This window comes from Archangium violaceum (assembly GCF_016887565.1).
Classification (GTDB): domain Bacteria; phylum Myxococcota; class Myxococcia; order Myxococcales; family Myxococcaceae; genus Archangium; species Archangium violaceum_B.
Genome location: NZ_CP069396.1, coordinates 9,590,808 through 9,646,291 on the forward strand (window position 1 = coordinate 9,590,808; position 55,484 = coordinate 9,646,291).

Below are 55,484 nucleotides of genomic sequence, written 5' to 3' on the forward strand. Positions count from 1 at the left end.
AGGCCCAGCGACGATGCCACCTGCGCCTCGTAGCTGGCGGAGGACTTCGCCGCCTCCTCGCGCGCCGCCGGGGTGCTGTCCCGGGTGCCCGGCGCGTCCTCCAGGTCGCACAGCCGCAGCTGCGTGTGCGCCTTGCGCGCCATCTTGCAGAAGGGCACGTGGTACAGGATGCGCTCGAGCTGCTCGCCCGGAAGCTTCTCACCCCAGCGCACCACCTCGTGCGCCAGCGCGCGCTCGCGCCAGCCACGGTACGCGCCCGAGAGCGCGTCCAGGTAGCAGCTGATGGAGTAGTGCCCGTCCACCACCGCCTCCCGCCGGCCGAGCGGCCGCCAGAAGTCATACACATCCATGGAGCAGGCGCCGTTCAGCCCGAGGTCCACGGCGAGCAGGTCCGGCTGCTCCGACACGAGCAGGGCCACCGCGCCGCCGCCCTGGGTGGGCTCGCCCGCGGTGTTCAGCCCGTAGCGGGCGATGTCCGAACAGATGACGATGGCCGAGCGGCCCGCCGCCGCGCCGGAGGCGATCCACTCGGTGGCCGCCATCAGTCCCGCGGTGCCGCCGTAGCAGGCGTGCTGGGTGTCGAAGGTGCGCATCGTGCGCGGCAGCTTCAGCAGGCCCTGGACGTGCGAGGCCACCGGCTTCGAGTGGTCCACGCCCGTCTCGGTGCCCACCACCAGCATGCCCAGGCGGGACGGGTCCACGCCGTTGCGCTGGATGAGGCGGGCCGCGGCGGTCGCGGCGAGCGACACGGAGTCCTCTCCCGGATCCGCCACCGCCATCTCCTTCGCCCCGAGGCCCGCCGTGTACTTGGCGGGATCCACGCCGCGCGCCCGGGCGAGATCCTCGATGTCCACGTAGCGACGGGGTACGGCGATGGCCAGCGCTTCGATTCCAACCTGCTTCTTCATGGGAAAAGCTCCTCGCGTCCTGCTCGAGTGGGAAAGGGGGCTCACTGCACGTCGGGGGGAACCAGCACCAGCCGGCCCGCGATCTCGCGGTTCTCCAGCCGGAAGTGCGCCCGCCCGGCCTCGGCCAGCGGCACCGACTCCGCCACGAAGGGACGGATCTTCCCGTCGGCCACCAGCTGGAGCGACTCGTCCAGCTCCTGGCGCGTGGTGGCGTAGGCCCCGAGGATCTCCAGCTCCTTCACGATGACCAGGCCCGGGTTGAGATCCACCGTGCCCGTCTCCAGGTTGCCCACCACCACCACCCGGCCGCCCGGCGCCATCGCCTTGAGCGTCTGCCCGAAGGTGGCGCTACCGACGATCTCGATGGCCACGTTGACGCCCTCGCCCCCCGTGCGCTTGCGCGCCTCGGACGCGAACTCCAGCCCGCGCGAGACGATGACCTCGTCCGCTCCCGCCTCGCGCAGGGCCGCCACCTTGGCCTCGCCCGACGTCACCGCGATGACGCGCGCCCCGTCCAGCTTCGCCAGCTGCACCGCCGCGAGCCCCACGCCACCGCTGGCGCCGGTGATGAGCACCGTCTCGCCATCACGCACCCGGCCGCGCGTCCGCACCGTGTGCACGGCCGTGCCCAGGGTGCAGCACACCGTGGCCGCCACCGGCCAGGGCAGGTTCGCCGGCACCCGGCCCAGGCCCGCCACCGGCGCCGTCATGTACTGCGCATAGCCGCCGGAGATCTCCTCTCCGAAAAAGCGGTTGTCCTTCTTGCACAGGCTGTTGCGGCCGCTCTTGCACAGCGCGCACTCGCCGCACGAGAGCCGCTGGAGCGTGGCCACCCGGTCTCCCACCTTCCAGCCCGGCGTGTCCGGACCCACCTCCACCACCTCGCCCGCGGCCTCGTGGCCGAGGATGGCAGGCACGTGCGTGCGCGGCAGGTTGCCCCGGCGGTTGATGACGTCGTGGTAGCAGACACCACAGGCATGGACTCGGATGAGCACCTCGCCACGGCCCGGACGCGGGTCGGGCATGTTCTCCATGCGCAGATTGCTCGCCTCACCAAATTCACGCAGAACGACGGCCTTCATCCGGGAACTCCCAGGCTGGAACGACAGACAGAGAATGGAAAACGAAAGGGCTCAGGCCCCCACGAGCTGATCGCGGAGACCTCGGGAATCGATCGCCCGGATCGCCGCGAGGGTGCGCGCGTCCGGAAGCGGGGTGACGGGCACCGACTCCTCCACCTGGAAGGAGAAGCCCGTGCGCTCGCTGATGGTGTCGAGCGTCGCCCAGGGGTGACGGGACAGCAGCCGGGCCCCGCCGGCCCCGACCTCGAAGACTCCGAGGTCCGAGATGATCTTCACCGGGCGGCTATCGTCGCGCGTGGTGGCCACCTGCACCTCGGGCACGAGGTTGCGCTTGGACTGGCGCGGCACCACCAGCACCGGCCGGCGCACCCAGCGCCGCAGCGTGGCCGCACCCGCCACACCGGGGAACTTGGTCCGGGGCTTCTCCAGGCTCCCCGAGGCGGTCATGTTCGTCCGCCCCAGGGCATCCACCTCGGCGGCACCGAAGAAGACGGTGTCCACCCTGCCCCGCCGCGCGTGGTCGAAGAGGTCCGGGATGGTGATCTCCGCCGAGCGCCCATCCAGGTAGCCCAGGTCCTCGGACGAGGGCAGCAGGCTGGGCAGGTCCGGATCCAACGAGCCGACACACGCCAGGTACGTCAGCCCCGGCGCGTGCGTGGCCCGGGCCACGGCGATGGCGAGGATGGCCAGCGGCGAGGCCACGCCCGTGGCCACCACGGCGTCGTCCTCGATCTCCTGGGCCAGCAGCGAGACCACCACCTCGGCGGGGGTCGCGGAAGTCTCGGCGCTCATGCCGCGCTCCTGCGCTGGAGGATGGAGTTCAGGAACTCCTGCTCGCGTCCGGCCTCGGCCAGCGCGAGGTAGCTCGCCAGCATCTCGTCATCGTGCGGGTACAGCCCGACGCAGCCCGTGGGCAGCGCCCCCTGACGCGCCAGCGCGACGCGCTCCACCTGGAAGCCGGGGATCGTCACCCGGGGCAGCTTGGACACGCGCTCCTCGGCCGTCGCCAGCACCCGGCGGGCCGCACCCGCCACCAGCAGGTCCGTCGTGGGGTCCTCGATATAGAGGTTGCCCCGCTCGTCCGCGGCGCGCGCATGCACCAGCGCCACGTCCGGATAGAAGGCCGGCTCCACGGGGACCGGCTGCCCGGTGAACGGGTCCACGACCATCTGGAGCGGCTCGGCCCGGGACAGCTCGGACACGTCCGCGTCCGGCGCCGGGATGAAGGGCAGCCCCATGGACGCCGCGCGCAGCCGCTGCACGACGCGGTAGCCGTCATGCTCGCGCCAGGCGATACGGCCCTGCTCGATGGCCCGCTTGAGGCACGGCATGGGGCGCACCCGGCCCTCCAGGTTCAGCGCCCCGAATGGCAGTTCCACCCGCGACAGGCACCCGCCCGCCACCAGGAACTCGGCCGGCAGCGGGTTGGGCAGCGAGATGAGCTTGAGGTCCTTGCGGCCCTGGGCGATCAGCTCCAGCACCATCGCCATGGGCGCGCGGCCCAGCATGAAGCCACCCATGGCCAGCCACGCCCCGTCCGGGATGGAGGCCACCACCTCCGACAGCGAGCCCCAACGCGCGGACTTCATGACTCACCTCCCACCACGGTGGGGGGCACGAGCGACAGCACGGGCGCCTCCCCCGGAGCCGGAACCGGCAGCGTCCCCGCGGGAGCCACCACCCCGTTGAAGAGCAGGTCCACCATGCCCTCGGCGATCTGCTGCACCGACAGCCGCCCATCGGGCTGGAACCACTTGTAGATCCACAGCACCATCCCGAGGAACGCGAACGCGGCCACGGTGGGCTGCACGGGGCGGGCACGCCCCACGCGCACCGCCTCGGAGAACGAGTCCTCCAGGAACCGCACGTAGCGCTTCTTGCGGCCGTCGATGAAGGCCCGGGCCTCGCCGGTGAGCGTGGCGTGCTCGTGGAGGATGATGATAACCTCCTTGCTGAACCCGCACGTCACCAGCTCGATGTTCAGCCGCATGCACTCGCGCAGCCGCTCGATGGGATCCGGAATGTCGCGCACCTTCTCGAGCACCTGCCCCTCGAAGGCGTCCATCCCGTAGCTCATGATGTCGAAGAGCAGCTGCTCCTTGTTCTGCACGTGGTGGTAGAGCCCCGCCTTCGTCATCCGGCACGCGGCGGCGATCTCCTGCATGGAGGTGCCCTCGTAACCGCGCTCGCAGATGAGGCGCGCGGCCGTCTCCATGATGGCCCGGTAGCGCTCGTCCCGTTTCTGCCCCGAATGCGTCACGTGTCGTCCCTTCCGGCCGGTCACTCGGTTCCCTGTCGACCCTCGACCTACCGACCGGTCGGTAACGTCGCCGAAGTGACACGGCGGGTCAAGGGAAAATCCGCTGTAAGGCGAAGTAGGAGCCCGCCTCCCCAGCGAGCGGACCGGAGAGGGCCGGCTGCGGCGCGCACGAGCAGGTGCCCACCTTGGTGGCGCCACGTGCCCCTGAGGAGGCGGAACATGGTGCTCAACGTGAAGACCCGGCTCGTGCTGGCCGGTGCGGTGGTGGGGGTGTCGCTGCTGGCGCTGGCGAGCGCGAACGCGCAGTTCGATCCCAGTACGGGTGCACCGGTATCACCCGGGACTCCGCAGACGTCGCCGGGCGTGTCGCCCACGACGCCCCAGCCGTTCCCGGACTACAACAGCATGAATGGCGATGGCGGCATGGGCGGCTCCGGACTCGATCCGATGCCCTCCATCCCCTCGCTCTTCGGACAGGACGCGGGCACGGGCGGCTCCGGCGGGCTGCTCCCGCCGCCCACGCTGGAGCCGCTGGACGCGGGGCTCCGCTAGCCCTGCTCGCGGTCCCAGGTGCCGGAGCGGCCGCCGGACTTGTGGTCCAGCTGCACCTGCTCCAGCACCATGCCCCGGTCCACGCTCTTGCACATGTCGTAGACCGTGAGGGCCGCCGCGCACGCGGCGGTGAGCGCCTCCATCTCCACGCCCGTGCGGTCCACCGTCCGGACCGTCACGCGGATCTCCAACGCATCCGTCCGGGGCTCGAGGTGCACCTCCACTCCGGAGAGCGCGATGGGGTGGCACAGGGGGACGATGTCGGGGGTCTTCTTGGCCGCCATCACGCCCGCCAGGCGCGCGGCGGCCAGGACGTCCCCCTTCTCCACCTTCCCCTGGAGGATGCGCTCGAGGGTCTCGGGGAGCATGCGCAGGCGCGCGGTGGCCACCGCCACGCGCTCCGTCTTCTCCTTCCCTCCCACGTCGACCATCTTCACCGCTTCACCGCCTTCGCCACCGCGGCGAGCAGGTCATCGGCGATGTCATCCGGATCCTCCAGGCCCACCGAGACGCGGATGAGGCTCTCGCCGATGCCGGCCGCCTGCCGCTCCTCGGGGGTCATGCGCCGCGCGCTCGCGCTGGCCGCGTGCATCACCAGCGTGCCCACGTCCCCGAGCGACGGAGCCGCCCGCGCCAGCTTCACCGCCTCCAGGAAGCGGAAGCACTCCGGCCGGCCGGCGCCCTGGATGTCGAAGGCCACCATGCCGCCGAAGCCGCCCTCCAGCATCCTCGCCGCCACCGCGTGGTCCGGGTGGCTCGCAAGGCCCGGGTAGTGGACACGGGCGACGAGCGGGGACTCGGAGAGCCGCTTCGCCACGTGCGCCGCGTGCTCGCAGTGGGCCTTCATGCGCACCGGCAGGGTGCGCACGCCGCGCAGGGTGAGCCACGCCTCGAAGGGCCCGAGCACATCACCCGCGAACAGGCGCGCGGCCCGCAGCGGCGCCATCTTCTCGCGGGTACCGCTCACCGTGCCCCCCAGCGCGTCGCTGTGGCCGTTGAGCCACTTCGTCGTGGACTGGACGGCATAGTCGGCGCCCAGCTCGTGCGCCCGATGCCCGTAGGGTGACGGGAAGGTGGCATCCACCGCGAAGGCCGCCCCCACCTCCCGGCACGCCCGCGACAGCGCCTGGATGTCCGGCACGCGCAGGAGCGGGTTGGTGACGCTCTCGGCCAGCACCAGCTTGGGGCGCAGCGCGACGATGCGCTCGGGCGCCGAGGCCTCGGAGAGCAGGAGCGCCTCGATGCGCACCCCGGAGCGCGCCGCCAGGCTCTTGAAGAGCGAGCGGGTGACGCCGTAGCCATCCGCCGGCATCACCACCACGTCGCCGGCCTTCAGGTTCTGCACGTCGAAGACGGCCCGGAGCGCGGCCATGCCGCTCGAGTAGGCCACGCACGCCTCGGCGCCCTCCAGCGCCGCCACCGCCTCCTCCAGCAGCGCCGCGTTGGGGGCGGCGATCCGCGAGTAGACGTAGTCCTTGCCATCCAGCGCCGCGTCCAGCTCGTCGCTGTTGTCGAAGAAGCTCACCGCCGACACGTGGATGGGCGGCACCACGGGCTGGGACTTGCTGCCCGTCAACTGCGCGCCCGCGTGCACCGCCACCGTCTTGCGCTTCGTGCTCATGATGTCCTTGGGTTCTCCTGGAGGCCTCGAGGGGACGCGCTACTGGCCGTGCTCGATGAGCCAGCGCTCGGCGTCGATGGCCGCCATGCAGCCGGTGCCCGCCGCGGTGATGGCCTGCCGGTAGTAGCTGTCCTGCACGTCGCCGCAAGCGAACACGCCGGGGATGTTGGTGCGGGTGCTGCCCGGCTCCGTCTTGAGGTAGCCGTTCTGGTGCGTCTCCAGCACACCCTGGAACAGGCCCGTGTTGGGCGTGTGGCCGATGGCCACGAACAGGCCCGTGGCCTCCACCAGCTTCGTGTCACCCGTCTTCAGGTTGCGCACCACCGCGCCCGTCATGCCGCGGTCGTTGCCCACCACCTCGTCGACGGCGCTGTCCCACATGAACTTGATCTTCGGGTTGTTGAGGGCCCGCTCCTGCATCACCTTCGAGGCGCGCAGGGTGTCGCGCCGGTGCACCAGGGTGACGCTGTTGACGATCTTCGCCAGGTAGGTGGCCTCCTCCATGGCGGTATCGCCACCGCCCACCACCAGCACGTCCTGCTTCTTGAAGAAGGCGCCGTCACAGGTGGCACAGGCGGACACACCGCGGTTCTTGAAGGTGTCCTCGCCCTTCACGCCCAGCCACTTCGCCGTCGCGCCCGTGGCGATGATGACGGTGTCCGAGTAGCAGCTGGCGCTCTCGCCCTGGATGAAGAAGGGGCGCTTGGAGAAGTCCACCTTCACCACGTTCTCCATGTGGATGACGGTGCCGAAGCGCTCGGCCTGCTTCTGGAAGCGCTCCATCATCTCCGGGCCGGTGATGCCCTCGGGGAAGCCGGGGTAGTTCTCCACGTCGGTGGTGACCATGAGCTGGCCGCCGGGCACGCGCTGCGGGTCATCGAGCGTGGGGCCACCCGCGAACATGACGGGCTGCAGGTTGGCGCGCGCGGCGTAGATGGCCGCGGTGTAGCCCGCGGGCCCCGAGCCGATGATGGTCACCTTGTTGATCTTCTCCGCCACGGGTCGTCGCTCCTGTTTCTCGAATGATGGGGCGCCACCGTACCAGAGCCCTCCGGGTCATGGTACGAACTGGCGCCACACATGGATGCCTCGCTCCTCAAGAAGGTTGCGCTCTTCGAGGGACTCACCCAGAGTCAGCTCCACCGCGTGGCGTCAATCGCCCGTCCCCGCGGCTACGAGGCGGGGGCCTGCCTGTTCCGCGAGGGAGAGGCCGGCCACGAGATGTTCATCATCTTGGAAGGCAAGGTGCGCATCTCCCAGCAGGTGCCCGGGATGGGCGAGGAGGCGCTCGCCATCCTGCAAAAAGGCCAGTATTTCGGGGAGATGGCCGTTATCGAGGACATTCCCCGTTCGGCGGATGCCTACGCCCACACCGCGTGCACGCTGTGGGTCATCGAGCGCGAGCACCTCGACCAGCTGATGTTCACGGACAAGAACCTGGCCTACGTGCTGCTGTGGAGCTTCGTGCGCACACTGTCCGTGCGCCTGCGCGAGACGAACGAGAAGATGAAGACGTTCCTCGCGCTGTCGCGGTTCTGACGGACGGGCCCGGCCCGCGTCCAGGGTGCCCTCGCCAGCCGGAAGGGGGCCCGAGGGAGCACCCGGGAGCCAGGTGCGACCTCGCGGGGATTCGCGCTGCTACACTGAGACTCCGAGGCTGTCCGCCCCGCTCGAGCCCCCCGCATGATTCCACCGCCCCCGCCGGCCGACGAACCGAGGCGCCTCCGGGCCCTCCATCGGCTGTGCCTGCTGGACACCCCCGCCGAGGAGCGCTTCGACCGCATCGTCCGGACGGCGGCGCGGATGTTCCGCGTTCCCATCGCCCTCGTCTCCCTGGTGGATGAGTCCCGGCAGTGGTTCAAGGCGCGGGTCGGCCTGGATGACACCTCCACGGCGCGCAGCCTCTCCTTCTGCGGCCACGCCCTCCTCACCCCGGACACCTTCGTGGTGCCGGATGCGCTCGAGGACGTGCGCTTCTTCGACAACCCGCTCGTCACCGGTGCGCCCCACGTGCGCTTCTACGCGGGCCAGCCGATCCATGCGCCGGACGGCAGTCCCGTGGGGACGCTCTGCCTGATCGACCGCCGGGCGCGAGCCTTCAGCGGAGAGGAGCGCCAGCAGTTGGAGGACCTGGCCTCGTGGGTGGAGCTGGAGCTCAACGCCCTCACCGTCCAGGAGGCACGCACCGCGCTGGCCCGGCAGGAGCGCTTCTTCGAGCTGTCCGTGGACATGCTCTGCATCGCCGGGGTGGACGGCACCTTCCGGCAGCTCAGCCGGGCCTGGTCGCGCTCGCTCGGCCATTCCGAGGAGTCCCTGCGCGCCACGCCGCTGCTGGCCCTGGTGCACGAGGAGGATCGCGCCGCCACCACCGAGTGGCTGGCGCGGGGAGCCCGGGGCGAGCCCCTGCCCTGCTTCGAGCACCGCTGCCGCGACCGGGACGGTGCCTGGCACTGGCTCCAGTGGAACGCCGTCGTCAACCCGGAGGAGGGCATCCTCTACGGCGTGGCGCGCGACATCACCGAGCGAAAGCGCCTGGAGGCCGAGCGCCACCAGATGGAGCGGCTGAAGAACGAGTTCGTCTCCACCGTCAGCCACGAGCTGCGCACGCCCCTCACCTCCATCCGCGGCTCGCTCGGCCTGCTGGAGGGTGGCGTCCTGGGCGAGCTTCCCTCCCAGGCCCAGGACATGGTGCGCATCGCTCGCACCAACACCGAGCGCCTCATCCGCCTCATCAACGACATCCTCGACCTGGAGAAAATGGAATCCGGCAAGCTGGACTTCCACCTGGAGCCGCTGGAGCTGAGGGTGCTGCTCGCCCAGGCCGCCGAGGCGCACCACGGTTACGCGGAGGAGTGCGGCGCCCGCGTGGAGCTGGCGGTGGAGGCCCCGGACGCCTGGGCGATGGTGGATGGGGACCGCTTCCTCCAGGTGCTGGCCAACCTGCTGTCCAACGCGCTCAAGTTCTCCCCGCGCGGGGAGCGCGTGACGCTGCGGCTGGCACGGGTGGGCACCCGGCTGCGGGTGAGCGTGGAGGACCGGGGGCCGGGCATCCCCGAGTCCTTCCGCGCACGCATCTTCCAGAAGTTCGCCCAGGCGGACGGCTCCGACAGCCGGCGCAAGGGAGGCACGGGGCTGGGGCTCTCCATCACCCGGGCCCTGGTGGAGCGGATGGGCGGCACGCTGGACTTCGTCACCCGCGAGGGGGCCGGTACCACCTTCCGGGTGGAGCTGCCCGAGTGGCGCGCGGAGACATGTGCCAGCACCCCGCCTCCGCGGCTTCCGGTGGAGTCGGCCGCGGAACCGGCACCGGGGCTCGTGCGCCCGCGCGTGCTGCACGTGGAGGCGGACCCGGACAACCGGCGCGTGGTGGCGGACGTGCTGCGGGACGTGGCGGACGTCGTCCCCGCGGGCAGCCCACCGGAGGCCGAGTCCGCCCTGCGCACCGGTCCCTTCCCGCTCGTCATCGCCGAGCCCGTCCTCCCCGAGGGAGGGCTGCTCCCGCTGGCGCCGCTGCTCGCCGCCGCCCCCGTGGTGCTCTTCTCCGTGCGCGAGGCGGAGCCCGAGGTGGCCCGCCAGGTCTCCGCCGTGCTGGTGAAGTCCCGCGCCTCCAACGCGGAGCTGCGCGCCGCCGTCCTCCGCTTCCTCCCCCTCCGAGGTTCCCCATGACGATTCGCAAGGTGATGCTCGTCGATGACGAAGACGACATCCGCACCATCGGCCAGCTGAGCCTCGGGCGCGTGGGAGGCTGGCAGACGGTGCTCGCCGCGTCGGGGGCCGAGGCCGTCACCAAGGCCGCCGCCGAGCAGCCGGACCTCATCCTCCTGGACGTGATGATGCCGGGCATGGACGGGCCCACCACCCTGGGCAAGCTGCGCGCCCAGGAGGCCACCGCGAAGACGCCCGTCATCTTCATGACGGCGAAGATCCAGAAGCAGGAGGTGGCGCGCTACCTGGAGCTGGGCGCCGTGGGCGTCATCGGCAAGCCGTTCGACCCCATGACGCTTCCGGCGGAGATCAAGCGGCTGCTGCCGCCCACCTGAGGCCGCGACACGCGATGACGACACCCGCCGTGAAGACCCGTCTCTCCAGGCGCTCCGTGGTGCTCGCGGCGGGGGCGCTCGCGCTCCTGTGCGTGCTCTTCGCGCTCGGCCGTCCGCTGCGTGCCGCCGAGCACGACAACTACCGCACCCGGCTGCGAAAGCTCCGCGTCCAGAGCGCCGAGCTGGAGCAGGACATCCTCCGGGCCCACCTGGGGCTGCCGGAGGCGCATGGCCCCTCCTCGGAGAAGCTCGCGGAGCTGCGCGCGCGGGCGGCGGATCTCCGCATCTTCCCGACCTTGCTGCCGGAGCAGGAGCAGCGGACGCTGGGCGCCGTGCTGGATGGCTATGTCCGGGCGCTGGTGGACGAGGAGATGCTGATGGGGCGCCTCCACGAGCAGGACACGCGGAGGGCCGAGCGCCGGGAGTCTCTCGAGCGGCGGGCCACCGCCCTGACGGAGCGGCTGCCTCCGGGCGAGCCACGCGGAAGGGCGGAGGCCCTGGCTGGCGCCGTGCTGGCCAGCGCGGACGCGGGCCGTGCCCCCCAGGTGGAGGCGGCACTCGCCTCCCTGGCGGTGCTGACGGACGGGAAGCCGGAGCTGGCGGAACCTCGCGCAAAGCTGGAGGCGGATGCGCGGGCCCTCCTCGGCCACGCCCGGGAGGCAGAGGCCACGTTCCGGCTCCTGATGGACCATCCCGCCAGCCCCGAGGCCGAGCGGCTCATCTCCACCTACCTTCAGCTCTACGAGACGACGCTGGCGCGCACCGAGCGCTTCCGCATCACCCTCTTCGCCTTCTCGCTGTTGCTCGTCGCCTTCGTGCTGGTGGTGCTGCTGAGGCTGGCGCGCACGGGCGCCGCGCTCGACGCGCTCAACGCGGAGCTGGAGCGGCGCGTGGAGGAGCGCACCGCGGCCCTGTCCACCGCCAACGCGGAGCTGCGCGAGAGCGAGGCGCGCAAGGCGGCCATCCTGGAGAGCTCCTTCGACGGAATCATCTCCCTGGACGAGGCGGGCCGCATCCTGGAGTTCAATCCCGCCGCGGAGCACATCTTCCGATTGCCTCGGGCCCAGGCGATGGGCCGGGACTTCCTCTCCCTGGGGCTGGCCGCTTCCGTGAATGTCGGCCAGCGCGAGGCGGTGGCGCGCGCGCTCCGGGCCGACGCCGTGCCCGGCCGAGCCACCCGGCTGGAGCTGTCCGGCCTGCGCACCGACGGCGGCACCTTCCCCGCCGAGCTCACCCTCTCGCGGGTGCGCAGCGACGGTCCCGCGCGCTTCACCGCCTACGTGCGCGACATCACCGAGCGCAAGGAGGTGGAGCGGCTGAAGAACGAGTTCGTCTCCACCGTCAGCCACGAGCTGCGCACCCCCCTCACCTCCATCCGCGGCTCGCTGGGCCTGCTGGAGGGTGGCGTCCTGGGCGAGCTTCCCTCCCAGGCCCAGGACATGGTGCGCATCGCTCGCACCAACACCGAGCGCCTCATCCGCCTCATCAACGACATCCTCGACCTGGAGAAGATGGAGTCCGGCAAGCTGGAGCTGAAGCTGCAGCCGGTGGAGGTCTCCGAGGTGCTCGAGGCCACCTTCAGCGGCGTGCAGGCCATGGCGGACACGGCGCGGGTGAACCTGTGCGCGGAGGCCGCTGGGGCGGGCACGGTCCGCGCGGATCGGGACCGGCTCATCCAGGTGCTCACCAACCTCGTCTCCAACGCCATCAAGTTCTCCCCCGCGGACAGCCGGGTGGAGGTGCGGGCCGCCCGGGACGCGCGGGGCCTCGTGCGCTTCTCCGTGGTGGACCAGGGGCCGGGCATCCCTCCGGACAAGCGCGCCCGGCTCTTCGGCAAGTTCCAGCAGCTGGACAGCTCGGACACGCGCTCCAAGGGAGGCACGGGCCTGGGGCTGGCCATCTCCCAGGCCATCGTCGAGCAGCACGGCGGCCGCATCGAGGTGCTCTGCGAGCCGGGCCAGGGGGCCACCTTCACCTTCTCGCTGCCGGCGGTGCGCGTGGGCTCGGGCTCTGTCTCCCGTGTGATGGACGAGTCGCGCTACACCATCCTGGCGGTGACGACGGACTCGGAGCTGTCCGGCCTGCTGCGGGGCCTGCTCACCCACGAGGGCTACCGCCTGCTCCGCACCCCCTCCCTGGAGGAGGCGGAGAAGCTCATCGAGGTGGGCGCGCCCGACGCGCTGGTGCTGGACGCCCAGTGGATGGACGGCAGCGGGCTGGACTTCGTCCGGAGGCTGCGCGAGGAGCCGCGCACGCGCGAGCTGCCGGTGCTGATGCTATCGGGGCGCTCATCCGAGGAGGAAGGGGTCGTCCAACCGCTGCTGGTGGACTGGATGGTGAAGCCCTTCCAGGAGACGCGCTTCCTCCAGGCGCTGCGCCACGCCATCCGCCGGCCCGGGCAGGCCCGGGTGCTCATCGTGGAAGACGACGTGGCCACGCGCCAGGTGCTGCGCAACCAGTTGGAGCGGATGGGAGCGGCCTGCTACGAGGCGGGGGACGGGGAGAGCGCGGTGGCGCTGGCTCGCACGACGCCTCCGGACCTCATCGTGCTGGACGTGGGGCTGCCCCGGCTGGATGGCTTCGAGGTGGTGGACATCCTCCGCCAGGGCAAGGGCCGAGGCACCCCGCTCATCGTCTTCACCGGGAGGGATCTCTCCTCGATGGACCAGGGCCAGCTCACGCTGGGCCTCACCCGCCACCTCACCAAGGCGCGCACGTCCGAGGAAGAGCTGATGGCCTCCGTGAAGGAGCTGCTCGACGGGCTGCTGGCCCGCCGGGATGATGGCCAGCAACCGCGCAAGGAGGCTTCATGAGCCGGGGGACGCTGCTCTTCCTCGAGGATGACAAGGATCTGCAATCGCTCGTCTCCGCCTACCTGCGCGAGCGGGGCTACCACGTGGAGTCGGTCCGCACCGCGAGGGAGGCACTCGACGTGCTGGTCCGGGTGCGGGTGGACGCGGCCATCGTGGACGGATTGCTGCCGGGGATGATGGGCACGGACTTCATCCAGGAGCTGCGCCGGACGGAGCCGCACCTGCCCATCCTCTTCGCCTCGGCCTTCTGGAAGGACCTCAAGAGCCACGAGCTGCTCACCCGGCAGCTCAAGGTGGCGCGCGTGCTCCACAAGCCCTACTCGCCCCAGGAGCTCTTCATCTGGGTGGAGCAGGTGGTGAAGGTGAAGCCCCAGCCACCCCCTCCGCCCCCGCCAGCGCGGGTGGCGGAGCCCGATGACGATCTGGCCGCCGCCCTGGCGGCGCTGAGCGCCGAGTACGCGGCGGGCCTGGGCGAGAAGGTGCGGCAGCTGGAGCAGGAGCTGGAGCGGGCCCGGGCCGGAGATGCCGAGGCGTTGGAGGAGGCATACTCGATCGCCCACAAGCTGCACGGGACGGCGGGCACCTACGGCTTCCGCGCGGTGAGCATGGCGGCGGGGAGCCTGGAGGCACGGCTGCGCCAGGCTCGGGGCAAGGGAGAAGCGGCGGACTGGAGCGCCCCGCGGGCCGCGCTGCACGAGCTCTCCCAGGAGGCCTCGCGTGCCGTATCGCCCGCACCGCCTCCCGCGCCGGCACAGGGCCCGAGCACGCCAGCGGCGAGCACCGAGGGCGTGACGAAGTTCCTGGGCACGGTGCTGGTGGCGGACGACGACGCCGCGTGGCTGGCCGAGGTGGAGCGGATGGGGCGCGAGCAGTTGGTGCGCGTGGTGACGGCTCGTGATGCGGACGAGGCGGTGACGGCGGCGCGGCGGCAGTGGCTGGATGGGGCGCTGTTGAACGTGGACCTCGGGGGCCAGGAGGGCGGCTTCACCGCCGCGGCGCGGCTGCGGGGCGAGGACGGTTTGCAGTCACTGCCACTGGCCTTCTTTGGCACCCAGGGGGACGTCGCCTACCGGATGGCGGCCGTCCAGACGGGGGGTCTGCTCTACCTGCAGCGCCCCTTCACGGCGCAGGACCTGACGGAGGCGGTGGAGCGGATGGTGACCGCCCAGCGTCCCGAGCGCTCGCGCGTGCTGGTGCTGGACGACGATCCGGACGCGGTGCGCGCCCTCGGAGCCGCGCTGCTCGGCGAGCAGGTGGAGGTCGTGGGTCAGGGAGACCCCTATTGCCTGGTGGATGCGCTGGCCGAGCACCGGCCGGATCTGCTGCTGTTGGACGTGGAGATGCCGGGACCGAGCGGGTTCGACCTGTGCCGCATCGTGCGCTCCATGCCCGAGTGGAGGGAGTTGCCGGTGCTCTTCGTCACGGCGCACTCGGGAGTGGACTTCCGGGTAGCGGCCTTCCAGGCGGGTGCGGACGACTATCTCACCAAACCGGTGCTGCGCGAGGAGCTGCGGGCGCGCGTGAGGTCGCGGCTGGAGCGGGCGCGGCTGACGCGCGAGCGGGCCGAGCGTGACGCCCTGACGGGACTGCTGCTGCGCCGGCCCTTCTTGGAGCGCCTGCGGATACGGATGGCCGAGGCGCAGCGGCAGGGCAAGCCGCTGGCGCTGGCGCTGCTGGACGTGGACCGGTTCAAACAGGTGAACGATGCGCACGGGCACCTGGCGGGAGACCGCGTGCTGATGAGGATGGGACGACTGCTGGCGGCCCGCTTCCGTGAGGAGGACTTGCGGTGCCGGTGGGGCGGCGAGGAGTTCGTGGTGGCGCTGCTCGGAGAGAGGGCGGAGAGCGCGAGGGACATCCTGGCGCGCACGGCGGCGGAGCTGGGGCGGCTGGACTTCGAGGGCGACAAGGGAGAGTCCTTCCGGGTCACCTTCAGCGCGGGAATCGCGGTGGCCCCCCAGGACGGCACCGACGTGGAGGCCCTGCTGCGCCACGCGGACGAGCGGCTGTACCGGGCCAAGGCCAACGGCCGCAACCGCATCGAGAGCTGAAGAGTGGCCCTTCACGTATAATCCCGGCCCATGCACGGGCTTCTCCGAAGGTCGCTGCTCGCGGTCCTGCTCCTGTGTCTGGGGAGCAGCTGTGGTCCCTCCCCTGAGGTGGACACCCAGGCTCCGTCCAACGTCCAGATCACCAACGTGGCGCCGGGAGAGCTCATCACGGGCTCGAGAAAGCTCCAGGCCTCCGCCGAGGACGACTCCGGCCGTGTGATGCGGATGGAGTTCCGCGTCTCCGGCACCCTCGTTTGCACGGACGGCACGATGCGGGGCTCGGGGGCGATCTTCGTCTGCACCTGGAATTCGAGCTACACCCCAGAGGGAAGTTACCAGCTCATCGCCACGGCCTACGACGCGGCGGGCAATTCCACGGGCTCCGAGCCCGTCTCCTTCAGCGTCCCCCCTCCCCCACCCAATCAACAGCCCACCCTCTCCTCGGTGAAGGCCACGCCGGACACGCTCGACGAGGGCGCGAGCACCACCCTCGCGGTGACTGCCAGCGATCCGGATGGAGACACGCTCACCTACGCCTGGACGCAGACCCCGTCCACGCCCGCGGGCAAATTCAGCGACAGCACCGCGGCGAGCCCCACCTGGACCGCACCCGCACTCACCAGTGACCAGACCTTCACCCTCCAGGTCATCGTCTCGGATGGCAAGGGAGGCACGGACCAGGACAGCGTGGACGTGTCCGTGACGAACCTCCCCGAGAATCAAGTGCCCACGATCTCCGCGGTGAAGGCCACGCCGGACACGCTCGACGAGGGCACGAGCACCACCCTCGCGGTGACTGCCAGCGATTTGGATGGAGATACACTCACCTACGCCTGGACGCAGACCCCGTCCACGCCCGCGGGCAAATTCAGCGACAGCACCGCGGCGAGCCCCACCTGGACCGCACCCTTGCTCACCGGCGACGACCAGAGCTTCACCCTTCAGGTCACCGTCTCGGATGGCAAGGGAGGCACGGCCCAGGACGGCGTGAAGGTGCCGGTGACGAACGTCAACACCCCTCCCGACGTGGATGCGGCCATCACCGCGCTCGCCACGGTGGTCGCGGGGGACTCCCTGAATCTCTCCATCGGCGCCAGGGATCCGGACGGAGACCCCCTGACCTACGCCTGGACGACGACCCCCGAGAACGCGGGCACCTTCTTGCGCGACACGACCACCACCTCGACGAGGTGGCGTTCCCTGGACATCAGCGCCACCACGGTCGTCACCTTCCAGGTCACCGTGTCCGATGGAAGGAATTCCGTCACGCGCTCGAAGGACGTGCAAGTCACCGTTCCCACCTACGCACAGGTTCAGCAGGTATGGGATGCCACGTGCACGGGCTGCCACAAGGACGGCAACGCCTCGGGTGGATTGAACCTGGCCGCGGCCAGCTCCTACGACGCACTCGTCGACACTCCTGGCACCAGCTCGGCCTGCACCGCCGCCAAGCGCGTGGCACCGGGGCTCCCGAACGCCTCGCTGCTCGTGCAGAAGATCAGTGGCACCACCTGTGGCACGCGGATGCCGAGCAACGCCCCCGCCTACTTCGACAGCAACCCCGGCCTCCTCATCCGCATCCGCTCGTGGATTCTGGCCGGGGCGCCCAGCGACTGACGCGCTCCGCCAGCCGCGCTGACCCACTTTGGGAGGTGCTCGCGATGTCGTTTGACCCGTGGATGCCAGGCCAGGGCGTGTTGGCCGCTGCCTACTCCCCCTGGATGCCGTACTGCATGATGGTGCCCGGCCTGGCCATCCTGTCGTTCGTGGCCTACTACGGGATGAAGCTGGCGGGCTTCCTGCGCGGCGCTCGCAAGGTGACGGGCAAGGTGAGCTGGCTCCCAAGAGGGAAGGACTTCGCGCGCGTCCGCGAGAAGAAGGGCGGGATGGCGATGCTGCGCGACGAGGAGCTCATGCGCAGGTACAGGTTCATGCTCTGGGTGCGCATCCGTCCGCCCGACGGCGAAGAGCCCGTGGAGATCGGGCTCGTCACGAGCGGATACACCTTGTCCCGCGAGCTCGAGCATGGGGATGAGCTCGAGGTGCTCTACAACCCGGAGCGGCCCGAGGCCGTGTACCTGCCTGGGGAGAACAAGTGGATCGGCTTGATCCTCGTGGGGATCATGGGGCTCATCCTGACGGGCTTTGCCCTCGCCAACCTGGTGAGGACTCTTCGCTAGGGCCTGGCCACCCCCGTGGCGTTACTCCCCGGAGCAGCCCGTGGGCACCACCGCGTCCGCTCCTTGGAAGGCGACCCCATTCGAGATGTGGCCCGTGAGCACGGCCGAGGTGCTGGCGCAGGAGAGCTGCGTGTCCTGGAGCTTGAACACCAGCACCGTGTCGAGCCGCCCATCGCCATTCACGTCCGCCCACCAGGAGCGTACCTGCCGCGCCTCGGTACCGGTGGCCCCGAAGCGGATCGTCTCCAGTGCCACCTGGGTGGCGTCGAGGGTGTCCGACGACAGGAGGGCCACCTTGAGCCTGCCGTGGCCGCGCGGGTTGAGCTCGTTCGTGGCATCACCCGGGCTGATGTCGATGACGGCCTGGAGCACCTGGGGGCCGAGCGTGTACTTGTAGATCTTCTTGCAGTCGAAGTTGTCCATCAGGAAGAGGTCGCCGTGGGCGTCGAAGACGGCGCCCCTGGGCGAGCCGAAGGCCGCCTTGTCGGGAGGTCCGGGCAGGAGCCCGAGGAGCTGGCCGCTCGGGGCATACTTCGCCATGCCGTCCGCCCGGCTCCAGTAGACGTTGCCCTGGGCGTCCACGGCGACCGTGCCGTTGACCTGGAGGTCCGTCCCTTCGGCGAAGACGCTCGCCGTCCCGTCGGTGCCGATCCGGATGAGCTGGGGAAGGATGGTGGGATTGGAAGTGCTCACCACATACACGGTTCCGTCCGGAGCGCTGGCCATCGATCCCGGGACGACGATGAGCCCGCTGTCACTGAAGACTTCGAGTCCGGGCGGTGAGAGCGTCACCCGGTCGACCCGGGAGGTACCGTTCACGTTCGCCAGGAGGCTGTCCGCCAGCGGGCCTCGTCCCAGCGTGAGTTCATGGTAGGAAGTGCCGTTCCCCGGGACGAGCAGCGAGAAGGAGCTGCCCTCGGTGAAGGGCGCCTCGTAGACCCCTCCGACTTCCAGGCCGAAGAACCGGTTCCTGCTCTCATCCAGCACGAAGGCGCTGAGGGTGCCGACCCCGCTGACGGAGCCGGTGGTGAAGAGATTCACGTCACCGACACCATTGACGAGCGTCCCATCGGGAAGGATCCGGTAGACGCCCATGGCGTTGATTGGATACAGGTTGCCCGCGCTGTCGATGTCCAGGTCCATCCAGCAGGACCCGAAGCCGGACTGCCCCCGCGTTGGATAGACGATGTCGATGGTGGCTGGGATGCTCCCGGAAGTGGACGGCGGCTCCGTGCCAACCGGGAGCACGGCGGCCGTCTCGGGGCGGTAGACGAGCACGGGGGGCTGTCCAGGCGAGAGCACCTCGTATCGCTCTCCCGACTCCAGCCCGGCCGCCTGGCTCATCCGCGAACCCGCCAACACCACGAGGGCAGCCAGCACACACCAGACTCTCTTCGCGGTGAGTCTCTCAACGTTCATGTTTTCCCTCTCTGTCCACACCCACAGCGGTGAGCACACCGGGCCGTATGTCTAAGGCGCGAGTCCGCATCCGGCCCTCCTGACGCATGGGAAGTTCCGAAACTTCGCACTCAGGATGGGCGGACCGGTTCGCGGCTGAACAGCCGACCCAGCACCGGGACCGGAGAGGGTGTCAAAGAAGGCGGACGTGCCCCGTGCTCGGGCCTCGGCATCCACCTGCTCCACCAGACCCAAGAACAGTCCTTCGAGGCCAGCAGTACCGGGTGGGAGACTCACGGGAATGTCACACCACGAAGAGTGACTGTGCGTGGCCCGCTCGCCTCTCCCAATCGGAGCACATAGGCGCCCCGGGCCTGTTCCTCCGTGGCCTCCGCCTCCACCACCACGAGGCCTCGCTTCTTTCCGGGAAGAATGGGCTCCGGTTGCCACACGCGCAGCACCCGCAGCCGCGCGCCGCCCTTGCCCACCAGCACCACGCCTTCCGCATCCACCGTCCAGGGCCGAGCGCTCGTGTTCTCCACCTCCAGCGCCACCGCCACCCGTCCCTCGGCCCGGTAGCTGTAAGTCGTTCTTCTCTTGAGGGCCTCACCGGGGGGCTGCTGGGTGGTGCTGTAAATGTCCTTCGCCGCAATGCCTCTTGGGCCCACCACCAGCCCGGAGTCGATGAGCTCGGCAATACCTCCGGGACTCTTCTCCTCTGTCTGGGTTTGTGCCAGCCGCGCCTCACACCGCTCGGCCCGTTCGTGCGCCTGTCTCGCCTCCAGTTGAAAGGTTTCGGCCGAGCGCGGCTGGCGGTACACATTCACCTGTGGCTCGGCCTGGGTGGGGTGCACCACCAGCCGAAAGGTAGCGCTCGCCGGCACCGCGCCATCGGCGAAGCGCACCGTGAGGAGCGGTTGCGTCCCCGGCGGCAGCGCACCCGAGGGGAGGAACATGACGATGCCCGTGGCCTCGTCCACTGTCATTGCCCGAAAGCGCTCGCGCTCCTCCAGCACCACGCCCCCGTGCAGCAGCGGCGCGTTGAACACCAGGGTGGTGGTGAGGCCGGGGCTGATGCGCACCTCGTGCACCTGCCCGGTGCTGTCCGCCGTCAGCTCCAGGTGGCGCGCTACCACCATGTCCCATTCTTCGGACGGGGGCTCGGCGAGGACGGGAGTCGTGGCGAGGAGCGCGAGCAGCAAGGGGGCAGTGGGCGGCGGGCTGGGCATGGGCCGTACTACCTCCGGAGTGCTCAGGGAAACAAGCACCTCCTACGTCGCCCCTGCTCTTCGTCCACCCATGTCCGCAGCCGGACCCTCTACTCGAAACGCTCCACTGGAATGACGCCTTCTGAGTCTGAAATCAGCGCGGTACCCGGCTTCTCGCCCGGCTTCACGTCGTCGCCACCAACCCCTACGTAGCGGCCCCGGTCAACGAGCACCATGCAGATGGGGTACGTGTGCCCATCCGGCGTGTGGAGTTGGGTGAAGCGGCCGTAGATGCGGTCCGTGCCGAAGAAAAGCTCTCCGGAGATCATGGAATCTGCGGGCAGCTTCCCGATGGGCTCAATCTCCATCGTGGTGCCTGGCCCCTCGCGAACGGGAACGAAAGTCTCGCTCTCGTCCTGGTTGGGGAACATAGCCCACAGATTCCTTCCGATGCGCAGGCCCAGCTCCTCCATGGTCCGCAAGGAGCCAGGTGGGCACTCGGTGGGAGCGGGCAGAGGCCGCACCTGGACGGCTGTGGTGGAAGTGGGGCCGGGGCAGCCAGCGGCAAGGGTACAGCCGAGGAGGGCCGCCCCCGCCTTCGCGGCCGCGGAGCCCGTGCTCTTGGGTTGCTGCTGCGGGGTATCCTGGGGAGCCTTACGAAGTGTCCTCACGCGAATGTCCTGGGAGTGCGTCGCGCTGGCGACGGGCGCGGGGGTTGCCGCCCCTTCAGGCGCCGCGCCGCCGTCACCTTCCGGCCGGCGCCACGGGGGCGCCACTTCCTGGCCACCCGGCTCCAGGGTGATGGGGTGAAACTCCGGCGGTAGGACGGCTAGGGGTGTCCCTACTGGTGGGGTCACGAGACCGAAGGTGCGCGGAGGCGGGCGCGCGGCGAACCACACGCCCAGGCCCAGCACCAGCACCGCACTGGCCACCAGGAGCACCCGTCGCGCGCGCACGGAGGGCACGTCCGGGGTACGCGGTCGCTGCGACTGCTCGGCCTTGGCCAGTTCCGAGGCCGACGAACGCGCCGTGCCCTCGGACGAGGCTGGAGGCGAGGTCACCAGCGGAGCGGGCGGCACGGTCTCCCTCGTGGCCTCCTCGCCCGAGAGCGGAACCTCCAGTGCCTCGAGCCCGAGCGGCACTTCTTCAGGCTCGCCCTGGGTGGACACATCCTCCGGCGGACGCTGCTTGCCCCTCACGAGCCTCGGCTCGTAGGAGGCCAGGCGCGCATAGAGCGCCTGCAGGTCCGCACCTTCCCTCCACATGTCCTCCTGCCACGCGGTGGTGGCGTTGTCCGGGCCCCACGCCTCGCACAGCGGCACCTTCCATGCCTCGTCCGCCTGCTTCACTGCCTCCTCCAGCGCCGCCTCCACCGCCCGCGCGTCCGCGTACCTCTCCCCGGGCTGCTTGCGCAGCATGCGCCAGCACACCTCCCCCAGCGTCCTGGGCACCCGAGGGTTGAGCTCGTGCGGCACCCTCGGCTCCTCGTGCAGGATGGCGTGTACCAGCTCACCCTCGCTTCCCCGGAAGGGCAGCCCGCCGGTGAGCAGCTGGTAGAGCTCCACTCCCAGCGCCCAGAGGTCATCTCCTGGGCTGGCGCGGGAGTCCTCCTCACCGCGCCAGGAGCGCCACACCCGGGGGCTGAGATAGGGCCAGGTGCCTGGGGGCACGGGCCCCGTCACCCTGGGCGCGTCCTCGTACGTGGCCACCCCGAAGTCCACCAGCACCAACTGGCGCTCGCCGTACACCAGCAGGTTGGACCCCTTCACATCGCGGTGGACGACTCCGGCCGCGTGCACCGCTCCCAGCAACCGCGCGGCCTGGCGCACCAGGTCCGCCACCTCGAGCGCGTTGGGGTTGTGCTCCCGGGCCCAGGCGTCCAGCGACAGCCCGCGCACATAGGGCGTGACGAGGAAGAGGAAGCGGGGCTCGAGGGCGGGCCACTCGCCGTGTCCCACCAACGGCAACCCTCCCGCGCACCACAGCTTCACCATGACGTCCAGCTCACGCCGGGCCCAGGACGCAGCATGGGGCCGGGAGATGAACTTCACCGCGAAGAGCTGGTCCTCGCGCCGGGCGCGGAACACGGTGCCCTGGCCGCCGCTGCCCAGGGTCGCCTCCAGCCGGTAGCCGGCCACCTCCATTCCCACCTGGGGCAGGTGCTGCTCCGGCGCGTCGTGCCGCCGAGGCGGATGCGGCGGCAGCTGCCGCCGGGCTCCCTCATGTCCTGGCCGGGAAGGCTGGGCTCCGTTCATGCACTGCACCTCCGAGGTGAGGCAGCGTAACATGACCGCTGGAGACCAGTAGCCATGCGCGGGTGCCTACCGGACGAAATGAGCGGAGCTGCTGTCGCTCGTCGACGGCATGGCCCGGAACGAGTCCGAGCGCGGCTACATCGAGCGCTACGCGGCGCGGACGCGCGAGCTGCTCGAAAGCACGGATGCCATTCACTCGTGCTTCGCCGACTACGGCGCCCAACACGTCACCTCGAATGGCCCCGACATGGGCACGAGCACAACCCAGAGCACCGTCTTGCGCGATGCCATCGATGCCTTCTACCGGCGACCCTGCACACCTCAGCGGCGCATCGAGGCACCCATTGCCGGCGCGCCGTGAGCCCGCGGATCCGGAGCGCCGCGCCGCCCTGCTGTACCAGAGGGCGTTGGCATACTCCCAAGGACTGTCACGCTGTCATCGGCGACGCCACCCTGGCCGACGCCATCCTCGACCGGCTGGTGCACAACGCCCATCGCCTCAAGCTCACGGGCGACTCGGTGCGCCGTCCGGAAGGGAATTTGACCCGGGCCAAGAAGGGGGCGAAGTGAACCCCGGCCAACGTCGCTGACGCTCCGACTGTTCCACATGGCCGGAACGGGTGTTCCACTTCGCCGGAATACGCATTCGGCACCTCACCAGACCAAACGGCTTGACCCAGCTATCAGCCGTTTTCTGTAATCGGCGGGTTTGGCTTCCAACTCGGGCGGCTCGCCCGGAGAGGTGCGTAAATGTCCAGGGATGCCGTCGATACTCGCCCCGTGGACACACGGCGGCCCTTGCGCATGGGGGCGCTGGCCCTGGCGGCGTTGATGCTGGTTACAGCGTGCGCCACAGGGGCCCCCTCCGGCGGAGGGCTGACGGCGTACCGTTCCAGCCTGCCCACTCCCGAGGGCTCCTCCGAGGCGTGGACGCTGGGGGCGGAAGCCGACGAAGAAGACACAGGCGACGGCGAAGCCATCTTTTCCACCCTGCCCACGGACTTTCAGCCGGTGAGGGTCAGTGACTCCGAGCTTAGGGCCGCTCTGGCAACGTTTTGGCTCGAAGTCCCGCTGCGGGTGTCCACCTCATGCCCCCCGTTGTACGTCGGCCGGAAGCTGGCGCTAGCGTCCGCGCCTTTGAGCGGCGAAGCGTGGCAATCAGACCTGGCGCAGTCCTATGGACGATTTTGCGAGCGGCGCGGTACTCCTGGCAATTGTCTGACTTTGTTTGATGACGGACCCCGCCTGCAAGCTGACGATAAGCGCAGCATTGCCCTTGCCCTGGCGGTGGGGCCCGCCCTGGAAGGAGTGGACGCGGAAGTGCGGGCCATGCTCAACCCTACGCGGGTGCTGGCTACTCTCAGCTTCACGATCACAGCCTATATGGCTCTATTGCTTGCCCCCGAGCCCGTCACGAAAGGCGTTGCGCTCGCGTTCTCCGTGCTCATGTGGGGCTATCTCGGATGGGAATTCTTCGATCTGCTGCGAGCCTATGCGCAGCTTTACGAAGATGCGCCGCAAGCTTCTAGCTTTGCGGAATTGCGGGAGGTGGGTGACAGGTTCGGAAGAGTCATCGGCCCCAATAGCGTGCGAATTCTCGTCATGGTGGCGACGGCGGCGATAGGGGAAACGGCGGCGCTCATGTCGAAAGGGCCGAAGCTGCCGGGCTTCGGGCAAGCCTCGCGCACGGTCGAGGCAAACACCGGGCTTCGCCTGATGGATGCGGCAGCCGGTGCCGAGCGAGTCATTGTTTCCGTGAACGAGGGCACGATTCGCATTGTCCTACCAGTCAATGCCGTGTCCATGACTGCGCGGAACGGAGGAGGCGCGCGCCCTGCGCTCAAACCCAATGAGCCCACGAAAGGCGGCAGACTTCTCACAAGTGGTTATCGTGCCTTCAAGTCGTTCAGAGCCTTCAAACGTCACATGGGCAAGGCAGGCAAAGGGCTGGAATGGCATCATCTTGTCGAAAAGCACAAATTCAACCTCAAGCGTTTCGGCGCCGAGGCTCTTCATAACACTGAGAATATTATTCCACTAAACAAGGATCTGCATACAGAGGTCAGTGCATTCTATTCCTCAAAGAGGCCCAATATCACAAGCTCATATGGCTTGACCGTACGAGAGTGGATAAGAACTCAAAGTCATGAGAAGCAGCGCTCGTTTGCGCTGCTTGTCATAGAAAAGATCAGAACTGGGGAGTGGTGATGGCGAAGGAGCTAGAAAGGATTGTGGAGGAATTTGCGGAGAACGTGGCCGCGCAGACGGAAGCGATAAGGAGAGGAGACGCAAAGACGGGCAACAAGCACGCTAGTCGTTATATATCTGCGCTCAAGAAGCTGCGGTTGGAAGGTGATGCCGGACGTGATGCGCTCGCCGTTCTGCTCAAGCATCCTCGCGCGGATGTACGGGTCAGTGCTGCTGCGTTCTTGCTGCGTTATCGAACGGCAGAAGCAAAAGCAGTGCTGGAGGCAGCCGCCACCGGGGGCGGTGTTGCGGCCATTGATGCGATCATGGCCCTGAAACATTGGGAGGAAGGCACCTGGAACTTGGATCCCGGGTGATGCCCGAAGCACGGGCCGGTCGCGGACAGGGCCCGGCAGCAGAAGCTCGGGGCGATGGATGCTACCGGGGGGCCCGGCATTAGTGGCTAGGGGCATCGGCGCCAGAAGTTAGCCCGAGGGGCGGAGTGCTCGCCGCTCATCGCCCGGCGAGGGGTCCAAGGGGACCAAAGGGAGAATGGGTGGGTCCTCTGGGTCCCGACTGGAGGCGGAGCCACCCCTTGCGGCTTCGATTCCCGCCGCTTCCAACGATAGGCCGTGTACGGTTGCACCAACCGTGGCCCCGGCAACGCGCGGTCACTCGGGAGGTCGTATGCGACGTCGAGACGTCTTGGCTGGAGCGGCGCTACTCGCGACGGGATTTGCACCGTCGCGTCTTCGTGCGAGTACCGCTTCGGGTCGGTTGCAATCGCTCCTCGAACGCTGGGATCAGGACGAGCATCCTGACCTGCACGGAGTCGTCGTTCGCGTCAATGGGGCCGTGGTGGCCGAACGGCACTATCACGGCGCGGACCCACAGGCGCTGCACGATATCCGGTCGGCTGGGAAGAGCATCACCTCGCTCCTGGTCGGTGCCGCGCGCGATCGCGGACTCCTGGGCGCACTGGATGAGCAGCTCGAACGCTACTGGCCACGGGCGCGTGGCAGCGCGCTCGGTCGGGCCTCGCTCGCGGCTCTGCTGACCATGCGCTCCGGCCTGGCTGCGAACGACCAGGAGCCCGACTCGCCCGGCAACGAAGACCGGATGGATGCGGCAAGCGATCCGGTTGCCTTCCTGCTCGGCATTCCCGCCGTCGACCGACCCGGCACGCGCTACGTCTACAACTCGCTGACGGCCTATGCGGTCGGGTTGCTGCTGGAACACACGATGGGGAAAAGCCTGCTGGCATTCGCGCGCGAAGCGCTGTTCGAGCCGCTGGGAATCCAACGCGTCGACTGGGCCAGCGACGCAGCCGGCCATACCAAGGGACAGGGCAACCTGTCCTTGACCACTGGCGATCTCGCCCGGATCGGGCAGGCTCTTCTCGATGGCGGCCAATGGCAAGGGCGGCGGATTCTCTCCTCGAGCTGGATCAAGACGAGCATGCAAGCCCTCGTCCCAATCGGCCCGGTCGACCCATATGCCGACTCCTACGGCTATTTCTGGTACACGAAAACACACCAGCTGAAGCGCGGGACGGAGACAGTGCGGTTCGCGTCGGGCAATGGCGGCAACAAGCTCTATCTCGTCCCATCCCGGCGCATGGTCGTGGCGATCACCTCGCGTGCCTACGGGCACGGCTATGGACAACGCCGCTCCGAGGCGATTCTGAAGGCGCTCCTGTCCGCCTGAGCCCGGACGTGCGCCCCCAAGCATCCGGTGCTCCTCTGCCATGGCGATGGCCTTTCCCCAGGTGCAACAGCCCTGAAGGATGAGATGCAGGGCGATCACCCAGACAAGGACCGGCCGCGCTCCTGCGAGCAAGCGAGCCCTCGTTGCTCCTGATCCTCGCGATGCGCATCTGTCACACATGCGCGACACCCACGCACCAGCCTCCCGGGGCTTGCGCAAGGTGCTCCAGGAGAATGGTCTGACCCTCGTCCTGTTCGGACTCTTCCTCCTGTGCTGGCTCGGCCAGAGTCTGTCGGGCCTATACGCCTACAACGAGGAGCAGCGCGAGCACGGGCAGCCTCCGGTGAGCTACGGCCAGTTCCTCCGCTCCGGTGAGTTCATGGAGAGTACCTTCGAGAACTGGGAGAGCGAGTTCCTCCAGATGGCGGCCTATGTCGCCCTCGTGGCTGTCTTCAAGCAGAAGGGCTCGGGTGAATCGAAGAAGCTCCCCAACGAGGGGGAGAACGAGGTGGACAAGGATCCGCGGGAAGAGCTCCGCCCGGACTCGCCCGGCCCCGTGCACCGTGGCGGGCTCGCGCTCAAGATCTACTCCAATTCCCTCAGCCTGGCGCTGGCCGGCCTCTTCCTCTTCTCCTTCGTCATGCACGCGGTGGGTGGGCTGCGGCTCTACAACGAGGAGCAGCTCCAGCACGGCCAGCCAGCCTTCACTTTCTGGGGCTACGTGACGAGCGCCCGCTTCTGGTTCGAGTCCTTCCAGAACTGGCAGAGCGAGTTCATGTCCATCGGCGTGCTCGTCCTCCTCTCCATCTTCCTGCGGCAGAAGGGCTCGCCCGAGTCGAAGCCTGTCCACGCGCCGCACCGCGAGAGCGGAGGAGCGTGACGCATGGGAGGACGGGTGCGAGCCGTCCCGTTCTCCGACCCCCTCCTGTGAGCTCGATCGCCCACTCGCCCGGCTTCGTCTCGCCCGGCAGTACCCGTTGAGAGGTACAGACTGTTCCGTGACCGTGGTGCATCTTGCACATGGTCAATGACGAAGAAATCACTCCGCCAAGGCGGAAAAGCCAAGACCCGGCACCTGACCTTGCTGCTCATCCGCGAGGAGATCACGTCACCCGAGGCGGCGCTCAAGGAGCCCCAAACCTCGAGACGCTCGCGCTCCCGGCGGACTTCGAGTTCGCGGGCAGCCTTCATCTCTTGAAGCCGCCGCCCAAGGAGCCACGCTGGGCCCCCTTCCTCAGAGAGGGCTTCGCGGAGGACGTTCAGTTCGCCCTGAGCGCGACCGCAGCCGCGGTGCTCGTCGTCCAAGCGGGCGCACGGCTGTTCGCGGTGACCTTCGGACAGGGGCGCCACCTGCTCCATCCCGATGCCTTCGAGATCGACTTCGGCTTGAAGGTCACGTTGAACTCGGTGGGCTGGCCAGGCGGCTCACGGGCCGTGACGCGCTCTCCTTCATTGGCCCCCTGGCGTTCTCGGACCTGGGGCGCAAGTGCGAGAGCCTCCTCGTGCAGTACGGGGGCGCTCAGTACAAGGAGCAATTCTCCTGGGTGGACAACATCCGCATGGTCCGGGACGGCAAGACCTTCGGTGAGCTCAACGAGAAGCTGGTGCACCAGCTCAACAACCGCGACACGGGGAAGATCCACCTCGCGCCCCCCGAGGTCATCGACTGGGAGACGGTGAGTTTCCTCTACCCGGGACAAGCCTCCCGTCCAGACGAGGCGCATCCGGATCTCCATGAAGACGGGTTCTTCCACCCCGAGCGATGGTCCATCTACAACTGCCTCGTCGCGGAGCTGGCGAAAACAGACGCGCTCTACATCCTGTCGGCGGGCCAATGGTTCAAGATCGAGAAGACCTTCGCCGCCCAGATCCTCGAGAATACGAAGACGCTCGTGAGGGAGATCGACCATCTCCCCGCCGCCCAGGCCGGTGAAGACGAAGGGACCTACAATACGAACGCCGCGAACGCCTCCAAGAACCTGGTCCTCCTGGACAGGGACAACAAGAAGGCCAAGGGAGCGCGCACGGCCATCGAGCCCTGTGACCTGTTCTCCAACAGCTGTCAGTTCATCCACGTCAAACGCAAGCTGCGCTCGTCCTCGCTGAGCCACCTGTTCGCACAGGGAGTTGTCTCGGCGGAGACCTTCCTGAGCGACGAGAAGTTCAGGAAGGACGTCAAGAAGGCGGTCGAGAAGAAGAACCCGGCGCTGGCCCAACTCCTCGGGAATCCCAAAGACAGGCCAGACCCCAATCAGTATGAGGTCGTCTTCGCGGTCATCGCTCCGCCCACCAAGGAGAAGTGGCCCCAGGCCCTTCCGTTCTTCAGCCAGCTCAATCTCGATCGGACGGCCACCCGCCTGAAGCTCCTCGGGTTCCGAGTCGCTCTGCACCGGATCGACGAGAGAGCGTAGCGTGGACACCCTGCACGACCGACCTCACCGCTTCATCAGGACTCGGGCCATGATCGCTTTCCGCCCCTGGGTTTCCGCCTTGTCGTAGATGTTGCGCACGTGCACCTTCACCGTCCCTGGCGTACATCCGGCCAACTGCGCGATCTCCTTGTCCGACTTTCATCACCCGCTGAGCGATGCGGAGGCATGAGGCGGGCTTCGGCCTGTCTCACATCAGCTTGGGGATGGCGGGCTCGGCCTGCTCGGGCCCCATGACCGCACGGAGCACGCGGGCTCCGATGAGCGTGGCGCCTCCAGTGACGATGGCGACCTTGTCCTTCAGGCGGCCCGGCGGGCGCAGTCTGCCCCGGCATGCGGCATGGGAGAAGCCACCCAACACCGCGCCGCACCCGACCCGCACGGATAGGATCTGGCGGTTCGTCGTGAAGCTTCATGGTCCCGAGATCGCCGAGGAGGCGCGGGGCTTCGGCTCCTACCCGGAAGTGCTGGGTCACTGGAAGCGCCAGACGTGAACCTGGGTCTCGCCCCAGTCCACCGGACCCACCTTCCCAGGCGAGAACGGGTTGCGGGAATACTCGACCCAAGCCACCACGGGCAGCCCGCGCGGGTCCACGGCGAGCGCCCACTCGCCCAGCTTCGTCTCGCCCGGCAGCGCCTGAAGTGGCCCGCCCACGAGCTGCCATGCCTGTCCATCCCAGGTGTGAATCTCGAGCCGGTCTTCCCGCGCGAAGAGCAGGAAGACGCGGGACCCGAGCGCCGCGAGCACCGGCTCGCTCCTGGGTCCAGCCTCGAGGATACCCTCCCACCGCGCCCCCGAGGGGCGCCGGACCTGATTCAGCACGCGGGAGTCCTCCCCCTCGTACTGGGTCCACGTGAGGTAGGGGACATCCGCACCATCGAGCACGAGCGCGGGCGAATAGGAGTCGCCCTTCGAGGGCATGTCCTCGCTGGCGACGCCTCCTCCCACCGGCAGCCACCGGGTGCCATCCCACTGCCGCACGTGGATGCGGCTGATGAACTCCCGCATGGCCGACTCCTCCCAGGCCACGACGGGCAAGCCCCGGGAGTCCACGGCGAGGCTGGGACGAATTCCATTGGAGCCATCCCCGCGCACCCCATCCGGGTACGCGCTGAGCCGCTCCCCCACCCGCTGCCAGGACTGTCCATCCCACTGGCTCACGTGGATGCCAAGGGAGGGCTCGTCCGGGCCGATCTCGCCCCATGCCACCACGGGCTCTCCGGAACAGTTGAAGGCGAGGGACGCGCTGCTGACCTCCGTCAGCCGATTGTTGGCCGCCTGGAGTCCGAGCCCCAGAACCGACCAGAATCGACCCTCCCAGCGGCGGAGCCGGACCGTGCTCGTCGAGTGCCCGGTCGCCTCGATCAGGGCCATCACCGGACGGCCCTGGGGATCGACCGCGAAGACGGGGCGGCCAGGCGGGCTGAAGGTCGACGCGGGCAAGGGGAACACGGAAGTCGCCGCCTGCGACCACACGTTGCCCTCCGCGCGCCGGAAGAAGTAGCCCCACACCGCGCCATTGTCCTCGCCCCACGAGACGATGGGCGCTCCCGTTGGATCCACCGCCAGCCCCAGCCGGGCCTGCGGCGTATTGGGCTCGGGATTGGCCTCCAGCGCGGGGCCCACGGGCACCCAGGAGCGGGGTTGCCCCTGCTCATTGGTGAACAGGGGCGCGGGCTGTGCCGGCCGTGGCATGCAGCCAGCCGACTGTGGCGGCGGCTGTGGCGGTGGGGGTTCACCCAGTGAAGAGGGAGGCGACGCCTCCAATCGCGTGGGAGACACCTCCGTCCCACCGCCGCATGCCGCCAGAATGAAAAGAGCCGCCCACCCACTCCGTCCGCCAACGCACCTCATCCCGTCCCCCAGAGCGCCCGCCGCGCCAAAGGTAGAGATGAAAACGCTGCGAGCAAGGCCGGCACCAGAACGCCTGGGAGGTTTACGTTCATGAGCGCACCTCTTGAAGCGGTACTTTCTCGCTGCTCGTGCGAGCCCGCGCCCGGTGAAGTGGCAGGCCCCTCATGCGTTCCTCTTCGGGTTCGCCATCACCTCCCGGGCGGTGTCCATGAAGGCCCGGAAGGCGGGGCCTCTCGGGTGTGCCCAACGGAGTACCTGATGCCGAAGACTTCCGCGTATGCGGCTCCTTCCGCGACGACATGGTCGACTCCTGCCGCGACTGAGCTTCGTGCCGGGACAACGTCGAGCAGTTCTGCGAGAAGGGCACCGCCTTCACCTACAACGGCACCGAGATGGCGGATGATGCGGGGTGACGTCTGATCTCGACGGGCGTTGCCTCGGAGGGCACGTCGAGGCGCCAGAGCGTGCCCTGAGGCCATGCCCGCGGACGCAGGAGAGCCGTATCCTTCGACTCTTGAGGTAGCATCATGGCCGCACGGAGGGGTGAGCCATGATCGAATCCCTGGAGCTCCAGTTCGGAAACAGCCCCGATTCCGAACCCCTTCGGTTCGAACCCGGGCCAGTGACTGTCTTCATCGGACCGAACAACTCGGGCAAAAGCCTGCTGCTCCGCGAGCTCACTCAGTTTCTGGGCGTCCTTCCGAGGTTCCAGTCCCGACAAGCCCCCAAGGTACTCAAGAACCTGTCCATCAAGAGCCCAGGCTCCGCCCAGGCACTCAGAACGGCTTTGATGGCACTGGGCGGCTACGAGGAGCAAGGTCATATCATCCTGCCCTTTCGCCTCGAACACGATCACCAGCTGCGTTCGAGTGTCGGCAAGGATCCGCGGGTCATCGGTCCACAACTCCTCGACGAGAAGCATGCCGATCCCAGCTTCCTCCTGGACGTACTCGGCTCCACATCCTTCGTCGCGCTCGATGGCGTGAAGCGTCTGTCGCTCGTGGAGCCCCAACGCACCGAGGATCTCTCACAACCACCACAGAGCGCGGTCCAGGCCCTCTTCGTCGACGACACTTCTCGCGAGCGGTTACGCAAGCTGACGCACGAGGCATTCGGCCTCCATGCCGTGATCGACCCGACGGCGATGCGGCATTTCCATATTCGCCTCTCGAAGAGAGCCCCCTCGGATGCGGATGAGGAGACAGCCCTGGGCGTCCGCGCCAGGGAGTTCTACCGGGACGCCATCGACATCCAGGACATGAGCGATGGAGTCAAAGCGTATACCGGGCTCCTGGTGGCGTTATTGAGCCGTCAGTATCGCATCATCACCATTGACGAGCCGGAGGCATTCCTCCACCCGGCCCTCTCCAGGCGTTTGGGGGTCGAGCTCTCGCGCCTGGCCGCGGAACGGCAAGCCAATGTCTTCGTTTCCACGCACAGCGCGGACTTCCTGATGGGCTGCATCGAGTCCGGACATCCTGTTCAGATCGTACGGCTGACCTACCAGGGTGGACTCGCGACGGCCATGCACCTCCCGAGCAGTACGCTCTCGAGTTTGATGAGGAATCCGCTCCTCAGGACCACCCATGTGCTCTCCGCGCTGTTTCACGTGGGAGCAGTCGTGACCGAGTCCGAAGCGGACCGGGCCTTCTACGACGAGATCAATCACCGCCTGTGGAGCACGGATGGTTCAGGCATCTCCGGCGCGAGCTTCCTCTTCGCGCAGAACAAGCAGACGGCCCACATGATCGTCCGCCCTCTTCGACAGCTCGGCATTCCCGCTGTGGCGATCGTCGACATGGACTTCATCAAGGACGGGGGAAGGAACTTCACCCAACTCCTCGAAGCAGCAGGCGTCCCCACCGATTGGCATCAGCCACTGGGAAGCGCACGCGTCAAGATCAAGAACGCCTTGGACGCGGCCAATCCCTCCTGGAAGACTCAAGGTGGCCTCTCCGTCCTGAGTGGCGCCGAGGCGCGGACGTGCCGGGACTTCCTGGAGCATCTGGCGGAATATGGCCTCTTCATCGTCCCGGGTGGTGAGCTCGAAAGCTGGCTCCCCCAACTGGGTGCCAATCGGTCGAAGCATTCATGGCTCTATGAGATCTTCGAAGAGATGGGCTCGGATCCCACGCAACCCGCTTACGTCAAACCCTCGGAGGGAGATGTCTGGACCTTCATGCGCGGGATCGCCAGCTGGCTCCAGAATCCCCATCGAAAAGGAATGTCCTCCTGAAGCAGGTGGAGGACGGGAGACGGATGAGCCATGGAAACGCGTGAGGTAGTGTGGAGATGTCGACGGCCTCCACCCGGGCCGTCACCACCTATGGGACCCGGAGGGTCGAGGTGCTCGGCCCCACCTCCGCCCGCCTCGTCTTCCGGCGCGAGCTGATGGGTCCGCTGTGGATTCGCGGCATCTTCACGAAGAGCTTCCAGGCGCTCTCCGGGCTCGCCTCCGTGTCGGCCACGGTGGAGCGCTACCGCGAGCCTGGCGTGGACTTCGACCTCGTCTTCACCTGGCGGTTGCTCTGACTCGACGACACGCCCGATTCAGGCTTCGCGGGTCGCGCACATGCGCATACCTGTCCACGCGAGAGTCCATGGTCGGGCGCGCAGATGCGCGATGAAGCGCCAGTTCCGCTTTCAGCTGATCGCCGACTTGCCGTTCGGAATCGATGACAAGCGTCCTGCTTCCCGTGGGGTCCGGGTTGGAGCTCAGTCGGTTCGAGCCGAACTGACATCCCCGTCCCGGACGTGTCGGAGGTGCGTGCGACAGTCCGGGGCACCATGAATGAAAGGGATGCTGCCTATACGGAGGGCCCCACTGTCATGGGGCTCTACGTCTTCTGTTTCGCGCGAGCGGACGCCGCCGGGTCGACATCGGGCCGGGGACTCGCGGAAGACTCGCCGCTCCTCGCGCGAGTGCACGAGGACATCGCGGCCATCTGCTGTGAGGTGCCGCTCCACGAATGGACGGGCGAGGCGGGCGAGGACCACCTGAAGGACTTGGGCTGGCTCGGGCCTCGCGCCATGCGTCACGAGGAGGTCATCGAGCAGACGATGCGCGCCTCGCCGGTGCTGCCGTTGCGCTTCGGCTGCCTGTTCTCATCGGCGGAGCGGCTCGAGGAGCTGCTGCGGCGGGAACGGACACGAATCAAGGCCTTCATCGAGAAGGCGGAGCACGAGGAGGAGTGGTCGCTCCAGGGCTCCGTGCATCTCCAGGCCTGCGAAGAAGTCCTGTTCACCGCCGATCCGCGCACGGCGAAGCTGCCGGCATCGCCCGGGGCACGCTATCTGCTGGAGCAGAAGCTGCGAAAAGACGCGGCCCGAGCGGCGCAGGTCTGGCTCCAGGAGGCCCAGACGACGATCGCGCAAGCGCTCGCGGGGCTGGTGCTCGCGCGGCGCGTCCTGCGGCCTCCTTCGCACGGCCCGCGGGAGCCCGCGTTGGAAGGGGCTTTTCATTGGGCACTCCTTGTCCCGCGCGGCGCGGAGGAGGAGCTCGTCAGGCGCCTCGGACCGCTGGCGGAGCAACTGTCCGCGCACGGCCTGCACCTGTCCGCGCGAGGGCCCTGGCCGGCCTACAACTTCGCGCCACGCCTCGGGGAGGAGCCGGGCGGCACGCCCGAGGAACAGACGCATGGCTGAGAGCGACGCGGGGCTGCTGCTCTATTGCATCACGGGCGCGTCCTCGACGTCGCCGGTCGAAGGGACTGGGGTGCGAGGCGGTGGGCTCCGGAACATCGTGCACGGCGGGCTCGCGGCCGTGGTCTCGCCCCTCGAGGAGCGCGAGTGGGTCGCGACCCCCACCACGGCGGAGCTGCTCGAGTACGAACGCATCATCCATTCGTGGCACGCCATCGCCGATGTCCTGCCGATGCGCTTCGGGAGCGTGCTCCCGGACGAAGCGGCGGTGCGAGCGCACCTCGACGAGCACCGGGCCACCTATCCGCGCGCGCTCGAGCGTGTCTCCGGCTGCGTGGAGATGGGAGTACGGGCACTGCTCCCCACGCCTCCCCCGCCCTCCGCGCCAGTGGAGCCCGTCAAGCCGATGAGCCGCTCGGGCGCCAGTTACCTCGAGGCCCTGCGGCACCGCTATTCCGCCGAGAATCGGCTGAAAGACGACTGCGCGGCACTGGAACGGGCCGTACTCACGAAGGTGGCGCCGCTGTGCAGGGAGCACCGTGCGGAGCTCTCGCGCCCGCGCCCGGGTGAGCCCGCGCTCTGCTCGCTGTACTTCCTCGTGCCGCGCGACCGGGTGCCCGCGTTTCGCGCCGCGTTGTCACCGGACTCCGGCGAGTTGCCCGCGAAGCTCGCGCTGAGCGGGCCATGGCCTCCCTTCAATTTCGTGGCATGAGGCCGGAGTACATGTCGGACTGTTCTGTTCAATGACAAACATGTCGGACACTCCTGCTACTCGTGAAGGCAAGCATGGACGGGAAAGCCAGACAGGCGCGCCGCGCTTGCGAAAGCTCCACCTGGACAGGCTCAACCGAGGTGACACGAGGAGGCAGCAATGGCGAACATTCAGAAATCGACGGATTCGTCCAGCCTGGCGGAAGTGGTCAGCATCATCCTCGACAAGGGAATCGTCATCGATGTGTGGGCCACGGTGTCGCTGGTCGGCATCCAGCTGCTGGCGGTGGAAGCGCGTGTCGTCATCGCCTCGGTCGAGACGTACCTGAAGTACGCGGCGGCGATCGGTCTGACCGGCGGCAGCCAGGCGGCCCAGTCGCTCAAGAACGCGGCCCTGCCGGTGGCGACGGGCGTGGCCATGCCGGCCATGCCGGGCGCGGCGATTCCCGCGCCCGCCCTGTAACCAGACGAGCCTGAGCACGACACACGAGGAGCCAGGGACATGACGAACGTTCAGGCAGGGGGCACGTATCTCTATGCCGTTCTCGCCGGCCCGGAGGGACTCGGCCAGGCTGGGGCGATCGGCATCGAGGGCGGCGAGGTCTACTGCGTCACCGTGGGGGACATCGCCGCGGCGGTGAGCCGGGTGAGCCGTGCACGCCTCCGGCCTGAGCGCAAGCACCTCCTCACGCATCAGGCCGTCCTGCGGCACTTGATGGAGCGAGGCACCGTGCTGCCGGCCGCGTTCGGACTCGTCGCCCGGAACGACGAGGACGTGCGCGGCCGGCTGCTCGAGAACCATGCGGTGTTCAAGGAGCAGCTCGAGCACGTCGCGGGCAAGGTGGAGATGGGGCTCAAGGTGAGCTGGAGCGCTCCGGACCTCTTCGGCTACTTCGTCGAGACCCACCCGGAGCTCGGCGCCATCCGCGACCGGATGAAGGGCCGTCACGACCTCCACCGCGAGGAGCTGCTCGCCGTGGGGAAGCTGTTCGAGGACATCCGCGAGACGGATCGGCAGGCACACTCCGAGCGCGTGATGGCGGTGCTCGGGGAGCACGGCATCGAGCTGAAGTGGAACCCGCCCCGAGGAGATCGCGAGGTGATGAATCTCTCGTGTCTCGTGCCGCGCGAGGGATTGGGTGCCTTCGAGAAGGTGATCGAAACCGCCGCGGTGGGCTTCGATGACCATTTCACGTTCGAGTTCCACGGACCGTGGGCTCCCCACAGCTTCACGGAGCTGAAGCCCACGCATGGCTCCACGGGGGAGTGACGATGCTGCTCATCGACGACATCCTGCTCGCGCCGCTCCATGGCCTGCTCTGGGTCGCCAGGAAGGTCGACGACGCCCTGGGTCAGGAGCAGGAGAAGGAAAAAGTGGAGCTCGAGACGCGGCTGCGGGAGCTGTATCTGCGGCTCGAATCCGGACAGCTCGGGGAGCAGGAGTTCGAGGCCCAGGAAGCGGAGCTGCTGGATCGGCTCGACGCCATCCTCGCGCCCGACGAGGAGGAGCGGTGACGATGGAACGGGAATCCGAGTCCATTTCGCTCTGTGAGGCGCTCGACCGGGTGCTCCACAAGGGCGTGGCGCTGCGAGGTGACATCGTGTTGTCGGTGGCGGATGTGGACCTCGTCTACCTCGGCCTGCAGCTCATCTTGTGCTCGACGGATACGGCGCGGCGGGTGGGGCTCGTTCCCCCCTCACCTCTCAAACCCCTCTTCGGTGGAGGAGGGAAATGACCGGCGAGGAAAGGGAGCTCGAGACGGCGCTGCGCGGGCAGCTCACCCGGCCCGCGCGGCGGCTCTCGCTCGACGAAGGCACGCTGAAGAACGGGCTCGGGCAGCTGGTGCTCACCCTGGTCAAGCTGCTGCACGAGCTGCTGGAGAAGCAGGCCATCCGCCGCATGGAGGGCAACACCCTGAGTGACGAGGAGATCGAGCGCCTCGGGACGGCGCTGATGCGTCAGGCGGAGGAGATCGAGCGGCTCCGGGTGGAGTTCGGGCTCACGGAGGAGGACCTGAACCTCGACCTGGGCCCGCTCGGCAAGCTGCTGTGAGGAGGAGACATGTCGACTCAGCACATCGTCCAGAGCCCCCGGAGCGCGACGCTCGCGGACGTATTGGATCGCGTCCTCGACAAGGGACTGGTGGTCGCGGGTGATATCAAGATCAAGCTGCTGGACATCGAGCTGCTCACCATCCAGGTGCGTCTGGTGGTGTGCTCGGTGGACAAGGCCGCCGCGATGGGGATGGATTTCTGGAGGAACGATCCGCATCTGTCGCCCCGGTTGGCCGCGACGAGCGAGCCCGAGGGACTCGCTCGCCGGGTGGCGGAGCTGGAAGCGGTGGTGGCGAAGCTGGACGGGGGACGGGACCCGTAGCGCCCGTTGCCTTGCCGCCGGAGTTGCCTGGCTCGACTACCGAGGGGTGCAGGTGGCGTCGGGCGTGGAGGCCACGACCGAGAGCAGGTGCTGGAGGTAGTCGTCGCGGAGGGGCATGGTGCCCTCGGCGCCCGCGTTCTCGCCGATGATATAGGTTTCGGACTTGGGCAGGCCCACGGCCGCATAGGCGCCGATGTCCGTGGTCGCGTTCCCGTACACGCGGACGATGTCGAGCCCGACATCCTCGAGCAGGTAGGTGAGGTAGTCGGTCTTGTACTGCTCGGTGTCCGGGGGGATGGGACCCTCCCCGTAGGGGTTGGTGTGCACGTGCCCGTCGACAAGGCCCTGGTAGTCGATCCACTGGCGCGTGTCCTTGCCAACCCAGTAGGGGCGGCCCGTGAGATAGATGATCTGGTAGCCCTTGTCGGCGTAGCTGTTCACCACGTCGACCGCATGCGGATAGGCCTGGGCCGTGCTGCAGCCGAGGTAGTCGCCGACCATCTCGAAGTCATTGAGGGTCAAGGTGCCGTCGATGTCGAACAGGACGGTCTGGCGGCCCGGCTCGACCACGGAGACGAAGCCGGTGGCGGAGCTGAGATCGCCCTCGACGATCATCGTCACCCGGTACTCGCCCACCGGGCGGGTGATGGGGACGAAGATCTTGCCATCGGAATCCGTGCGGAACTCACCGACATACTGCCAGCCCGGCGAATTCGTTCCCATGATGTAGACGTGGACGTCCTCATCCTCGAGGTCCTTGTGCAGGACGCTGCTGTAGTCGAACTTGCCCACGACGATGGCCTGGGTCCCCACGGGCACGATCTGATCATGCACCATGTGGTAGGGCGGATAGGACCAGGAGAGGATCTGGCTACCCGTGTGTCGGAAGCTCCGACGCGCCGGTCCCTGGAGCGTGGGTGGATTCGCGACCGAGCCATAATCCGGGCACGTCAGCTGCGCGAAGGCGGACGCGGGAACCGCACACAGAATCAAGACTGACAGCGCGACGAGTCGAGCAACGGTCCGTATCAAGGTGGCCTCCTTGGCCAAGGGGGGACCGCCTTATATAGCATCTCCTTCATCGGCGCCTTCCTTGCCGCTGTCTCAGGCGCTGCGCTCACCTCCTCCGCTCCCGCTTGCGGGAACTGCGTTGCTCTTCTGCCCTGTCGAAGAACGTGCCCAATGTTCGCGAAGCCGGAGGAAGGGTCGCTCAATCGTGAGGTGCAGCAACGCAGAAGCCCCAAGGAGGCAGGCAACAAAAGCAAGCACTGTCGTCAGATACATGCAGTAAGTGATTGCCGCGAGCCAACGCGCGCCCGGCAATCGCCCGATTGATCGCGCTCCGGTGTTCGAGGCCGCGAAAACAATTGACCCCCCGGAGGGCGCGCGGCGCCGCCGACCTGGCCCAGGCCGCCACGGTGCTGGACAAGCACCTGGCCAACCGCCGTTGGCTGGTGGGCGAAGCCGTGACCCTGGCCGACTACGCGGTGGCGGCGCCGCTGATGTACCGCGAGCGGACGCGCCTGCCGCTGGACGACTACCCGCATCTGCTGGCGTGGTTCGACCGTGTGCGAGAACTGCCGGCGTGGCGCAACAGCGAAGCGGTCTGGTGAGCGCCATCGCAGCGAAAATCTTTTTTCGCGCGCTTGTCGATTTCATGCGTCATCATTCGTCGTCCGGATGCAGGACCCGTTATTCAACTCACCTTTCGACATGGGGACGTCATGAACAAGCAGATCATCTTCAACCTGCCGGTCAAGGACCTGGACAAATCCAAGGCCTTCTTTTCCGCTCTCGGCTTCAGCTTCAATCCAAAATTCAGCAACGAGAGCGCGGCATTCATGGTCATCGTGGATGGCAGCATTCATGCCATGCTGACGACCGAAGCGTTCTTCAAGACCCTCATCGACAAGCCCATCGTGCAGGCGAAGGAGGCCAACGAGGTCGTCATCTGCCTGAGCTGCGAGAGCCGGGAAGAAGTGGACAGACTGATCGCCAAGGCCGTCGCCGCCGGCGGCCGTACTCCGCATCCGCCCGAGGACAGCGGCTTCATGTATGACCAGGGCTTCGAGGACCTCGACGGCCACCTGTGGAACCTGGTCTGGAGCGCGCCGCAGGCCTGATGCGGCCGGCCGGGCTGCTCAGCGCTCGTCCCAGGAGCGCCTGAGCAGCCCGTAGTTCACGGTGTCGGCCATCTCGCCGTGCACGATCCAGCGCTCGGGCATATAGCCTTCCTTCCTGAACCCCAGCTTTTCCAGCACCCGCGCCGAGCCGATGTCGCGCGGGTCGATGTCGGCCTCGATGCGGTTCAGGTTCAGGGCGTCGAAGCCATGGCGGATCGCCGCGCGCAGCGCTTCGGTCGCACAACCTTCACCCCAGTGGCGGCTGGCGAGCGCGTAGCCGATCTCGCAGCGGCGGTTCTGCTCGAAGAAATCCATCGCCCTGCCCACGGGTTCGATTCCCGCCGCCTCCACGCCTCAGAGCCCGGTCTTAGTAGATGTCGACGGCATCGTAGGCATAGCCAGCACTGAGGAAGCCGGTGCTGCCGGAGCCGCTGGCGACGGAGATCGTCATCGTGTTCGTCCCCGTGACGAAGGCGCTCGCGGGCACATTGAACGTGTAGGTGGTGTTGTTGCCGCGGTAGGTGCCTACGGTGAGCGTGCGGGTCGTGGGCTGCGTGGAGATCGCGGGGATGGATGAGCTCCAATTGTTGACGGTGAGAATGGGGCGGGCTCCGCTGTAGGCGACGGTGAGGCCGACGCGCACGGTGCGGTTGGCGATCTGATTCGAGGCGAGGTTGAACCGGATGGTCGTCGGGTTGTTCACGCCCTTCCACTGGTAGGCGGGGAACGCGCTCGTGGCGCTGTTGCCCACGGTGAACGTGACCAGACCCCAGCTGCTCATGCGCGCATCAGAGGGGTGCATGGTGGTGATCTTGTCCGCGTTGAGGAAACCGGCGGGGGTGCCGTCCCACTCGCCAACCCTCCAGAGATAGGCGGGCGTGGTCTCGGTGGAGGTGATGGACTTCGTCGTGGTGATGCCGGCCGTCACGGTCACGGTCTGGGAAGCCACGGCCAGCTCGCCCTTGTAGAGGGTCTGGGTGTAGGTGCCGGGAATCATCGCGGGACTGTAGAAGTTGCTGTTCACCACGGTGCTCCAGTATTGGGCCGTGCTGTTGGCGAAGCCGACGACGCCCTGGAAGCCGCTCGGAATGCCGTTGGCCTTGCCGTTCACGTAGCCGCGACCGGAGGCGGGGACGTAGCCGGTCAGGCCCATGTTGGAGAGCCACGAGGTGTCGATCGCGGGCGGATTCCCGCCGTTGGTGAAGGCGAGGATGTAGGGGCCGTTGAGGACGTTGGTGCGGAAGGCCTCGGTCTGGGCCTCGCCGTAGTTGACGATCTCATAGAGTTCCTGATCGTCACCGCACTGGTTGATGAGGGAGCGATAGAAGGGGCCGCCGGAGCCCCCCTCATGATTGCTACGAATCATGAACACGCCGACGCCGTTGCCAGTAGCACCGGTGTAGGAATAGTCGATGATGCGCTGGTTGGAGTAGTGCTTGGAGCGGGTGGTGCGGTCGCTCATGCCAAAGACATCCGAGGATTCGATGGCCCCGGTGTTGTTACGGATGTCCGACGGCCTCGGGCCGTTGGGGAGGAGCCTGGAGGGGATGCGGACCACATAGCGGACCTGGCCGTGTACATCCGGCTCGGCGGTGAAGTAGGTCGCCATGTAGATGTTCGGATGGCCGTTGCGCGCCAGGTAGTAATGGGTCAGGGAACCGGCCTGCACGGTGACCTTGACGTAGTTACCGTCGATGACCGAGGCGCTGACGGAGACGGACGACACGCCGTTATACAACCAGTCGAAGCCCGAGTTGATCTGAGAGCCGCGCGACTGGTTCTGGTACTCGACGCCGTTGTAGACCAGGCTCATGATGTCACCTGGCGACTGTGTGCTCACTCCGTTGTCCGTCCGTCGGACCTTGAAGGCGAGCCCGGCACCCGTATCCACCGTGTAGTAATCGGTGCTGATGGTCAGACCAAAGGCCGCGAAGGCGGTGGCCGGAGAGCTCAACACGACAGCGAGCAAGAGCAACGCGCAGCGGAACGGGGGGTTTTTGAAGGGAGGATTCATGGGAGAGGTGTTGGGGGTCCCTCGAGAAGAGTCATGGCTGGTACCGTATGCCTGGGTCGGAACCAGGACAAATTTAAAAACAAGAAAAATCCGCAATAGCGGGCCGTGAGTGTTCGCTCCCTCTTTCGGGGGAAGCGTCTCAGGCGCTTTCGGGTGATTTCCACCAAGGCCTGACGCGCTACCTTGCTCAACCGAAGAACCCAACCCGAAGAGGAGCAACACCATGCCCAAAGCCACCCCGACGCCCGGAAAGGGCCTCCTGTCGCCCACCGACCATGCCCTGATCCTGATCGACCACCAGTCGCAGATGACCTTCGCGACTCATTCGATCGACATCGCGTTGCTGCGCAACAACACCGCGCTGATCTCCAGGGCCGCCGCCGGATTCCGCGTGCCGACCCTGCTGACCACGGTCGCCGAAAAGAGCTTCTCGGGGCCGTTGTTCCCGGAGATCACCGCGGCGTTTCCCGAGTCGAAGGTCTACGACCGCACCAGCATGAATGCCTGGGAAGATGGGCAGGTGATCGCGCAGATCAACGCATTCGACAAGGAGCGACTGGTGTTCGCGGGACTCTGGACCGGCGTGTGCATCGTCGGCCCCGTTCTGTCCGCGATCGACCAGGGCTTCAAGACGTACGTCATCACCGATGCCTGTGGTGATGTGTCCGACGAGGCGCATGAGCGCGCGGTGCAGCGCATGATCCAGGCCGGTGCGGTTCCGATGACCAGCCTGCAGTACCTGCTCGAGCTGCAGCGCGACTGGGCGCGGAGCGCCACGTACGCCCTGACCACCGGCATCGCCGCGACCCACGGCGGCGGATACGGAATCGGCCTGCAGTACGCCAAGAAGATGTTCGGTGCTTCCGAGGGCGGTCACTGACGACCCCGCGGCCATGCGGCCATCGGACGTCGTAGGCGCTAATGATTGTCTCCGGCTCGAATCGCCGGACCTGAGAGGACCACACCGATGGCCGACATGATCGTACGAAACGCCAGGATCACCACCCTGGACCGGAGCAACCCGTCGGCGACGGCATTGGCCGTTGCCGACGGCAACCTGCTGGCGGTAGGCAACGATGCCGAGGTCATGGCTCATGCCACCCCCAAGACCCGGATCATCGATGCCGGGGGCCGACGCCTGATCCCCGGCCTCAACGACAGCCACCTCCACCTGATCCGCGGTGGCTTGAACTACAACATGGAGCTGCGCTGGGACGGCGTGCGCACGCTGGCCGATGCGATGGCGATGCTGAAGGCGCAGGTGGCGCGTACGCCGGCGCCGCAATGGGTGCGCGTGGTGGGCGGCTTCACCGAACACCAGTTCGCCGAGAAGCGCCTGCCGACGCTGCGGGAGCTCAACGAGGCCGCGCCGGAGACCCCGGTCTTCATCCTGCATCTGTACGACCGTGCACTCCTCAATCGCGCCGCACTGCGCGCTGTCGGCTATACCAAGGACAGTCCGAATCCACCCGGCGGCCAGCTCGAGCGCGACAAGGCGGGCAATCCCACCGGACTGCTGCTGGCCAAGCCCAATGCGCTGATCCTCTACGCGACCCTGGCGATGGCGCCGAAGCTGCCGCCGGAGTTCCAGCTCAACTCCACCCGCCACTTCATGCGCGAGCTGAACCGGCTGGGCATCACCTCGGTGATCGATGCCGGCGGCGGCTTCCAGAACTATCCGGAAGACTACGAGATCATCCAGAAGCTGCACGCCGACGGCGAGCTGACGGTGCGTATCGCCTACAACCTGTTCACCCAGAAGAAGGGTGGCGAGCTCGCGGACTTCGACCGCTGGACGAAGACGCTGAAGCCGCTCGAGGGTGACGGCATGCTGCGCCACAACGGCGCTGGCGAGATGCTCGTCTTCTCGGCGGCGGACTTCGAGGATTTCCGTGAACCGCGCCCGGAGCTGCCGCAAGGCATGGAGGGCGAGCTGGAAGACGTGGTGCGCCTGCTGGCGGAACGTCGCTGGCCGTTCCGCATCCATGCCACCTACGACGAGAGCATCAGCCGCGTGCTCGATGTCTACGAGAAGGTGAACCGCGAGGTGCCATTCGACGGGCTGCACTGGTTCATCGACCACGCCGAGACCATTTCCGAGCGCAATATCGAACGCGTGCGCGACCTGCGGGGCGGTATCGCCATCCAGCATCGCATGGCGTACCAGGGCGAGTACTTCGCGGAGCGCTACGGCAGTGCGGCGCTCCAGCGCACGCCGCCGGTGCGCAGGATGCTGGACGCGGGCGTACCGGTCGGCGCCGGCACCGACGCGACGCGTGTGGCCAGTTACAACCCGTGGGTGGCGTTGTACTGGCTGGTCAGCGGCCGCACACTGGGCGGTCTGTCGATGTACGGCAATGACAACCGGCTGGAACGAGAAGAAGCGCTGCGCCTGTGGACGCATGGCAGCGCATGGTTCTCACACGAGCAGGCGGTCAAGGGCCGTCTGAAGGTGGGCCAATACGCCGACTTCGCATTGCTGTCCTCGGACTTCTTCAGCGTGCCGGAAGAGGCGATCAAGGACATCTCCAGCGTGCTGACGGTGGTGGGCGGCAAGGTGGTGCATGGCACCGGCGATTTCGGCCCACTCGCTCCTGTGTTGCCCGACCCCATGCCGGACTGGTCGCCAGTGAGCCGGTTCGGTGGCTACCAGGGCGGTCCAAGCGCGCGGGCCGGTGCAGTGGTCTCTCACGCGCAACGGCATTCGCACCCGCATGGGACGTCGTGTGGCGTGCACGGTTACGGCAAGGATCATGCAGCACACCACCACACGCCTGGTGGAGATCCGCGCGGCTTCTGGGGCGCATTGGGGTGCTTGTGCTATGCCTTCTGAAGCGAGCGTGACCGCGGCTGCGCCCCCTGCTCAGGTGATTGGCGCATGGACACCGCTTCGCCATCCCAGCTTCCGTGCGCTATGGCTGGCGATGCTGACCAGCAACATCGGGACCTGGGTGCAGGATGTGGCCGCCGCCTGGTTCATGTCGGAGCGTACCGGCTCACCGCTCATGGTCGCGGCGGTGCAATCCGCGACGACGCTGCCGGTCGTGGCGTTCGCGCTCGTTGCCGGCACGCTGGCGGACATCGTTGATCGTCGGCGTTATCTGCTCGGGGTGCAGTTGTGGATGTTCTTCGTGGCCACGGTGGTCGCGCTGCAGGCACACGCCGGCCGGCTCGATGCATGGTCACTGTTGTGCCTGACCTTCGCGCTCGGCGCGGGGGCGGCCATGGCGATGCCGGCGCAGGCCGCGACCACCGCCGACCTGGTCCCACGCCCGATGCTGGCGCCGGCAGTGGCCATGGGCGCCATCGGCATGAACATCGCGAGATCCATTGGCCCCGCCCTCGGTGGGCTGATCGTGGCGCGATTCGGCGCGGCCTGGGCGTTTTCACTCAATGCGCTTTCATTCCTGGGCGTGGTGTTCGTCCTGTGGCGCTGGCGGCCGTCGAAGTCCGTCTCGGCCTTGCCCGCCGAGTCCTTCGGCGGAGCACTGCGCGCCGGGTTGCGCTATGCGGCACGAGCCAGCGAATTCCGGTCGGTGCTGATCAAGTCGGCCTGCTTCTTCGTGTTCGCCAGCGCCCTGCCCTCGCAGTTGGCGATCGTGGTTCGACAGCGGCTTTCCGCGGGAGCGGGCACCTATGGAATGTTGCTGACGTTCATCGGTGCGGGTGCGATCGGTGGCGCCATCGCATTGCCAAAGCTCCGGAAGCGGTTCGATGCCGACACACTGGTGCCAGCCGCGACCCTGCTCTATTCCCTCACCATGCTGGCCCTGGCGGGCCTGCGCGACCTGCGGCTCCTGTGCGTGGCGATGCTGGTCAACGGCGTGTCGTGGATCACCGTGCTGTCATCGCTCCAGACAGCCGCTCACGTCTCGGTCCCCGCATGGGTACGTGCCCGAGCGCTGTCGCTCTACATCGTGGTCTTCTCGGCGGGCATGGCGGGTGGCAGCCTGCTCTGGGGCACGATCGCGCAGCAAGCCGGCACGGGATGGGCGCTGACATCCGCGGCGGTATTGGCGGTACTCGCGGGTATCTTCTCGCTGCGTTTCCGGCTGAGCGTGGCCATGGCTCGGGATACCACCCCGTCCGCGCATTGGACGCAGCCGACCCCCGCCGCGAAGTTCGACCCCGAGCGCGGTCCGGTGCTGGTGACGGTGGAATACCTCATCGAGCCAGCGGACCGCGAAGAGTTCCTGCATCACATCCACCTGCTCGGAGGAACCCGCCGGCGCGACGGTGCGGTGCAGTGGGGTGTGATGGAAGACGTAGGACAGCCGGGTCGCTTTCTCGAATACTTCATCGTCGATTCCTGGCTGGAGCATCTTCGCCAGCACGAGCGAGTCACCCACGAGGAGAAACACCTGCAGGACAGGCTCCTCGCCCTGCATCGCGACGCGCGGCCACCGTCAGTACGCCACTTCGTCGGTGCCTCGCCCTCGAGCTCGCACTTCGTCCCCCTGGAGAACATTCCTTGAGCTGAAAATCAGGCGCTGCGCCACCCCTCCAGGGCGGTCAGAACAGCGGCGAACATCAGAAGACCGCCGACGAGCCGAGCGGCGGTGACATTGGCGGCGGGATTGGACTCGAGCCAACCGCGGGCCCCATCCGCGACCAGCGCGATGACGCCATACACGGCGGCCTGGATGAACGCGATGATGGCGCCGAGCACGAGTGCCTGGATCCAGAGGGGCCCATACTCCGGCCGCACGAACTGAGGGAACACGGCGAGCATGAAGAGGTAGGCCTTCGGATTGAGGAGGCAGGTCAGCACGCCGCGGCGGAACGTGACCGCGGGCGGGTGCTTTTCCCCGAGGGGAGCCGCGGAGAAGGCGGCGCCGCTCCTGAACAGGGAGATACCGATCCACGCCACATACAGGGCGCCGATCCACAGCAACACGTTGAAAGCGGAAGGGACGACCTTCAGCAACACGGCCACGCCGGTGGCACCGGCGGCCACGTGACAGGCACCACCGGCGATGATCCCCGCCACGGCCGACAGACCCGCTTTGCGGCCGCCCGTCAGGGAGCTGGCGAGGACGAACGCCATGTCGAGGCCGGGAAGGATGACGACCCCGAACACCAGGACGAAGAACAGCCACAGATGAGCGGTCTGCTGCATGAAGAAGGACTCCCGGCAATGAGCTGACCCGCCCCCACGCGGACGCGGCGGGTCAGATGACGGAAGCACGGTGGGGGGAATATAGGACGGAATCTGTCCTCATTCGACCCAGGCCCCCTCCCCTGTCCCGTCTCGAGATGTACGGCAGGGTCCTCGCGCGCGTCGCATCGACCGCCACGGATACGGGAACAGGGCCCCGCTGAGCCTGCCCCCCACAGCGGGGGCAGGCTCACACGTCAGTCCAATCGCGGCGTCGGTTCGTCCGTCAGGTGGCTCAATAGATGACGTAGGCGGCCGTGCCGCTGCAGCTGGTGCTGCGGAAGCAGCCGACTCGGATTTGATACGGCACGTTTTCGGCCCCTCCATTCACGCGGTAGACGACGTGCGAGAGGCTGCCGCAGGTGCCGAAGGCGTCGTCGTTCTCGGCCGCCACCAGGCCCGACGAGTCGTGCACCCGCAGGATGGTGTCACCGATGCCAGAGGCGCCCTCCACGCCACAGGTGCCCACATCGAGGACCTGGCCTGGCGACAGCGTCACGTCCCGGTTGGCGGTGTTGCGCGTACCGCTGCTGGTGTTGGTGAGGTTGAAGGAGAACGAGCCTCGGGTGAGGTCCGCATTCAAGGTCACCTTCCACACCACGGTGGCGCTGCAGCTCTCCGCACTGCCGCAGCCGGCGCGGAGGGTGTAGTCGCCGGAAGCCGACACCCTGAGCTTGAAGCCACACCCATCGTAGCTGGTGGCGACCTCGGTGCCCCGTGGGTCGAAGAGGCGCAGCTTGGGGTAACCGGTGGGGGGGAAGTCCTTCAGGCCACAGGTGCTCACCTGCAACACGTCGCCCGAGGAGAGCGTGAAGACCTTGTCCACCGTGTTCTGACGGGCGTCGTTGGTGTCGGCCGTGGTGTAGACGTACGAGTTCGCCGGGCGGGTCGGGGGCGGCGGCATACCGGCGCATAGCCGCGTGCTGCCGTTGTTGAGCTCGGTGCACAAGCCCTTGAGGGCCGGGTAGACGTAGGTGCTCTCCTGGCCGATGCAGCCCGTCTCGCTGCACGTGTTCACCACGTTGCAGCTGCCGTTGGCGACGTAGTCCTGACCCATACCGCGCACGAGGATGCCCGCCACGGTGTAGTTGCTCGTCTCGTACACGGCCGAGCCCGAGTTGCCAGGGAAGGTGTCCGAGTTGGACACGAAGTAGTCCAGGGTGCCCGAGCGCGCGTCACGCACCGAGCCACCGGAGTCGATCTTGAAGGGGATGCCGCTGCTGCTGCCGATGACGGCCACGTTCTGCCCGGCGCTCAGCGCGGTGTTGCCCGTGCGCACCGGTGCCGGGGCGAAGCGAGGCGTGGCCGGCCGGTCCAGGCGCACGATGGCGTAGTCCAGGAACTGCCCGTTCGACGTGCCATACTGGTGCGCCACGATGGAGGCGCACTTGAAGACGTCCTGCGTGGTGACCCGCTGCAGTACGCCCTCCGCGGTCCGGTAGAAATTGAAGACGATGTGGGTGTTGGCGCACTCCGCGACGTTTCCGACGCAGTGCCCCGCGGTGAGCACCAGGTCGTCGTCGATGAGCGTGCCGGTGCAGAAGGCCGCCCGCGGGTCATTCAGGAAGCGCTCGGTGGAGCAGAGATTGAGTCCGGCGCCCAGCGTCGGACCTGGGAAGGTGACGTTGTTGGGGTCCGTCGTATCGAGGAACTGTGGGTGCACCAACCCCACCGTGGCCTGTTGAGCCCGCGCGCGCAGCGTGGCGTCCGGGTGCGCATAGACGTCCTGACGGTCGTCCGTGCCATAGACGACCTCGCTCTTCGTGTTGCCAATGGCGGAGGACTTCTCGTCCTGCTCGTTCGCCGGGCCGCAGCCGGCCGTGAGCGAGAGAGTACACATCAGCGCGCCGATGAGGGGGCGTACCGGCGGGCCGAACCTGAAGTGTTTCATGGGAATTGATTCCTGTCTTCTTGGGGGGCGAGAAAACACGACAAAGACGACAGTGAAGCAAAACCAGGATACGCCCTTGAAGCCATACAGGAACCAATATCTGGGTGCCGCCTCCGAGCTGGAGCTGGCGTGGAAAGGCTGTCTCAACGCACCCGTAAGCGCGGCGGTTGGATGAGCCAGACGGCCCGGTCCTCCTGGAACGGGGCAAGGCCTGACGACTCACGGGCGCGAAGAGCCGGTTCACGGCACCAGCGGAGCGCCTCACTGCATGGCCAGGGCACGCACGTGCGCGGCTCCGTAGAAGTGGCCTCGCAACCCGGACGAACCGGTGTGCCCGTGGCACCGCCCCAGGCGGCCCCGGCCCTTCTCACACATTCCGAAATTCCCACGACAGGAGAAATCCATGTTCCGAAAGCTCGTTTCCCTCGCACTGCCCGCTGTCGCGCTGGGCCTCGCCGGCTGTGGCACCGACATGATGGAGCAGGAGCCCACCGCCCAGGCCGCCGAGCCGGTGGCCACCCAGGGGCAGGCGCTCACCTCGGTTGTCCTCAACAAGCCGTACCTGCCCTTCTTCGTGCCGCCGCTGCGCTCGGGCGACGCCGAGTTCGGCGGAAACGGTCCCGACATGGACATCGACTTCGAGATGGAGCTGCGCAACAACAACACCGAGCTGTGGGTGGGAATGGCCATCTGGGCGCGCGAGGTGGGGGGTGACACGTACGCCCAGGGCGATGTCTGGTACAAAGTCTTCACGGCCCCCAGCCCCATCCAGAGCATCACCCCGGTGGGCGTGAAGCCCGAGGGGCCGGAGTTCCACTTCGGCTACAGGGATTACGGCCACGCCACCGACACCTTCCAGTTCCCCCAGACAATCCCCGCCAGCCGGCTGGTGTGGCAGCTCTCCTGCGTGGGCGACACGGACGACAAGGAGGCTGGCTCGCGGACCGGCTGCTCGGCCATCCTCCACGACATGACCATCACCTACTGAGGTCCGCCTCCTCCAGCGGCGGCGCGACACGTGGCGCCGTCGCCGGGCCTTTCCCGTCACGCCTCCATCACCCCCGCGGCGACGAGGGCGATGTCTCCGGGCCAGATCGCGGCGAGGCGTTCCGCCGCCCTCCAGGCGCGGAGGCCGGAGCGGCAGACGAGCACGGCGCGCTGGCCGGGTTCGGGCAGCTCCATGCCGGGGCCGACCTCCGCCACGCTCAGGCGCCGCGCGGCGGGGTGGATCAGCGGGGCCTCATCCGCCCCGCGCAGATCGATGGTCAGGTCTCCTGGTTTGATCTCCGAGGGGGAGACGAATCGCGGCGCATGCGCGGGCTCCTCCGCCCCGTCGAAGCGGAAGCCGCCCGCGCGGAAGGTCGCGCCGTCGAAGGTGACGAGGCGCCCGAGGACGCCCGGCTCCCCCGCCAGCAACGCCAGAGCCATCTGCGCCTGCAGCGCACCGATCACCCCCACGACAGGGCCGAGCACGCCGGTTTCGGCACAGCTGCCCATCCGCTGCGGCAGGTCGGGGAAGACCGCACGCAGGCTCGGCGCACCGCCGCAGAAGCCGCCCGCATAGCCCTCCCGCCCCGTGACGGAGGCGGAGAGGAACGGAAGGCCCCGCTCGAGGCACACGTCCGAGAGGATGTAGCTGACCGCGAAGCTGTCGGCGCAGTCGAGGATCAGGTCGCAACCCTCGATGAGCCTTGGGGCGTTGGCGGGCTCCAGCGCGGCCACCACGGGCTCCACCACGCTCTCCGGGTTGAGCCCGGCCAGGTGACGGGCGCAGGCCTCGGCCTTGGGCTGGCCGAGGTCGCCCATGCGGAAGAGCGTCTGGCGGTGCAGGTTGCTCTCCTCCACCCGGTCGGGCTCGACGAGGCGGATGTGCCCCACTCCAGCCCCGACGAGATATTGCAGCACCGGCGCACCGAGGCCCCCCGCCCCCACGACGAGGAGCCGCGCCGCCCGGAGCCGCTCCTGAGCACCCTCCCCCAGCACGGCCGTCTGACGGGCATAGCGGCTCACCGCGTCACCTCCATCCATTCGGCGATCCGCGCCTCGGGGTCGGGGTTCAGCGTGATGTCGGTCACGACCGAGACGATGTCTGCCCCCGCCGCGAAGACGCCCGGAGCACGGGCGGTGCTCATGCCGCCGATGGCGACGAGGGGGAGGTCGCCGATCCGGCGTTTCCATTCCGTCACCCGCTCCAGCCCCTGCTGGTGCCATTTCATCTGCTTGAGGACGGTGGGATAGACCGGCCCCAGCGCGACGTAGTCGGGCTCGAGCGCGAGGGCCCGGTCGAGCTCGGCATGGTCGTGGGTGCTGATACCGAGGCGCAGCCCCGCGCGGCGGATGGCGGGCAGGTCGGCACCATCCAGATCCTCCTGCCCCAGATGCAGCCAGTCGCAGCCCTCCTCGATGGCGAGCCGCCAGTGATCGTTGACCACCAGCACGGCGCCGGCCTCGCGGCAGAGGTCGCGGGCGGCGGCGATCTGGCGGCGCAGCTCATCCGGCGCGCGGTCCTTGAGGCGGAGCTGGACGAGCTTCACGCCCAGGGGGAGCGCCCGGGGCAGCCAGCCCACGTCGTCGAAGATCGGGTAGAAGCGGTCGAGCGTCACAGGAAGGCCTTTCCAATCACGGGAGTGGAGGGTGCGGCCATGTCGCGCGGCGGCATCGGGCCGGCGCCGTGGGCGAGGCGCCCGGCCTCCAGTGCCTTCGCGAAGCCCTCGGCCATCGCCGCGGGATCGCCCGCCTTGGCGACGGCGGTGTTCAGGAGCACCGCGTCGAAGCCCATCTCCATCGCCGCGGCCGCCTGGCTCGGCAGGCCCAGCCCCGCGTCGATCACCATCGGCACGTCGGGGAAGTGCGCGCGCAGGCTGCGCAGGCCGTAGGGATTGAGCAGCCCCAGCCCCGTCCCGATCGGCGCGCCCCAGGGCATCAGCACCTCACAGCCCGCCTGCAAGAGGCGGTCGGCGAGCACCAGATCCTCCGTCATGTAGGGGAAGACCTTGAAGCCCTCGGTCACGAGGAGCCGCGCTGCCTCGACCAGGCCGAAGGGATCGGGCTGGAGCGTGTCGGCATTGCCGATCACCTCGAGCTTGATCCAGTCGGTCTCGAAGAGCTCGCGCGCCATCCGGGCGGTGGTGACCGCCTCGCGGGCGCTGTGGCAGCCGGCGGTGTTGGGGAGCACCCGCACGCCGAGCCCCGAGATCAGGCGCCAGAAATCCCGCCCCGCCCGCTCGCCCCCCGCCTCGCGGCGGACCGAGACGGTGGCGACGCCCGCGCCCGAACGGCGGAAGGCCTCGGCCAGCACGGCGGGCGAGGGATATTGCGCGGTGCCGAGCATCAGGGGCGAGGCGACTTCGGTTCCGTAGAAGACCGGCATCGGCTCAGCCCCCCTGCCGGGGCGTCACGATCTCCACCCGGTCGCCCGCGGCGAGGCGCAGCCCGTCGCGCGCGGCGGCGGGCACGAAGGCCTCGTTCACAGCGGTCGCGACCCTGGCTTCGCCATGGCCCAGTTCGAGGAGGAGCGCGCCGAGCGTCTCGCTCGCCGTCTCGCGCGTCTCGCCATTCACGGTGATCTTCATCGCAGGAGCTCCACTTGTTTGCCGGACAGAAGGTGGTCGGCCGCCATCCGCGCCAGAACCGGTGCCATCAGGTAGCCGTGGCGGTAGAGGCCGTTGAGGAAGAGCGTGCCGTCGCGCCGGATGAGGCGCGGGACGTTGTCGGGGAAGGCGGGCCGCGCATCGGCGCCAATCTCGAGGATCTCCGCCTCGCCGAAGGCCGGGTGCAGCGCATAGGCGGCGCTGAGGAGCTCCAGGACCGAGCGGACGCTCGCGCGCCCGCGCTCGGCGCTTTCGATCATCGTGGCGCCGAGCATGTAGATGCCGTCGCCGCGGGGGACGAGGTAGATGGGGATCCGCGGGTGGAGGAGCCGGATCGGGCGCGAGAGGGCCAGGTCGGGGAGGCGCAGCACCAGCATCTCTCCCTTCACGCCCCGGAGCTCGGGGAGCGCATCGCGCGCGGCGAGGCCCCGGCAGTCGATGCGCTGGCCCTCGGGCGCGGTCTCCGCGAAGGTGACGCCGAGCGCCGCGGCACGGGCGCGCAGGGTGGAGAGGGCCACGCGCGGCGTCAGATGCGCCTCGGTCGGGAAGAAGAGCCCGCGGTGGAAGCGGCCGTCGAGCCCGGGTTCGAGCGCGGCGAGCGCCTCGCCGCCCATCCACTGGTGCTCCCGCGTCCGGGCGGCGAAGCGGTCGAGCTCGGCCCGGTCGCGGCCCAGGGCGAGGACCAGCGTGCCGCGGCGGATGACATCCACCCCCTGCGCCACCCACCAGTCGGCGGCGGTCTGGCCAAGCCGGATCACCGGCTCTTCGGCCGTCTCGCCCTCGCAGAAGGGGGCGAGCATCCCGCCCGCCCACCAGGAACAGGCATGGGGACCCGGTGCGGGCCGGGGCTCGACCAGCGTCACCCGCCCACCGCGGCTCGCGAGCTCGACGGCGGTGCAGAGGCCCATGACCCCTGCGCCGAGGATGGAGAAGGCCGTGGGCGTCCGCATCGCGCTTCCTCTCTTCGCCACCGGCGGGGGTTCAGAGGGAAGCTCCGGGGCCACGACCGGGAGATCGCGCGCGCCCTTGCTGCTCTCCGTTCCCTACGCCGGTCCTAGCCGGATCAGGTTCGATGGGTTGGCGCCTGGCCTCTCAGCCCCGGGAAGGGGCACCCCAACGGAATGACTCATGGCTAGCAGCCGGGCGACGCAACGGCAAGTCTGGCGCGCGGGCGACCCTGGCCGCCAACGCTCCGCCGGGGCTCGGGCGTCCAGCGGCTGGGCTGGAGGGCTATACGGACTTCTGGGCCACGAGCCGGTTGAGCGGGTACTTGCTCCAGATCTGGATGGTGCGGGACTTCTCGTCGTACTTGAACACCAGCTTGCCGTACTTGCTCTTGGTCTCGGGATCCTTGATGAGGTTGACCTTGGTCTGCTGGTGTTGGAAGTCGATGGCCGCCTGTTGCAGGGGCTGCTGATGGGTCTGCTTCAACTGCATGGCCTTGGATTCCAGAGTGGGGAGCAGCTCCTCGCTGGCCTGGGCGGCCGAGAAAAGCTCTTCCAGGTACTCGGAGAAGTCCACTGAGCCCATGGCGGCCTCCTCATCGTTGCCCAGGGCCTTGCGCCGCAGGTCGCGCTCGATGATGTCGAAGACCAGGCGTTCGGACTCGACCTTCGAGTGCCCCGAGATGTCATCGAAGGAGAGGGCTCCGGTGCGAGCGGTCATCGTCACCTTCATCTGCTTGCACAAGAGGCTGTAGAACTGGAAGGCGAAGCTCGTGGTGAGGTCCGGACCGGAGCGCGTACCCAGATTCTCGGGGGCGTGGGACTTGAGGTAGTCCCGAGCCCGTCCGCCGTAACACATCACCAGCGTGAGCTTCAGGGGGCTGGCCTTGTAGCGATCCTCCACGAGCATCATGAAGAGCTCGTAGAGTTGGAGGTAGGAGATCTTCACCGTCCCCGACAGCAGCTTGCAGGAGCCGTGGGTGACGTCATCGTAGTTGCCGTGAACGCTGAGCATGATCTTGTCGATGCCGGCATTCATCGCGGTGTCGACCTGCTGCTTGATGCGATTGAACTCGGGCGTCCCCGTCTGGAAGTCCGGATTCTCGCTGGACAGGAAGTGGCGTACCTCACCGTAGCAGCGCCACACGTCCACCACGGTCACCGTGGACGGGCCGTAGACGAGCTTGGAGAGGAAGGTGTCCTTCGCCGGGTACTTCTTCCGCAGCGCCTTGAGCGCGGTCTCGTTCGCGGTTTCCTTCTCTCCAGCCAGGTTGAGGAAGAGGATCTTCATGGGCGGGCCTTCCAGGGGTTGGAGTATACCCTGACTGGGCGAGAAGCGTGGAGGCCGCGGACCCCTCCCGGCCTGCCCTCCCGTGACTTTGACAGGCTCCGTCCAGCCTCCCTATCGTTCCACGATGCGGAACAGGTTCAGGCGCTTCCTCATCACCACGCTCTCGGCATGCATCCTGCTGGGCGTGCTGCTGGTGATGAACTTCGCGTCCATCTTCTTCTGGTCCATCACCCCCGGCACTCCGTTCAGCGAAGCACGTCCCCCCGCTCCGCCCGACTACACCCAGGCCTCCGCCTGGAGCGCACTTCCCGAGCTCCACGATCTCGCGGACACGCTCCCGCCGTCGAGCCCGGGGGTCGATCAGTCCCAGGCGCTCGTGGACGTCTTCTACATCCATCCCACCACCTATGTCGGCGCCGAGTGGAATGGCCCCATCGATGACCCTTCTCTCAACGCGGCGACCGACCGGGTGGCGACGCTCCTTCAAGCGAGCGCCTTCAATGCCTGTTGCGCCATCTATGCGCCTCGCTACCGGCAGGCGAACCTCACCGCCCTCACCGGACAAGGTGAGGAGAACCTGGCCGCGGTGGACCTCGCCTATCAAGACGTCGCCGCGGCGTTCCGCTACTGGCGGGAGAAATACAATCACGGACGGCCCTTCATCCTCGCGTCACACAGCCAGGGGACCGTGCATGCCAGACGCCTCCTGCGCGAAGCCGTGAGCGGGACTCCACTCCGGAACCAGCTCGTCGCCGCGTATCTCATTGGGATTCCCATGCCAGAGGGTGCGCTCCGGCAGAGCCTTCCCGACATTCCCATTTGCGCATCACCCGAGCAGACCGGCTGTCTCATCAGCTGGAACGCACGCGGCGCTGGCTACACGGAGCGCATCCAGGTGCGGGAGCCCGTGACGGACACGACCTCCGCGTCGGGCCCCTTCCTCTGCGTGAATCCCCTCACCTGGCGGCATGACACGCAACCGGCCCCGCGGGGGAGAAACGAAGGAGCCGTGTTCCTCGAAACGACCCCACCCCGGGTGATGCCAGGACTCACCGGCGCGCAATGCAAGGAGGGGAAGCTGGAGGTCCTCCTCGGCGAAGACCCGCCGCGCGACTTCATGAGCCGGCTGCTCGACCACACGCTGGGCCAGGGCAACTACCATCCCGTGGAGTTCCAACTCTTCTACATGAACATCCG

56 protein-coding genes, 2 pseudogenes and 1 riboswitch (2 of these 59 cut by a window edge) are annotated in these 55,484 nt (G+C 67.9%); of the genes and pseudogenes, 33 read left to right on the forward strand and 25 right to left on the reverse strand.

Annotation, left to right across the window (positions count from 1 at the left end):
• The 5 genes in view from JRI60_RS38155 to JRI60_RS38175 are tightly spaced (at most 51 nt apart) and all read right to left on the reverse strand, a layout consistent with a single transcriptional unit that may run on beyond the window.
• Nucleotides 1–908: the 5' portion of a hydroxymethylglutaryl-CoA synthase family protein gene (locus JRI60_RS38155; RefSeq protein ID WP_204220950.1), read on the reverse strand. 346 nt of this gene lie to the left of the window's left edge; the window shows 908 of its 1,254 coding nt (coding positions 1–908); its start codon is at nt 906–908; the stop codon falls past the left edge of the window.
• A gap of 41 nt (nt 909–949) precedes the next feature.
• Nucleotides 950–1,990, reverse strand: a complete 1,041-nt coding sequence (locus JRI60_RS38160) for an alcohol dehydrogenase catalytic domain-containing protein (RefSeq protein WP_204220951.1) — start codon at nt 1,988–1,990, stop codon at nt 950–952.
• Between the two features lie 51 nt (nt 1,991–2,041).
• Entirely contained in the window at nt 2,042–2,782 is a 741-nt protein-coding gene (locus JRI60_RS38165; protein ID WP_204220952.1) for a CoA-transferase subunit beta, read from the reverse strand.
• Entirely contained in the window at nt 2,779–3,579 is an 801-nt protein-coding gene (locus JRI60_RS38170; protein ID WP_204220953.1) for a CoA transferase subunit A, read from the reverse strand. The genes JRI60_RS38165 and JRI60_RS38170 overlap by 4 nt, the downstream gene beginning before the upstream one ends.
• Nucleotides 3,576–4,250, reverse strand: coding sequence for a TetR/AcrR family transcriptional regulator (locus JRI60_RS38175; protein ID WP_204220954.1), 675 nt, complete (start codon nt 4,248–4,250; stop codon nt 3,576–3,578). The genes JRI60_RS38170 and JRI60_RS38175 overlap by 4 nt, the downstream gene beginning before the upstream one ends.
• Nucleotides 4,251–4,469: 219 nt before the next feature.
• Between JRI60_RS38175 and JRI60_RS38180 the strand changes: the two genes are divergently transcribed.
• On the forward strand, nt 4,470–4,802 hold the full coding sequence (locus JRI60_RS38180; RefSeq protein ID WP_204220955.1) for a hypothetical protein: 333 nt from the start codon (nt 4,470–4,472) through the stop codon (nt 4,800–4,802).
• On the opposite strand, the gene moaC is transcribed toward JRI60_RS38180, so the two are convergent.
• The 3 genes from moaC to trxB are packed head-to-tail and all read right to left on the reverse strand — an operon-like array spanning nt 4,799 to nt 7,422.
• The gene (gene moaC / locus JRI60_RS38185; protein ID WP_275439048.1) at nt 4,799–5,239 is read right to left on the reverse strand and encodes a cyclic pyranopterin monophosphate synthase MoaC; all 441 of its coding nucleotides are present in this window, start codon (nt 5,237–5,239) and stop codon (nt 4,799–4,801) included. The genes JRI60_RS38180 and moaC overlap by 4 nt on opposite strands.
• On the reverse strand, nt 5,236–6,423 hold the full coding sequence (locus tag JRI60_RS38190; protein ID WP_204220956.1) for a trans-sulfuration enzyme family protein: 1,188 nt from the start codon (nt 6,421–6,423) through the stop codon (nt 5,236–5,238). Before JRI60_RS38190 ends, moaC begins: the two co-directional genes overlap by 4 nt.
• Before the next feature lie 39 nt (nt 6,424–6,462).
• Complete coding sequence (trxB, locus tag JRI60_RS38195; protein ID WP_204220957.1) at nt 6,463–7,422, reverse strand: thioredoxin-disulfide reductase; 960 nt, start codon at nt 7,420–7,422, stop codon at nt 6,463–6,465.
• 81 nt (nt 7,423–7,503) lie between these two features.
• On the opposite strand from trxB, the gene JRI60_RS38200 reads away from it, so the two are divergent.
• The 7 genes from JRI60_RS38200 to JRI60_RS38230 all read left to right on the forward strand — a co-directional run bounded on the left by JRI60_RS38200 (nt 7,504) and on the right by JRI60_RS38230 (nt 17,507).
• Nucleotides 7,504–7,962, forward strand: coding sequence for a cyclic nucleotide-binding domain-containing protein (locus JRI60_RS38200; protein WP_204220958.1), 459 nt, complete (start codon nt 7,504–7,506; stop codon nt 7,960–7,962).
• Nucleotides 7,963–8,106: 144 nt separating this feature from the next.
• Nucleotides 8,107–10,089: an ATP-binding protein gene (locus tag JRI60_RS38205; protein WP_204220959.1), complete on the forward strand. Its 1,983-nt coding sequence runs from the start codon at nt 8,107–8,109 to the stop codon at nt 10,087–10,089.
• Nucleotides 10,086–10,463, forward strand: coding sequence for a response regulator (locus tag JRI60_RS38210; RefSeq protein ID WP_204220960.1), 378 nt, complete (start codon nt 10,086–10,088; stop codon nt 10,461–10,463). Before JRI60_RS38205 ends, JRI60_RS38210 begins: the two co-directional genes overlap by 4 nt.
• A 29-nt stretch (nt 10,464–10,492) precedes the next feature.
• Nucleotides 10,493–13,276 carry an ATP-binding protein gene (locus tag JRI60_RS38215; protein WP_239469962.1) on the forward strand — a complete coding sequence of 928 codons (2,784 nt, stop codon included), beginning with the start codon at nt 10,493–10,495 and terminating at the stop codon, nt 13,274–13,276.
• A complete protein-coding gene (locus JRI60_RS38220) occupies nt 13,273–15,327 on the forward strand; it encodes a response regulator (protein WP_204220962.1) in 2,055 nt (684 codons plus the stop codon). Before JRI60_RS38215 ends, JRI60_RS38220 begins: the two co-directional genes overlap by 4 nt.
• A 30-nt stretch (nt 15,328–15,357) precedes the next feature.
• Nucleotides 15,358–16,944 (forward strand): PKD domain-containing protein, encoded by a 1,587-nt coding sequence (locus tag JRI60_RS38225; protein ID WP_204220963.1) that lies wholly within the window; start codon nt 15,358–15,360, stop codon nt 16,942–16,944.
• 44 nt (nt 16,945–16,988) lie between these two features.
• A complete protein-coding gene (locus JRI60_RS38230; RefSeq protein WP_204220964.1) occupies nt 16,989–17,507 on the forward strand; it encodes a DUF3592 domain-containing protein in 519 nt (172 codons plus the stop codon).
• Between the two features lie 21 nt (nt 17,508–17,528).
• Here the strand turns inward: JRI60_RS38230 and JRI60_RS38235 are convergent, their stop codons facing one another.
• From JRI60_RS38235 to JRI60_RS38245, 3 genes are all read right to left on the reverse strand, one after another.
• On the reverse strand, nt 17,529–18,926 hold the full coding sequence (locus JRI60_RS38235) for a hypothetical protein (RefSeq protein ID WP_204220965.1): 1,398 nt from the start codon (nt 18,924–18,926) through the stop codon (nt 17,529–17,531).
• 272 nt (nt 18,927–19,198) lie between these two features.
• A complete protein-coding gene (locus JRI60_RS38240) occupies nt 19,199–20,107 on the reverse strand; it encodes a DUF2381 family protein (protein WP_204220966.1) in 909 nt (302 codons plus the stop codon).
• 116 nt (nt 20,108–20,223) lie between these two features.
• Nucleotides 20,224–22,368: a serine/threonine protein kinase gene (locus JRI60_RS38245; RefSeq protein WP_204220967.1), complete on the reverse strand. Its 2,145-nt coding sequence runs from the start codon at nt 22,366–22,368 to the stop codon at nt 20,224–20,226.
• Between the two features lie 109 nt (nt 22,369–22,477).
• Here JRI60_RS38245 and JRI60_RS38250 point away from each other — a divergent pair, with 109 nt between their 5' ends.
• The 8 genes and pseudogenes from JRI60_RS38250 to JRI60_RS38280 all read left to right on the forward strand — a co-directional run bounded on the left by JRI60_RS38250 (nt 22,478) and on the right by JRI60_RS38280 (nt 28,673).
• The gene (locus tag JRI60_RS38250) at nt 22,478–22,729 is read left to right on the forward strand and encodes a hypothetical protein (protein ID WP_204220968.1); all 252 of its coding nucleotides are present in this window, start codon (nt 22,478–22,480) and stop codon (nt 22,727–22,729) included.
• Between the two features lie 68 nt (nt 22,730–22,797).
• Nucleotides 22,798–22,938, forward strand: a pseudogene (locus JRI60_RS38255) (ATP-binding protein); the annotation flags it as partial.
• Nucleotides 22,939–23,118: 180 nt separating this feature from the next.
• The gene (sitA5, locus tag JRI60_RS38260; protein ID WP_204220969.1) at nt 23,119–24,576 is read left to right on the forward strand and encodes a SitA5 family polymorphic toxin; all 1,458 of its coding nucleotides are present in this window, start codon (nt 23,119–23,121) and stop codon (nt 24,574–24,576) included.
• Nucleotides 24,576–24,932 carry a DUF2019 domain-containing protein gene (locus JRI60_RS38265; RefSeq protein WP_204220970.1) on the forward strand — a complete coding sequence of 119 codons (357 nt, stop codon included), beginning with the start codon at nt 24,576–24,578 and terminating at the stop codon, nt 24,930–24,932. Before sitA5 ends, JRI60_RS38265 begins: the two co-directional genes overlap by 1 nt.
• 400 nt (nt 24,933–25,332) lie before the next feature.
• Nucleotides 25,333–26,262 carry a serine hydrolase domain-containing protein gene (locus JRI60_RS38270; protein WP_204220971.1) on the forward strand — a complete coding sequence of 310 codons (930 nt, stop codon included), beginning with the start codon at nt 25,333–25,335 and terminating at the stop codon, nt 26,260–26,262.
• 178 nt (nt 26,263–26,440) lie between these two features.
• Nucleotides 26,441–27,142, forward strand: a complete 702-nt coding sequence (locus tag JRI60_RS38275; protein WP_239469964.1) for a DUF6766 family protein — start codon at nt 26,441–26,443, stop codon at nt 27,140–27,142.
• Nucleotides 27,143–27,282: 140 nt separating this feature from the next.
• A pseudogene (locus tag JRI60_RS55200) lies at nt 27,283–27,584 on the forward strand (hypothetical protein); the annotation flags it as partial.
• 90 nt (nt 27,585–27,674) lie between these two features.
• Nucleotides 27,675–28,673: a DUF6119 family protein gene (locus tag JRI60_RS38280; RefSeq protein WP_239470884.1), complete on the forward strand. Its 999-nt coding sequence runs from the start codon at nt 27,675–27,677 to the stop codon at nt 28,671–28,673.
• Nucleotides 28,674–28,697: 24 nt separating this feature from the next.
• On the opposite strand, the gene JRI60_RS38285 is transcribed toward JRI60_RS38280, so the two are convergent.
• The 3 genes from JRI60_RS38285 to JRI60_RS38295 all read right to left on the reverse strand — a co-directional run bounded on the left by JRI60_RS38285 (nt 28,698) and on the right by JRI60_RS38295 (nt 30,387).
• Nucleotides 28,698–28,808: a hypothetical protein gene (locus tag JRI60_RS38285; RefSeq protein WP_204220973.1), complete on the reverse strand. Its 111-nt coding sequence runs from the start codon at nt 28,806–28,808 to the stop codon at nt 28,698–28,700.
• Between the two features lie 73 nt (nt 28,809–28,881).
• Nucleotides 28,882–29,073 carry a hypothetical protein gene (locus JRI60_RS38290; RefSeq protein ID WP_204220974.1) on the reverse strand — a complete coding sequence of 64 codons (192 nt, stop codon included), beginning with the start codon at nt 29,071–29,073 and terminating at the stop codon, nt 28,882–28,884.
• Nucleotides 29,074–29,163: 90 nt separating this feature from the next.
• Nucleotides 29,164–30,387, reverse strand: coding sequence for a hypothetical protein (locus JRI60_RS38295; RefSeq protein ID WP_204220975.1), 1,224 nt, complete (start codon nt 30,385–30,387; stop codon nt 29,164–29,166).
• A gap of 709 nt (nt 30,388–31,096) precedes the next feature.
• On the opposite strand from JRI60_RS38295, the gene JRI60_RS38300 reads away from it, so the two are divergent.
• The 10 genes from JRI60_RS38300 to gvpJ all read left to right on the forward strand — a co-directional run bounded on the left by JRI60_RS38300 (nt 31,097) and on the right by gvpJ (nt 37,276).
• Nucleotides 31,097–32,782 (forward strand): ATP-dependent nuclease, encoded by a 1,686-nt coding sequence (locus tag JRI60_RS38300; protein ID WP_204220976.1) that lies wholly within the window; start codon nt 31,097–31,099, stop codon nt 32,780–32,782.
• 56 nt (nt 32,783–32,838) lie between these two features.
• Nucleotides 32,839–33,078, forward strand: a complete 240-nt coding sequence (locus tag JRI60_RS38305; protein WP_204220977.1) for a DUF2378 family protein — start codon at nt 32,839–32,841, stop codon at nt 33,076–33,078.
• Between the two features lie 297 nt (nt 33,079–33,375).
• Nucleotides 33,376–34,191 (forward strand): GvpL/GvpF family gas vesicle protein, encoded by an 816-nt coding sequence (locus JRI60_RS38310; RefSeq protein WP_204220978.1) that lies wholly within the window; start codon nt 33,376–33,378, stop codon nt 34,189–34,191.
• Nucleotides 34,184–34,900, forward strand: a complete 717-nt coding sequence (locus tag JRI60_RS38315) for a GvpL/GvpF family gas vesicle protein (protein ID WP_204220979.1) — start codon at nt 34,184–34,186, stop codon at nt 34,898–34,900. The genes JRI60_RS38310 and JRI60_RS38315 overlap by 8 nt, the downstream gene beginning before the upstream one ends.
• Nucleotides 34,901–35,059: 159 nt before the next feature.
• The gene (gvpA, locus tag JRI60_RS55205) at nt 35,060–35,362 is read left to right on the forward strand and encodes a gas vesicle structural protein GvpA (RefSeq protein ID WP_204220980.1); all 303 of its coding nucleotides are present in this window, start codon (nt 35,060–35,062) and stop codon (nt 35,360–35,362) included.
• A gap of 39 nt (nt 35,363–35,401) precedes the next feature.
• A complete protein-coding gene (locus tag JRI60_RS38325; RefSeq protein WP_204220981.1) occupies nt 35,402–36,169 on the forward strand; it encodes a GvpL/GvpF family gas vesicle protein in 768 nt (255 codons plus the stop codon).
• Nucleotides 36,170–36,171: 2 nt separating this feature from the next.
• Nucleotides 36,172–36,414, forward strand: a complete 243-nt coding sequence (locus tag JRI60_RS38330) for a gas vesicle protein GvpG (RefSeq protein WP_204220982.1) — start codon at nt 36,172–36,174, stop codon at nt 36,412–36,414.
• A gap of 2 nt (nt 36,415–36,416) precedes the next feature.
• Entirely contained in the window at nt 36,417–36,635 is a 219-nt protein-coding gene (locus JRI60_RS38335) for a gas vesicle protein (protein WP_204220983.1), read from the forward strand.
• Nucleotides 36,632–36,952, forward strand: a complete 321-nt coding sequence (locus tag JRI60_RS38340) for a gas vesicle protein K (RefSeq protein ID WP_204220984.1) — start codon at nt 36,632–36,634, stop codon at nt 36,950–36,952. The genes JRI60_RS38335 and JRI60_RS38340 overlap by 4 nt, the downstream gene beginning before the upstream one ends.
• A 9-nt stretch (nt 36,953–36,961) precedes the next feature.
• Nucleotides 36,962–37,276 carry a gas vesicle protein GvpJ gene (gene gvpJ / locus JRI60_RS38345; protein ID WP_204220985.1) on the forward strand — a complete coding sequence of 105 codons (315 nt, stop codon included), beginning with the start codon at nt 36,962–36,964 and terminating at the stop codon, nt 37,274–37,276.
• A 36-nt stretch (nt 37,277–37,312) separates the two neighbouring features.
• Here gvpJ and JRI60_RS38350 read toward each other — a convergent pair whose 3' ends face one another.
• A complete protein-coding gene (locus tag JRI60_RS38350; protein WP_239469966.1) occupies nt 37,313–38,113 on the reverse strand; it encodes a lipin/Ned1/Smp2 family protein in 801 nt (266 codons plus the stop codon).
• Nucleotides 38,114–38,643: 530 nt separating this feature from the next.
• On the opposite strand from JRI60_RS38350, the gene JRI60_RS38355 reads away from it, so the two are divergent.
• Both JRI60_RS38355 and JRI60_RS38360 read left to right on the forward strand, forming a co-directional pair.
• Nucleotides 38,644–38,889, forward strand: coding sequence for a glutathione S-transferase family protein (locus JRI60_RS38355; RefSeq protein ID WP_204220987.1), 246 nt, complete (start codon nt 38,644–38,646; stop codon nt 38,887–38,889).
• A 111-nt stretch (nt 38,890–39,000) separates the two neighbouring features.
• Complete coding sequence (locus JRI60_RS38360; RefSeq protein WP_204220988.1) at nt 39,001–39,399, forward strand: VOC family protein; 399 nt, start codon at nt 39,001–39,003, stop codon at nt 39,397–39,399.
• Between the two features lie 18 nt (nt 39,400–39,417).
• On the opposite strand, the gene JRI60_RS38365 is transcribed toward JRI60_RS38360, so the two are convergent.
• Both JRI60_RS38365 and JRI60_RS38370 read right to left on the reverse strand, forming a co-directional pair.
• Nucleotides 39,418–39,714, reverse strand: coding sequence for a GNAT family N-acetyltransferase (locus JRI60_RS38365; RefSeq protein ID WP_204220989.1), 297 nt, complete (start codon nt 39,712–39,714; stop codon nt 39,418–39,420).
• Between the two features lie 52 nt (nt 39,715–39,766).
• Complete coding sequence (locus tag JRI60_RS38370; protein WP_204220990.1) at nt 39,767–41,356, reverse strand: rhamnogalacturonan lyase B N-terminal domain-containing protein; 1,590 nt, start codon at nt 41,354–41,356, stop codon at nt 39,767–39,769.
• 280 nt (nt 41,357–41,636) lie between these two features.
• On the opposite strand from JRI60_RS38370, the gene JRI60_RS38375 reads away from it, so the two are divergent.
• From JRI60_RS38375 to JRI60_RS38385, 3 genes are all read left to right on the forward strand, one after another.
• A complete protein-coding gene (locus JRI60_RS38375; RefSeq protein ID WP_204220991.1) occupies nt 41,637–42,293 on the forward strand; it encodes a hydrolase in 657 nt (218 codons plus the stop codon).
• An 87-nt stretch (nt 42,294–42,380) separates the two neighbouring features.
• Entirely contained in the window at nt 42,381–44,246 is a 1,866-nt protein-coding gene (locus JRI60_RS38380) for an amidohydrolase (RefSeq protein WP_204220992.1), read from the forward strand.
• Between the two features lie 91 nt (nt 44,247–44,337).
• On the forward strand, nt 44,338–45,888 hold the full coding sequence (locus JRI60_RS38385) for an MFS transporter (protein WP_239469967.1): 1,551 nt from the start codon (nt 44,338–44,340) through the stop codon (nt 45,886–45,888).
• 8 nt (nt 45,889–45,896) lie between these two features.
• On the opposite strand, the gene JRI60_RS38390 is transcribed toward JRI60_RS38385, so the two are convergent.
• Nucleotides 45,897–46,532 (reverse strand): LysE family translocator, encoded by a 636-nt coding sequence (locus JRI60_RS38390; protein ID WP_204220994.1) that lies wholly within the window; start codon nt 46,530–46,532, stop codon nt 45,897–45,899.
• Between the two features lie 274 nt (nt 46,533–46,806).
• Complete coding sequence (locus JRI60_RS38395) at nt 46,807–48,462, reverse strand: trypsin-like serine peptidase (protein ID WP_204220995.1); 1,656 nt, start codon at nt 48,460–48,462, stop codon at nt 46,807–46,809.
• Between the two features lie 403 nt (nt 48,463–48,865).
• On the opposite strand from JRI60_RS38395, the gene JRI60_RS38400 reads away from it, so the two are divergent.
• Nucleotides 48,866–49,450 (forward strand): hypothetical protein, encoded by a 585-nt coding sequence (locus JRI60_RS38400; protein ID WP_204220996.1) that lies wholly within the window; start codon nt 48,866–48,868, stop codon nt 49,448–49,450.
• A gap of 56 nt (nt 49,451–49,506) precedes the next feature.
• On the opposite strand, the gene JRI60_RS38405 is transcribed toward JRI60_RS38400, so the two are convergent.
• The 6 genes from JRI60_RS38405 to JRI60_RS38430 all read right to left on the reverse strand — a co-directional run bounded on the left by JRI60_RS38405 (nt 49,507) and on the right by JRI60_RS38430 (nt 54,287).
• The gene (locus JRI60_RS38405) at nt 49,507–50,472 is read right to left on the reverse strand and encodes a HesA/MoeB/ThiF family protein (protein WP_204220997.1); all 966 of its coding nucleotides are present in this window, start codon (nt 50,470–50,472) and stop codon (nt 49,507–49,509) included.
• Entirely contained in the window at nt 50,469–51,065 is a 597-nt protein-coding gene (locus JRI60_RS38410; protein WP_204220998.1) for a thiamine phosphate synthase, read from the reverse strand. The genes JRI60_RS38405 and JRI60_RS38410 overlap by 4 nt, the downstream gene beginning before the upstream one ends.
• Complete coding sequence (locus tag JRI60_RS38415) at nt 51,062–51,832, reverse strand: thiazole synthase (RefSeq protein WP_204220999.1); 771 nt, start codon at nt 51,830–51,832, stop codon at nt 51,062–51,064. The genes JRI60_RS38410 and JRI60_RS38415 overlap by 4 nt, the downstream gene beginning before the upstream one ends.
• Nucleotides 51,833–51,836: 4 nt before the next feature.
• On the reverse strand, nt 51,837–52,034 hold the full coding sequence (gene thiS / locus JRI60_RS38420; protein WP_204221000.1) for a sulfur carrier protein ThiS: 198 nt from the start codon (nt 52,032–52,034) through the stop codon (nt 51,837–51,839).
• The gene (locus tag JRI60_RS38425) at nt 52,031–53,002 is read right to left on the reverse strand and encodes an FAD-dependent oxidoreductase (protein WP_204221001.1); all 972 of its coding nucleotides are present in this window, start codon (nt 53,000–53,002) and stop codon (nt 52,031–52,033) included. Before JRI60_RS38425 ends, thiS begins: the two co-directional genes overlap by 4 nt.
• A 73-nt stretch (nt 53,003–53,075) precedes the next feature.
• Nucleotides 53,076–53,178, reverse strand: a riboswitch (TPP riboswitch).
• Between the two features lie 104 nt (nt 53,179–53,282).
• The gene (locus tag JRI60_RS38430) at nt 53,283–54,287 is read right to left on the reverse strand and encodes a hypothetical protein (protein ID WP_204221002.1); all 1,005 of its coding nucleotides are present in this window, start codon (nt 54,285–54,287) and stop codon (nt 53,283–53,285) included.
• A gap of 124 nt (nt 54,288–54,411) precedes the next feature.
• Here JRI60_RS38430 and JRI60_RS38435 point away from each other — a divergent pair, with 124 nt between their 5' ends.
• Nucleotides 54,412–55,484: the 5' portion of a DUF3089 domain-containing protein gene (locus JRI60_RS38435; RefSeq protein WP_204221003.1), read on the forward strand. Its footprint extends 82 nt past the window's final position; only the first 1,073 of its 1,155 coding nucleotides appear in the window; it begins with the start codon at nt 54,412–54,414; the stop codon falls past the right edge of the window.

Bases quoted from the DNA above. Each gene is read 5' to 3' on its own strand.
- JRI60_RS38160 (WP_204220951.1), bottom strand. From the start codon at position 1,990: ATGAAGGCCGTCGTTCTGCGTGAATTTGGTGAGGCGAGCAATCTGCGC.
- JRI60_RS38165 (WP_204220952.1), bottom strand. From the start codon at position 2,782: ATGAGCGCCGAGACTTCCGCGACCCCCGCCGAGGTGGTGGTCTCGCTG.
- JRI60_RS38170 (WP_204220953.1), bottom strand. From the start codon at position 3,579: ATGAAGTCCGCGCGTTGGGGCTCGCTGTCGGAGGTGGTGGCCTCCATC.
- JRI60_RS38180 (WP_204220955.1), top strand. From the start codon at position 4,470: ATGGTGCTCAACGTGAAGACCCGGCTCGTGCTGGCCGGTGCGGTGGTG.
- JRI60_RS38190 (WP_204220956.1), bottom strand. From the start codon at position 6,423: ATGAGCACGAAGCGCAAGACGGTGGCGGTGCACGCGGGCGCGCAGTTG.
- JRI60_RS38200 (WP_204220958.1), top strand. From the start codon at position 7,504: ATGGATGCCTCGCTCCTCAAGAAGGTTGCGCTCTTCGAGGGACTCACC.
- JRI60_RS38205 (WP_204220959.1), top strand. From the start codon at position 8,107: ATGATTCCACCGCCCCCGCCGGCCGACGAACCGAGGCGCCTCCGGGCC.
- JRI60_RS38210 (WP_204220960.1), top strand. From the start codon at position 10,086: ATGACGATTCGCAAGGTGATGCTCGTCGATGACGAAGACGACATCCGC.
- JRI60_RS38220 (WP_204220962.1), top strand. From the start codon at position 13,273: ATGAGCCGGGGGACGCTGCTCTTCCTCGAGGATGACAAGGATCTGCAA.
- JRI60_RS38225 (WP_204220963.1), top strand. From the start codon at position 15,358: ATGCACGGGCTTCTCCGAAGGTCGCTGCTCGCGGTCCTGCTCCTGTGT.
- JRI60_RS38230 (WP_204220964.1), top strand. From the start codon at position 16,989: ATGTCGTTTGACCCGTGGATGCCAGGCCAGGGCGTGTTGGCCGCTGCC.
- JRI60_RS38235 (WP_204220965.1), bottom strand. From the start codon at position 18,926: ATGAACGTTGAGAGACTCACCGCGAAGAGAGTCTGGTGTGTGCTGGCT.
- JRI60_RS38245 (WP_204220967.1), bottom strand. From the start codon at position 22,368: ATGAACGGAGCCCAGCCTTCCCGGCCAGGACATGAGGGAGCCCGGCGG.
- JRI60_RS38250 (WP_204220968.1), top strand. From the start codon at position 22,478: ATGGCCCGGAACGAGTCCGAGCGCGGCTACATCGAGCGCTACGCGGCG.
- sitA5 (WP_204220969.1), top strand. From the start codon at position 23,119: ATGTCCAGGGATGCCGTCGATACTCGCCCCGTGGACACACGGCGGCCC.
- JRI60_RS38265 (WP_204220970.1), top strand. From the start codon at position 24,576: ATGGCGAAGGAGCTAGAAAGGATTGTGGAGGAATTTGCGGAGAACGTG.
- JRI60_RS38275 (WP_239469964.1), top strand. From the start codon at position 26,441: ATGCGCGACACCCACGCACCAGCCTCCCGGGGCTTGCGCAAGGTGCTC.
- JRI60_RS38295 (WP_204220975.1), bottom strand. From the start codon at position 30,387: ATGCCACGGCCGGCACAGCCCGCGCCCCTGTTCACCAATGAGCAGGGG.
- JRI60_RS38300 (WP_204220976.1), top strand. From the start codon at position 31,097: ATGATCGAATCCCTGGAGCTCCAGTTCGGAAACAGCCCCGATTCCGAA.
- JRI60_RS38305 (WP_204220977.1), top strand. From the start codon at position 32,839: ATGTCGACGGCCTCCACCCGGGCCGTCACCACCTATGGGACCCGGAGG.
- JRI60_RS38310 (WP_204220978.1), top strand. From the start codon at position 33,376: ATGGGGCTCTACGTCTTCTGTTTCGCGCGAGCGGACGCCGCCGGGTCG.
- JRI60_RS38315 (WP_204220979.1), top strand. From the start codon at position 34,184: ATGGCTGAGAGCGACGCGGGGCTGCTGCTCTATTGCATCACGGGCGCG.
- gvpA (WP_204220980.1), top strand. From the start codon at position 35,060: ATGGCGAACATTCAGAAATCGACGGATTCGTCCAGCCTGGCGGAAGTG.
- JRI60_RS38325 (WP_204220981.1), top strand. From the start codon at position 35,402: ATGACGAACGTTCAGGCAGGGGGCACGTATCTCTATGCCGTTCTCGCC.
- JRI60_RS38330 (WP_204220982.1), top strand. From the start codon at position 36,172: ATGCTGCTCATCGACGACATCCTGCTCGCGCCGCTCCATGGCCTGCTC.
- JRI60_RS38335 (WP_204220983.1), top strand. From the start codon at position 36,417: ATGGAACGGGAATCCGAGTCCATTTCGCTCTGTGAGGCGCTCGACCGG.
- JRI60_RS38340 (WP_204220984.1), top strand. From the start codon at position 36,632: ATGACCGGCGAGGAAAGGGAGCTCGAGACGGCGCTGCGCGGGCAGCTC.
- gvpJ (WP_204220985.1), top strand. From the start codon at position 36,962: ATGTCGACTCAGCACATCGTCCAGAGCCCCCGGAGCGCGACGCTCGCG.
- JRI60_RS38350 (WP_239469966.1), bottom strand. From the start codon at position 38,113: ATGGTGCATGATCAGATCGTGCCCGTGGGGACCCAGGCCATCGTCGTG.
- JRI60_RS38360 (WP_204220988.1), top strand. From the start codon at position 39,001: ATGAACAAGCAGATCATCTTCAACCTGCCGGTCAAGGACCTGGACAAA.
- JRI60_RS38365 (WP_204220989.1), bottom strand. From the start codon at position 39,714: ATGGATTTCTTCGAGCAGAACCGCCGCTGCGAGATCGGCTACGCGCTC.
- JRI60_RS38375 (WP_204220991.1), top strand. From the start codon at position 41,637: ATGCCCAAAGCCACCCCGACGCCCGGAAAGGGCCTCCTGTCGCCCACC.
- JRI60_RS38380 (WP_204220992.1), top strand. From the start codon at position 42,381: ATGGCCGACATGATCGTACGAAACGCCAGGATCACCACCCTGGACCGG.
- JRI60_RS38385 (WP_239469967.1), top strand. From the start codon at position 44,338: ATGCTGACCAGCAACATCGGGACCTGGGTGCAGGATGTGGCCGCCGCC.
- JRI60_RS38390 (WP_204220994.1), bottom strand. From the start codon at position 46,532: ATGCAGCAGACCGCTCATCTGTGGCTGTTCTTCGTCCTGGTGTTCGGG.
- JRI60_RS38395 (WP_204220995.1), bottom strand. From the start codon at position 48,462: ATGAAACACTTCAGGTTCGGCCCGCCGGTACGCCCCCTCATCGGCGCG.
- JRI60_RS38400 (WP_204220996.1), top strand. From the start codon at position 48,866: ATGTTCCGAAAGCTCGTTTCCCTCGCACTGCCCGCTGTCGCGCTGGGC.
- JRI60_RS38415 (WP_204220999.1), bottom strand. From the start codon at position 51,832: ATGCCGGTCTTCTACGGAACCGAAGTCGCCTCGCCCCTGATGCTCGGC.
- thiS (WP_204221000.1), bottom strand. From the start codon at position 52,034: ATGAAGATCACCGTGAATGGCGAGACGCGCGAGACGGCGAGCGAGACG.
- JRI60_RS38425 (WP_204221001.1), bottom strand. From the start codon at position 53,002: ATGCGGACGCCCACGGCCTTCTCCATCCTCGGCGCAGGGGTCATGGGC.
- JRI60_RS38430 (WP_204221002.1), bottom strand. From the start codon at position 54,287: ATGAAGATCCTCTTCCTCAACCTGGCTGGAGAGAAGGAAACCGCGAAC.